This is a genomic window from Pelagimonas sp., assembly GCF_058892305.1.
The window spans coordinates 111,873-156,162 of record NZ_JBZXVN010000032.1 but is presented as its reverse complement, the minus strand read 5'-3'; the positions used below and the strand labels follow the sequence as shown (position 1 = coordinate 156,162).

At 56.8% G+C, this 44,290-nt stretch carries 46 protein-coding genes (1 of these 46 running past the window's edge); 18 read left to right on the top strand and 28 right to left on the bottom strand.

What is annotated here, in order from left to right:
• Window positions 1-51: 51 nt before the first annotated feature.
• Window positions 52-1,026 (top strand): DMT family transporter, encoded by a 975-nt coding sequence (locus tag AC5EFR_RS14310; protein ID WP_493576460.1) that lies wholly within the window; start codon window positions 52-54, stop codon window positions 1,024-1,026.
• Between the two features lie 252 nt (window positions 1,027-1,278).
• Here AC5EFR_RS14310 and rplT read toward each other — a convergent pair whose 3' ends face one another.
• The 4 genes from rplT to pyk all read right to left on the bottom strand — a co-directional run bounded on the left by rplT (window position 1,279) and on the right by pyk (window position 3,692).
• Window positions 1,279-1,644 carry a 50S ribosomal protein L20 gene (gene rplT / locus AC5EFR_RS14305; protein ID WP_299922573.1) on the bottom strand — a complete coding sequence of 122 codons (366 nt, stop codon included), beginning with the start codon at window positions 1,642-1,644 and terminating at the stop codon, window positions 1,279-1,281.
• A gap of 14 nt (window positions 1,645-1,658) precedes the next feature.
• Window positions 1,659-1,859: a 50S ribosomal protein L35 gene (rpmI, locus tag AC5EFR_RS14300; RefSeq protein WP_299922571.1), complete on the bottom strand. Its 201-nt coding sequence runs from the start codon at window positions 1,857-1,859 to the stop codon at window positions 1,659-1,661.
• 128 nt (window positions 1,860-1,987) lie between these two features.
• Window positions 1,988-2,212: a hypothetical protein gene (locus AC5EFR_RS14295; protein WP_493576459.1), complete on the bottom strand. Its 225-nt coding sequence runs from the start codon at window positions 2,210-2,212 to the stop codon at window positions 1,988-1,990.
• A gap of 34 nt (window positions 2,213-2,246) precedes the next feature.
• Entirely contained in the window at window positions 2,247-3,692 is a 1,446-nt protein-coding gene (pyk, locus tag AC5EFR_RS14290; protein ID WP_493576458.1) for a pyruvate kinase, read from the bottom strand.
• A 170-nt stretch (window positions 3,693-3,862) separates the two neighbouring features.
• On the opposite strand from pyk, the gene AC5EFR_RS14285 reads away from it, so the two are divergent.
• Both AC5EFR_RS14285 and AC5EFR_RS14280 read left to right on the top strand, forming a co-directional pair.
• Window positions 3,863-4,600, top strand: coding sequence for an N-formylglutamate amidohydrolase (locus AC5EFR_RS14285; RefSeq protein WP_493576457.1), 738 nt, complete (start codon window positions 3,863-3,865; stop codon window positions 4,598-4,600).
• Between the two features lie 98 nt (window positions 4,601-4,698).
• Window positions 4,699-5,013, top strand: a complete 315-nt coding sequence (locus tag AC5EFR_RS14280; RefSeq protein ID WP_299922563.1) for a DUF1244 domain-containing protein — start codon at window positions 4,699-4,701, stop codon at window positions 5,011-5,013.
• A gap of 32 nt (window positions 5,014-5,045) precedes the next feature.
• On the opposite strand, the gene AC5EFR_RS14275 is transcribed toward AC5EFR_RS14280, so the two are convergent.
• Genes AC5EFR_RS14275 through leuS form a run of 4 tightly spaced genes read right to left on the bottom strand, consistent with a single transcriptional unit; the run spans window position 5,046 to window position 9,729 of the window.
• Window positions 5,046-5,636 carry a glutathione S-transferase family protein gene (locus tag AC5EFR_RS14275; protein ID WP_493576456.1) on the bottom strand — a complete coding sequence of 197 codons (591 nt, stop codon included), beginning with the start codon at window positions 5,634-5,636 and terminating at the stop codon, window positions 5,046-5,048.
• 46 nt (window positions 5,637-5,682) lie between these two features.
• Window positions 5,683-6,708, bottom strand: coding sequence for a DNA polymerase III subunit delta (gene holA, locus AC5EFR_RS14270; RefSeq protein WP_493576455.1), 1,026 nt, complete (start codon window positions 6,706-6,708; stop codon window positions 5,683-5,685).
• The gene (gene lptE, locus AC5EFR_RS14265; RefSeq protein ID WP_493576454.1) at window positions 6,705-7,211 is read right to left on the bottom strand and encodes an LPS assembly lipoprotein LptE; all 507 of its coding nucleotides are present in this window, start codon (window positions 7,209-7,211) and stop codon (window positions 6,705-6,707) included. The genes holA and lptE overlap by 4 nt, the downstream gene beginning before the upstream one ends.
• Complete coding sequence (leuS, locus tag AC5EFR_RS14260) at window positions 7,198-9,729, bottom strand: leucine--tRNA ligase (RefSeq protein ID WP_493576453.1); 2,532 nt, start codon at window positions 9,727-9,729, stop codon at window positions 7,198-7,200. The genes lptE and leuS overlap by 14 nt, the downstream gene beginning before the upstream one ends.
• Before the next feature lie 189 nt (window positions 9,730-9,918).
• Between leuS and AC5EFR_RS14255 the strand changes: the two genes are divergently transcribed.
• A complete protein-coding gene (locus AC5EFR_RS14255) occupies window positions 9,919-11,178 on the top strand; it encodes a glycosyltransferase family 4 protein (RefSeq protein WP_493576452.1) in 1,260 nt (419 codons plus the stop codon).
• Between the two features lie 84 nt (window positions 11,179-11,262).
• On the opposite strand, the gene AC5EFR_RS14250 is transcribed toward AC5EFR_RS14255, so the two are convergent.
• Complete coding sequence (locus tag AC5EFR_RS14250) at window positions 11,263-11,754, bottom strand: DUF3576 domain-containing protein (RefSeq protein WP_493576451.1); 492 nt, start codon at window positions 11,752-11,754, stop codon at window positions 11,263-11,265.
• 298 nt (window positions 11,755-12,052) lie between these two features.
• Between AC5EFR_RS14250 and AC5EFR_RS14245 the strand changes: the two genes are divergently transcribed.
• From AC5EFR_RS14245 to AC5EFR_RS14220, 6 genes are all read left to right on the top strand, one after another.
• The gene (locus AC5EFR_RS14245; protein WP_493576450.1) at window positions 12,053-13,078 is read left to right on the top strand and encodes a porin; all 1,026 of its coding nucleotides are present in this window, start codon (window positions 12,053-12,055) and stop codon (window positions 13,076-13,078) included.
• 108 nt (window positions 13,079-13,186) lie between these two features.
• Window positions 13,187-13,846 (top strand): YggS family pyridoxal phosphate-dependent enzyme, encoded by a 660-nt coding sequence (locus AC5EFR_RS14240; protein WP_493576449.1) that lies wholly within the window; start codon window positions 13,187-13,189, stop codon window positions 13,844-13,846.
• Between the two features lie 48 nt (window positions 13,847-13,894).
• A complete protein-coding gene (pdxR, locus tag AC5EFR_RS14235) occupies window positions 13,895-15,373 on the top strand; it encodes a MocR-like pyridoxine biosynthesis transcription factor PdxR (protein WP_493576448.1) in 1,479 nt (492 codons plus the stop codon).
• A gap of 9 nt (window positions 15,374-15,382) precedes the next feature.
• Window positions 15,383-16,315, top strand: coding sequence for a bifunctional riboflavin kinase/FAD synthetase (locus tag AC5EFR_RS14230; protein ID WP_493576447.1), 933 nt, complete (start codon window positions 15,383-15,385; stop codon window positions 16,313-16,315).
• Window positions 16,312-16,782: a YcgN family cysteine cluster protein gene (locus tag AC5EFR_RS14225; protein WP_493576446.1), complete on the top strand. Its 471-nt coding sequence runs from the start codon at window positions 16,312-16,314 to the stop codon at window positions 16,780-16,782. The genes AC5EFR_RS14230 and AC5EFR_RS14225 overlap by 4 nt, the downstream gene beginning before the upstream one ends.
• Entirely contained in the window at window positions 16,782-17,825 is a 1,044-nt protein-coding gene (locus AC5EFR_RS14220) for a threonine aldolase family protein (RefSeq protein WP_493576445.1), read from the top strand. The genes AC5EFR_RS14225 and AC5EFR_RS14220 overlap by 1 nt, the downstream gene beginning before the upstream one ends.
• A gap of 26 nt (window positions 17,826-17,851) precedes the next feature.
• On the opposite strand, the gene hspQ is transcribed toward AC5EFR_RS14220, so the two are convergent.
• Window positions 17,852-18,178, bottom strand: a complete 327-nt coding sequence (gene hspQ / locus AC5EFR_RS14215; RefSeq protein WP_299922540.1) for a heat shock protein HspQ — start codon at window positions 18,176-18,178, stop codon at window positions 17,852-17,854.
• 227 nt (window positions 18,179-18,405) lie between these two features.
• On the opposite strand from hspQ, the gene AC5EFR_RS14210 reads away from it, so the two are divergent.
• Entirely contained in the window at window positions 18,406-18,996 is a 591-nt protein-coding gene (locus tag AC5EFR_RS14210; RefSeq protein ID WP_493576444.1) for a transglycosylase SLT domain-containing protein, read from the top strand.
• Window positions 18,997-19,023: 27 nt separating this feature from the next.
• Here the strand turns inward: AC5EFR_RS14210 and AC5EFR_RS14205 are convergent, their stop codons facing one another.
• From AC5EFR_RS14205 to AC5EFR_RS14190, 4 genes are all read right to left on the bottom strand, one after another.
• On the bottom strand, window positions 19,024-19,614 hold the full coding sequence (locus AC5EFR_RS14205; protein ID WP_493576443.1) for a LolA family protein: 591 nt from the start codon (window positions 19,612-19,614) through the stop codon (window positions 19,024-19,026).
• A gap of 283 nt (window positions 19,615-19,897) precedes the next feature.
• Window positions 19,898-22,963 (bottom strand): DNA translocase FtsK, encoded by a 3,066-nt coding sequence (locus AC5EFR_RS14200; RefSeq protein WP_493576442.1) that lies wholly within the window; start codon window positions 22,961-22,963, stop codon window positions 19,898-19,900.
• Window positions 22,964-22,979: 16 nt separating this feature from the next.
• Entirely contained in the window at window positions 22,980-24,149 is a 1,170-nt protein-coding gene (locus AC5EFR_RS14195; RefSeq protein ID WP_493576441.1) for an aminotransferase class I/II-fold pyridoxal phosphate-dependent enzyme, read from the bottom strand.
• 146 nt (window positions 24,150-24,295) lie between these two features.
• Entirely contained in the window at window positions 24,296-25,627 is a 1,332-nt protein-coding gene (locus AC5EFR_RS14190; protein ID WP_493576440.1) for an amidase, read from the bottom strand.
• A gap of 45 nt (window positions 25,628-25,672) precedes the next feature.
• Here AC5EFR_RS14190 and AC5EFR_RS14185 point away from each other — a divergent pair, with 45 nt between their 5' ends.
• Window positions 25,673-26,920, top strand: a complete 1,248-nt coding sequence (locus AC5EFR_RS14185) for a UbiH/UbiF/VisC/COQ6 family ubiquinone biosynthesis hydroxylase (RefSeq protein ID WP_493576439.1) — start codon at window positions 25,673-25,675, stop codon at window positions 26,918-26,920.
• A gap of 81 nt (window positions 26,921-27,001) precedes the next feature.
• Window positions 27,002-27,754 (top strand): SDR family NAD(P)-dependent oxidoreductase, encoded by a 753-nt coding sequence (locus AC5EFR_RS14180; protein ID WP_493576438.1) that lies wholly within the window; start codon window positions 27,002-27,004, stop codon window positions 27,752-27,754.
• A gap of 367 nt (window positions 27,755-28,121) precedes the next feature.
• Here the strand turns inward: AC5EFR_RS14180 and AC5EFR_RS14175 are convergent, their stop codons facing one another.
• The gene (locus AC5EFR_RS14175) at window positions 28,122-29,087 is read right to left on the bottom strand and encodes a glycerophosphodiester phosphodiesterase family protein (RefSeq protein WP_493576437.1); all 966 of its coding nucleotides are present in this window, start codon (window positions 29,085-29,087) and stop codon (window positions 28,122-28,124) included.
• Window positions 29,088-29,249: 162 nt separating this feature from the next.
• Window positions 29,250-30,767 (bottom strand): DUF2125 domain-containing protein, encoded by a 1,518-nt coding sequence (locus tag AC5EFR_RS14170; protein WP_493576436.1) that lies wholly within the window; start codon window positions 30,765-30,767, stop codon window positions 29,250-29,252.
• A 130-nt stretch (window positions 30,768-30,897) separates the two neighbouring features.
• Here AC5EFR_RS14170 and AC5EFR_RS14165 point away from each other — a divergent pair, with 130 nt between their 5' ends.
• Window positions 30,898-31,647 (top strand): SDR family oxidoreductase, encoded by a 750-nt coding sequence (locus AC5EFR_RS14165; protein ID WP_493576435.1) that lies wholly within the window; start codon window positions 30,898-30,900, stop codon window positions 31,645-31,647.
• The gene (locus AC5EFR_RS14160; protein WP_493576434.1) at window positions 31,644-32,249 is read left to right on the top strand and encodes an enoyl-CoA hydratase/isomerase family protein; all 606 of its coding nucleotides are present in this window, start codon (window positions 31,644-31,646) and stop codon (window positions 32,247-32,249) included. The genes AC5EFR_RS14165 and AC5EFR_RS14160 overlap by 4 nt, the downstream gene beginning before the upstream one ends.
• 78 nt (window positions 32,250-32,327) lie before the next feature.
• Here the strand turns inward: AC5EFR_RS14160 and choV are convergent, their stop codons facing one another.
• The 4 genes from choV to choX form a co-directional block, all read right to left on the bottom strand.
• Window positions 32,328-33,329 carry a choline ABC transporter ATP-binding protein gene (choV, locus tag AC5EFR_RS14155; protein ID WP_493576433.1) on the bottom strand — a complete coding sequence of 334 codons (1,002 nt, stop codon included), beginning with the start codon at window positions 33,327-33,329 and terminating at the stop codon, window positions 32,328-32,330.
• Window positions 33,326-34,162: a choline ABC transporter permease subunit gene (gene choW, locus AC5EFR_RS14150; protein ID WP_299922518.1), complete on the bottom strand. Its 837-nt coding sequence runs from the start codon at window positions 34,160-34,162 to the stop codon at window positions 33,326-33,328. Before choW ends, choV begins: the two co-directional genes overlap by 4 nt.
• 3 nt (window positions 34,163-34,165) lie before the next feature.
• On the bottom strand, window positions 34,166-34,777 hold the full coding sequence (locus AC5EFR_RS14145) for a LysE family translocator (RefSeq protein WP_299922516.1): 612 nt from the start codon (window positions 34,775-34,777) through the stop codon (window positions 34,166-34,168).
• 71 nt (window positions 34,778-34,848) lie between these two features.
• A complete protein-coding gene (gene choX / locus AC5EFR_RS14140; protein WP_299922806.1) occupies window positions 34,849-35,772 on the bottom strand; it encodes a choline ABC transporter substrate-binding protein in 924 nt (307 codons plus the stop codon).
• Window positions 35,773-35,918: 146 nt separating this feature from the next.
• Between choX and ade the strand changes: the two genes are divergently transcribed.
• On the top strand, window positions 35,919-37,613 hold the full coding sequence (ade, locus tag AC5EFR_RS14135) for an adenine deaminase (RefSeq protein ID WP_493576432.1): 1,695 nt from the start codon (window positions 35,919-35,921) through the stop codon (window positions 37,611-37,613).
• A 73-nt stretch (window positions 37,614-37,686) separates the two neighbouring features.
• Here the strand turns inward: ade and AC5EFR_RS14130 are convergent, their stop codons facing one another.
• Window positions 37,687-38,862, bottom strand: coding sequence for a lytic murein transglycosylase (locus tag AC5EFR_RS14130; protein WP_493576431.1), 1,176 nt, complete (start codon window positions 38,860-38,862; stop codon window positions 37,687-37,689).
• A gap of 181 nt (window positions 38,863-39,043) precedes the next feature.
• Between AC5EFR_RS14130 and AC5EFR_RS14125 the strand changes: the two genes are divergently transcribed.
• Complete coding sequence (locus AC5EFR_RS14125; RefSeq protein WP_493576430.1) at window positions 39,044-39,406, top strand: response regulator transcription factor; 363 nt, start codon at window positions 39,044-39,046, stop codon at window positions 39,404-39,406.
• A gap of 2 nt (window positions 39,407-39,408) precedes the next feature.
• On the opposite strand, the gene AC5EFR_RS14120 is transcribed toward AC5EFR_RS14125, so the two are convergent.
• From AC5EFR_RS14120 to def (AC5EFR_RS14090), 7 genes are all read right to left on the bottom strand, one after another.
• Window positions 39,409-40,398: a glutathione S-transferase family protein gene (locus tag AC5EFR_RS14120; RefSeq protein ID WP_493576429.1), complete on the bottom strand. Its 990-nt coding sequence runs from the start codon at window positions 40,396-40,398 to the stop codon at window positions 39,409-39,411.
• 144 nt (window positions 40,399-40,542) lie between these two features.
• Window positions 40,543-40,779, bottom strand: a complete 237-nt coding sequence (locus AC5EFR_RS14115) for a GlsB/YeaQ/YmgE family stress response membrane protein (protein ID WP_493576428.1) — start codon at window positions 40,777-40,779, stop codon at window positions 40,543-40,545.
• Between the two features lie 3 nt (window positions 40,780-40,782).
• Entirely contained in the window at window positions 40,783-41,019 is a 237-nt protein-coding gene (locus tag AC5EFR_RS14110; protein ID WP_299922504.1) for a hypothetical protein, read from the bottom strand.
• Window positions 41,020-41,119: 100 nt separating this feature from the next.
• The gene (gene fmt, locus AC5EFR_RS14105; protein WP_493576427.1) at window positions 41,120-42,031 is read right to left on the bottom strand and encodes a methionyl-tRNA formyltransferase; all 912 of its coding nucleotides are present in this window, start codon (window positions 42,029-42,031) and stop codon (window positions 41,120-41,122) included.
• Window positions 42,032-42,120: 89 nt separating this feature from the next.
• Entirely contained in the window at window positions 42,121-42,618 is a 498-nt protein-coding gene (gene def / locus AC5EFR_RS14100) for a peptide deformylase (RefSeq protein ID WP_493576426.1), read from the bottom strand.
• Window positions 42,615-43,106, bottom strand: coding sequence for a peptide deformylase (gene def / locus AC5EFR_RS14095; RefSeq protein ID WP_493576425.1), 492 nt, complete (start codon window positions 43,104-43,106; stop codon window positions 42,615-42,617). The genes def (AC5EFR_RS14100) and def (AC5EFR_RS14095) overlap by 4 nt, the downstream gene beginning before the upstream one ends.
• Window positions 43,103-43,621 carry a peptide deformylase gene (gene def / locus AC5EFR_RS14090; protein WP_493576424.1) on the bottom strand — a complete coding sequence of 173 codons (519 nt, stop codon included), beginning with the start codon at window positions 43,619-43,621 and terminating at the stop codon, window positions 43,103-43,105. The genes def (AC5EFR_RS14095) and def (AC5EFR_RS14090) overlap by 4 nt, the downstream gene beginning before the upstream one ends.
• A 198-nt stretch (window positions 43,622-43,819) precedes the next feature.
• Here def (AC5EFR_RS14090) and AC5EFR_RS14085 point away from each other — a divergent pair, with 198 nt between their 5' ends.
• Window positions 43,820-44,290, top strand: partial view of a MalY/PatB family protein gene (locus tag AC5EFR_RS14085; RefSeq protein WP_493576423.1) — the 5' end (the start) only. It continues 705 nt past the right edge of the window; 471 of the gene's 1,176 nt are visible here — the first part of the coding sequence; the start codon lies at window positions 43,820-43,822; the stop codon falls past the right edge of the window.

Below are 44,290 nucleotides of genomic sequence, written 5' to 3'. Positions count from 1 at the left end.
TGAAGACAGGGTTTCAAACCGCATGAAACGGGTCGTCACCAAGGAACCCATGTGACAGAAACAGATACCGTATTTGGATTTCGAGACATGACACACGCCCCCACCCCACAGTTTGATCTAAAATCGACCATCATGTTGCTCGTCTTGGCCACCGTCTGGGGCGGGTCCTTCTTCTTTGGTGCCATCGCACTACGTGAGGTTCCCCCGCTCACAATCACCTTGCATCGGGTTTTGTGGGCCGTGCCCGCTCTGACATTGATTGTGGTTTACAAAGGTCTCCCGATTCCGCGATCTCTGAGGACGTGGGCAAGCTTTTTGGTGATGGGGGCGCTCAATAACGCCATTCCATTTTCGTTGATCTTCTGGGGCCAAACCCAAATTGAAAGCGGATTGGCATCTATCTTGAACGCCACAACAGCCATGTTCGCCGCAGTTGTGGCGGGTCTGCTTTTATCCGATGAACCATTGACTACGAAGAAAATCATCGGGGCAACTTTGGGTCTCGCCGGGGTGGCGTTCATCATGGGGCCGAGCGCTTTAACGCACTTCAACCCAAGCAACCTAGCTCAGCTCGCCATCCTTGGCGCGACATTGTCCTACGCCTTTGCGGGAGTTTGGGGAAAGACCGCTCTGACCGGCCAGCCGCCTCTTATGAATGCACTTGGTATGCTGATTGGCAGCACGGTTTTGATGGTGCCAATAGTGTTGATCTTTGATGGTCGGCCTAGCGTCGACCTCTCTGCAACAACATGGGCTGCTCTGCTGGGCTTGGCGATCGTGTCCACGGCATTGGCCTACGTTCTCTACTTTGCCATCCTTACACGCGCCGGGGCCGCCAATTTGCTTTTGGTTACATTGCTCATCCCCGCCGTTGCAATTGGGCTTGGTGTTCTTTTTCTAGGAGAAGACATGGGCTTCGAAGCGTGGATTGGCTTTGCCATCATCGCACTTGGCTTTGCTGTTACGGATGGGCGCTTGTTTTCGGCCTTGTTTCGAACATCCAAGGGCAAGACCCACACCGGATAGTGGCCGGTCAGACATTTTAGGATCGGAGCCTATCTGTATCGATCGTACAAGAGAATTCGATACCGAATGGGTTCTTGGCAGTACCTACCCAAACGGCATGAGAAACGTCACAAGCCATTCCCAAAGAGCCCATTCTGGGCCCGTTTCCCTGCCCTAGCCAACAATTATGTTTGCATGCCCAACTTGGCATCAAGGAACGAAAAAAGCCGCCCAAATCGAGCGGCTTTTCTAATCTTTTCAACGCGGGTCAGCTTACGCTGGCAGCGCGCCTTTGGCTTGATCCACGATCGCAGCAAATGCTTCGGGCTCGTGAACGGCAAGATCAGCGAGAACCTTACGGTCAACTTCGATACCAGCCAGGTTCAAACCATTGATGAACTTGGAGTATGTCAGGGCCTCGTCATGGGCGCGGACTGCAGCGTTGATACGCTGGATCCACAGGGCGCGGAAGTTGCGCTTGCGGTTATGACGGTCGCGTGTTGCGTACTGATTGGCCTTATCAACGGCCTGAGCTGCAACCTTGAAGGTGTTCTTGCGACGACCGTAGTAACCTTTGGCCTGCTTGACGATCTTCTTGTGACGCGCGTGTGTGACGGTTCCGCCTTTTACTCGGGACATGTTCTAATCTCCTCTTAGCGGTCGTACGGCATGAACTGCTTGATGCTTTTCGCATCAGGAGCAGACAATGTCGTGGTACCGCGAGCGTCGCGGATGAATTTCTTGGTGCGTTTGATCATGCCGTGCTGTTTACCAGCTTGGCTTGCCATCACTTTACCGGTCGCAGTGACCTTAAAGCGCTTTTTGGCGCTCGACTTCGTCTTCATCTTGGGCATTTCGGTCTCCGTCTTTTTGCGCGACTCGGCATGCCACTTGAGCCGGACGCGCGGTTTAGACGGGCCGTATAGGGGCGGATCGCGTTATTGGCAAGCCTTGAATCGCTGCTCACACGGGAATCAAGGGCCTAATTGGTGAATTTACCAAGCACTTGGAAAAACACCTGTGGAATGTCCTGCATTTGGTATCCACCGGGTTTGTTTGTCAGAGCGAAAACCACCAACCCGCCAGCCGCAATCATGACAATGGCCGCCACCCGAGGGGTGCGGCCATCTGAAAACGCAGAGACAACTGCTGGCAGCGCTAAAACTGCCAGGATCAACCCTGCAACCAATGAAATATCTGGATCCATACCAGCAGACCCCCGTGATTAACCTGAGAACAGGTTATTCCGGATCGGTGCTATAAATCAAACGTTCATCGCAGGGGGCGACGCGCAAAATATTGGTTGTTCCGGGGATGTTGAATGGCACCCCTGCTGTCACAACGATCTGATCGCCCTCACCGGCGAAACCGGCCTTGCGTGTGGCGCGGGCGGCATTGACGACCGCCTGTTTGAAGCGCTCAAGGTCACCGGTCAAAACACAGTGGGTCCCCCAGCTTAGGGCCAGGCGACGGGCCGTGCCGCGCGACGACGTCATGGTGATAATCGGCACCCGTGGGCGTTCGCGCGATACTTTGGCGGCGGTAGTCCCTGATGAGGTAAAGCAGCAGATGGCTTTGATGTCGGTTGTCTCGGCGATCTCACGCGCGGCGGCAACGATCCCATCGGCCACCGAATGACGCTCCGCCTTGCGACTGGCTTCGATGATATCGCGATAGGTTGGGTCTGCTTCGACCTCTACCGCTACGGCATCCATGGTGCTTACGGCTTCGATTGGGTAATCACCCGCCGCCGATTCCGCCGACAGCATCACCGCATCCGAACCTTCGTAAATGGCGTTGGACACGTCCGACACTTCGGCGCGGGTTGGCATCGGCGATTCGATCATCGATTCGAGCATCTGCGTCGCCACGATCACGGGTTTGGCGGCAGCCCGGCATTTGCGTACCAAACGTTTCTGAATCGGTGGAACATTCTGAACCGGCAGTTCAACACCAAGATCACCACGGGCGACCATGATGCCGTCCGAAACCTCTAGAATCTCATCAAAGCTTTCGACGGCTTGAGGTTTTTCGATTTTGGAGAGGATCGCCGCGCGACCATCGGCCAATTCGCGGGCTTCCCAAACGTCGCGAGGACGCTGAACAAAGGACAGCGCCAGCCAATCGACGCCCAAGGCACAGACAAATTCCAAATCGGCACGGTCTTTTTCCGACAGAGCCGCCAAAGGCAGCACAACATCAGGAACATTCACACCCTTGCGGTCGGAAATAACACCGCCGGTGACAACCGTGCAATTGGCGTGATCATCACCACAATCCTCTACGCGCAAACGAATTTTACCGTCATTGACCAAGAGATGCGAACCAGGCTGAAGCGCTTGAAAAATCTCAGGGTGCGGAAGGGTTACGCGGGTTTTGTCACCGGGTGTCGGGTCAAGATCAAGGCGGAAGGTTTCGCCCCATTCCAAATCCTGTGGTCCATCCGCAAAGGTTCCAACACGAAGTTTTGGCCCCTGAAGGTCGGCCAGAATCGCGATCGGGCTATCAAGATCTTTTTCGACCTGACGGATGATCTTGTGCTTTTCTGAAATTTCTTCGTGGCTACCGTGGCTCATATTTAGGCGAAAGACATCGGCCCCCGCTTCGTGCAATGCGCGGATCATCTCGTATGTTGACGATGCCGGGCCCAATGTGGCCACGATTTTGATCTTGCGATTGCGCTTCATGTTTTTCCCCAGTTCCTCATGTGGCGGCATAATTTGCCTGCCGTAATTGCCGTGCGGTCAGCGTATTCATAAACCACTATTTGTTAGCGGTAACGGTTCATGGTGCTTATTGCCTATTTCCCTTCACCGCGCAACTGCCCTATGTCTTGGCAACAAGAGATGACGACACCATGACATATCACCCCTATCATATCGAAGGTGCCAGCCGCAAAAGCCGCTGGCTCATCACCTGTGACCATGCGCGCAATACCGTACCGCCGGATTTGGGTGGGACATTGGGCTTGCCCGATTCTGACATGGAACGCCACATTGCCTTTGACCCCGGAGCCGAAGGAGTCTCACTGGCGCTTGGCGAAGCCCTCGGCGCGCCAGTTTTGCTGGGGAACTTCTCTCGGCTCGTGATTGACCCCAACCGGGGCGAAGATGACCCGACGCTGCTGATGAAGCTATATGATGGGTCAGTCATTCCCGGAAACCGTCATGCAGATGACACAGAACGGGAACGCCGGTTAAACGCCTATTACCGGCCCTACCATGACGCCTATGCAAAACTTGCCGCTGCCCAAGAGGATACGGTGATTGTTGCTGTTCACTCCTTTACACGTCAATTGCGCGGCCGCCCGACTCGACCGTGGCATGTTGGCATCCTACACGCGTGGGACAACCGCTTGAGCGACCCGTTTATCGCCGCCCTTGAGGCGGAACCGGACCTGACCGTTGGTCGCAATGAACCCTATCCGGGGCATTTGCCCGGTGATGCGGTTGATCGGCATGCGTTGAAACACGGGCGCAACAATACACTGATCGAGTTGCGCAACGATTTGATCGAAACCGCCGAGCAACAACAGCATTGGGGCCAACGCCTTGCGCCATTGCTCGAAGATGCATTGCGACAGGTTCCAGAATAACGCTTTGCGTCAGGCCGGGCGCAAAAAGGTTTTCAATGAAAACTTTTGCAAATTCCGTGCACGGAATTTGGGCACAACACCACAAGGGAGAGACAGACATGGATGATCAAACAAGGATTGAGGTTGAAGCCGCTGCGTTCCGCCGCCTGCGCCAACATCTGATGGAAGACCGCAAAGACGTGCAAAACATCGACATGATGAACCTGACCGGATTTTGCCGCAACTGCCTGTCACGCTGGTACCAAGAAGCTGCCAATGAACGTGGCATCGACATGGACAAGGCCCAAGGCCGCGAGGCTTTCTACGGTATGCCTTATGATGACTGGAAGAACAGCCACCAATCCGCCGCCAGCCCGGAAAAGCAGGCGGCTTTTGAGGTCGCGTTCAAAGAAAACGTTACCGACAAAGAATGAAAGCGAGCGGGGGATAACCCCGCCCTGCCCGTTTATTGCTTGTCGCGCGCGGCCTTAAACGCCGGGCGTGCCCGTGTGCGTTTCAGATAGGCTGCGAAGTCCGCAGATGGTTCGGGGAACTTGGCGCTGATTGCCCAATTGGCCAGATGAGTTAGGATGATATCGGGGATTGTGAACGTCTCGCCCATCAAAAATGGCCCATCCACTTCCGCCATCAACTTGTCGACATTGCGCTGATACTCGGCCCGGCACGTGGGTTTGACCTCCGCAACACGCTCCCCTTCGGGTAAAACAAAACTATGCCGCGCCGCGGTCCAAAGCTGGGCCTCGATATCGTCCAATATGCGAAAGGTCATGGCATCCTGTTTGGCCCGCGCCACGCTTCCCGCCGGGGCAGTAAGTGCCCCATGTTTGTCGGCCAAATAAGTCAGGATCGCAGAACTATCGGGAATCACTTCGCCGCCAACCTTGAGGACCGGCACCTTGCCAAGCGGGCTCACTGCGCGAATTTCATCAGATTGCGGGGCCGCGTGCACAAGGTCATACTCCTGCCCCAGCTCCTCCATCATCCACATCACCCGAAAGGTTCGGCTTTTGGGGCTTCCATATAGTGTGTAGCTCATACGGCTCGCTCTCTTTTGTTGTGTTGATCACAACGTGGCAGTGCCGTTAGCGGCGCGCAAGATAGGCCAACCTCACAAATGCGCGTTCGACCAAAGCCCCCGCCGGGGCCTTTTGCCCCGCTGAGCGGAGGGTCAGGTCAGTTTCCATTAACACATCCAACGCATCTTCGAGCCGCTCAACCGACCAGCGTTGCGCCTGCCGCAACATCCGGTCCCGGCGCGGGCCAAAGATTGGCGGGCGCATCCGTGAAATACCCTGTGCGGGCCCGCCGGGGGCAGATGCCAAGGCGTATAATGTCCGAAAATGGCGCATCCCCATGATCAACAAGGTCACCGGATTGACACCCTGCGCGGTCAATCTTCGCATGACCGGATCAATCTCGGGTGTACGCCCTTCTGCCAAGACGTGAAAAATCTGGTCTATTTCAGCCTCGACTGACGCCGGTGCATTAAGGTCAACCTCTTGCGCGGTCAATGGCGTCGAATCACCTAGCTTGTACAAAGCGATCTTTTCCAGAACTTGCCGGAAATCGCCGGGCGTCAAACCACGGGCCAGCTCTTCCAAGGCCCCCATCGCGTCGCGGTCCAGCTCTTTCAAACCGGCACGGGCCAGTTCGGATTCGATCTCGGCCCGCCCCATTGGGTCGTTATAGAGCGCCGCCGAATAGGTGCGCCCGTCGCCCTCGAACACTTTGCGAAGCGCAGATTTCGCCGTTAGCTGCCCGGCAGTGACAATGATCTGCGCGTCCCCCGCCTGCCAATCTTCGAGCGCCGCTTTGAAGGTTTTGGACAAGCCATCCGTGGCCTCTTCGACCAAAACCACCCGTGGACCGGGGAAAAACCCTTGCGCCTTGACCGCATCCAACAACGCCGCCGCGTCTTTGCGCAAATCCGCCGCCGGTATCCGGGTGAGCCGCATTTCGGCCTCGCCCTCGGGGCCAACCAAGGCGGCCACAACCTCTTGGCGTTTCATCGCCACGCGCATGGTGTCTTCGCCGCTGATCAAAAGACCGGCGGAATCGGGATTTGGCTTTTTGAAGTACCCATTTGCGTCGCGCGGAGACAGCTTCATTCCGGAAGGTTACCCGCAGACAAGATCAGATCGTCGATCACTTGATCCGCCAAAATCACCATCAAACGTTCATAGGCGTCATTTTCGGATGCCATGGTCGCAACCGTTGATCCGGTGTTTGAATAACCGGTAAAGGCGCTGGTCGAACCGCTCAAAAGCTGGGTCTTTCCTTCGGATAGGACATAATTCGCATGTCCCGTCACCTTGAACCGTGTGGTGTTCCCGGTCGACGTCGCACCTTGGTCGAGCTCTTCGGTGCTGAGTTTCACCTTGAGCACATAGGGTGCATTGGCCGGACGCCCCATGCGTGTCTCGAAATGACGATTGAACTGGTAGCTGTTGCGCGTTTCAGGGGCCTGAAGGATGATCTTACCCTGTAGCCGATCACCGGTTCCTTGCGGCCCATAAACAGGTGTGAAACCACAGGCGGTCAAAGACAGGGAGGCCAAAGCCAGCCCCCCCAGACATTTCCCGAGAAATTTACGTCGCTCAGACAACCACATTCACAATCCGCCCCGGTACCACGATAAGCTTTTTAGGCTGCCCACCATCGAGCGCCTTAACAACAGCTTCGTGCGCAAGGGCGGCTTTTTCAACCTCTTCCTTGGGCATATCGCGCGGAACGTTCATTTCGCCACGGCGTTTGCCGTTGATCTGGATCGGAAGTGTAACACTATCCTCAACCAACATCTTTTCATCGGCAACGGGCCAAGGCGCGTTGGCAACAAGGCCCTCGCCGCCCAAAAGCGACCACAGCTCTTCGGCCAAATGCGGCGTCATCGGTGACATCAGCTGCACAAGCGTTTTCGCCGCAAAGGTTTTCACTTCGGAACCAGCACGCGATTTGTGCAAAACATTGGTGAAACCGTACAGTTTGGCAATCGAGGCGTTAAAGCCAAAGCTATCAACGCCCATGGTCACATCATGGATGGCCTTGTGGGTTTCCCGCAAAAGCGCGTCGTCTTCTTTGGTCGACGGCACATCGCCACCCGCGATTTCCGAACAGATGCGGAAAACCCGCGCCAAATGTTTGCTGGCCGCTTCGGCCCCCGATGCTGTCCATTCGACATCACGTTCGGGCGGAGAATCAGAGAGTACAAACCAACGCGCGGTATCGGCACCAAAGGCTTTGATGATCTCAACCGGATCGACCACGTTGTTTTTGGACTTCGACATCTTGGCCGAGGGGATGATTTTGACCTGCGTCCCATCCTTAAGGAAGCCACCACCGTCGCGCAGCTCAACATCCTCGGGGTAGTGATAGACCGGGCGGCCATCGTCACCGGTGGTCTGATAAATCGCGTGGGTCACCATGCCTTGGGTGAACAGCGCGTTGAACGGTTCGCGCGCCGTATCGGGCAAGTGGCCACAGATATTCATCGCGCGGGCAAAGAAGCGCGAATAGAGCAGGTGCAAAATCGCGTGCTCGATGCCGCCTATGTATTGATCGACGTTCATCCAATAGGCTGCGGCCTCTGGATCGGTTGGCGTTGTCGCATCCGGCGCGGTGAAGCGGGCGAAATACCACGAGCTATCGACAAAGGTGTCCATCGTGTCGGTTTCACGCTTGGCCGGTTTGCCGCAAGCCGGGCAGGCACAATCGCGCCATGTTGGGTGGCGATCAAGCGGGTTGCCCGGAATGTCAAAAGACACATCATCAGGCAGTTCGATCGGCAAGTTCTCTTTCTTTTCAGGAACTACGCCGCAATCATCACAATGCACAACCGGGATCGGGCAGCCCCAATACCGCTGACGCGACAGGCCCCAATCTCGCAGGCGGAACTTGGTCACACCTGTGCCCCAACCGTCCTTTTCGGCGGCATCAATGGCGGCGTCCACAGCTTGGTCGCCGGTTTGCTCGGTCTCTCCGGCGAACCCGCGCAGGAAAGTGACCTTATCGGTTTTGGCGGGCACATAGGCCTCGGAAATCTCTTCTTCGCCAAAGACCGGAATGATCGGCAGGTCATATTTTGTCGCGAATTCAAAGTCGCGCTGGTCATGGGCCGGGCAAGCGAAAATCGCGCCGGTGCCGTAATCCATCAGGATAAAGTTGGCGATCCAAACCGGCAATTCCCAGTTGGGATCAAGCGGGTGTTTGGCGCGAATACCGGTATCAACGCCAAGCTTGTCAGCCTTTTCAAGGGCTTCTGCGGTGGTGCCACCTTTGCGCATCTCGGCGATTTGCGCCGCGATCTCGGGGTTTTCTACCTCAAGCTGTTTTGCAATCGGGTGATCGGGCGAGATGCCAACAAATGACGCGCCCATCAATGTATCAGGACGGGTGGTGTAAACGGTGATCGGCTCTTCGCCGTCCACACGTTCAAAACCAAACTCCAAACCGCGCGATTTGCCGATCCAGTTTTCCTGCATCAGGCGCACCTTGGCGGGCCAGTTGTCGAGCGTGTCCAAGGCGTCCAACAACTCTTCGGAATAGTCGGAAATCTTAAAGAACCACTGGGTCAGCTCGCGGCGCTCGACCTCGGCCCCCGACCGCCAGCCCTTGCCGTCGATGACCTGCTCGTTGGCCAAAACGGTCATATCAACCGGGTCCCAGTTCACCACCGCGTTTTTGCGATAGACCAGACCTTTTTCAAGGAAATCAATGAACAACGCCTGTTGCTGACCATAATATTCCGGGTCACAGGTCGCGAACATACGCGACCAATCAAGACCAAAGCCAAGCGGCTTCATCTGACCAACCATGGTGTCGATGTTTTCGTAGGTCCAGGTTTTGGGATGCCCGCCAATCGCCATCGCGGCGTTTTCGGCCGGCATGCCAAAGGCGTCAAACCCCATTGGGTGCAAGACGTTATGACCGGTGGCCAGATTGTAACGCGCAATCACGTCGCCCATCGTGTAGTTGCGCACATGGCCAATATGAATGCGGCCCGACGGGTAGGGGAACATTTCCAGCACGTAATACTTGGGCTTGTCGCCTTCGCGGGTGGCGGTGAATGTACCGGCCTCATCCCAAGCGGATTGCCATTTTGGTTCTATGGATGCGGGATCATAAACGGACATGTGATTTCCTCATACGGGCTGGGGCAGGCCCAAAAGGGCAGATTTTGCCGCTGTGATAGGCGCATGGCGCGCAATGGTCCAGTCTTTGGCGTCTTTTTGGCAACCCAATTCAGACAATCTGGTGCAAACCATTGGCGCGGGCAGCCACACATGGCAAAACACCGAAAAAGAGCATTTGAGGCGATACGGATGAAAATTCTTCTGATCCACCAGAATTTCCCCGGCCAATATAAACACTTGGCCCCTGCCCTCGTGAAACAAGGGCATCAAGTTGTTGCGTTGACCTGTAAGGTGAAACAGCCCACCCAATGGCAGGGTGTTCAAATTGTCCCCTACGAGGTCAAAGGTGGCTCGACACCCAACATTCACCCGTGGCTGTCGGATTTTGAGACCAAGCTTTTGCGCGCGACGTCCTGCTATCGCGGGGCCATGTCCCTCAAGAATCAAGGGTTTGAGCCGGATGTTATTTGTGCCCACCACGGATGGGGCGAACCGATGTTCCTTAAAGATGTCTGGCCCAACGCGCGCCTTGGTCTTTATTGCGAGCTTTACCATCTGACCGGTGGGGATTTCCTGAACTACGATCCGGAATTTCCGTCCAAAAGCCCCGAAGCCGACAAGCTGCGGATTCGGATGAAGAACATGAACAACCGCCTTCATGAGGAAATCATGGATGCCGGCCTTAGCCCGACGCAGTTTCAGGCCGATACTTTCCCTGAGCGGTGGCGCGACCGGATAACCGTTGCCCATGACGGGGTTGATACCGATCTCGTCTGTCCCAATGCCGACGCTGCCTTAAAGGTGTCTGATGATTTGACCCTGACACGGGATGATGAGGTGATCACCTTTATCAACCGCAACCTCGAACCCTATCGCGGCTATCACATCTTTATGCGCGCTTTGCCCGAGATCCTGAAAAAGCGGCCCAATGCCCATGTTGTTTTGCTTGGCGGGGACGAGGTGTCTTATGGAGCCAAGGCCCCCAAAGGGCAGACTTGGAAACAGATTTTCATCGACGAGGTGCGCGGCCGCATTCCTACACCCCATTGGAACCGGGTGCATTTCATGGGGCGCGTTCCGTATGACACCTATTTGTCGATGATTCAGGTGAGCCGCGCCCATGTCTATCTAACCTATCCCTTTGTTCTGTCCTGGTCGCTGCTCGAATCCATGAGCGCAGGCTGTGCGATTCTAGCGAGCAACACCGCCCCGGTGCGCGAAGTCATGACCGAGGGCGAAAACGGATGGTTGACCGACTTCTTTGACAAGGATGCACTGGTTGAACGGCTCTGCGCGCTTTTGGATGACCCTGAAACGCGCGCCCGCATGGGGGACACCGCCCGTCAATTCATCCGCGAAAAATACGATTTGCGTAGCATCTGCTTGCCCCAGCACTTGGATTGGGTTGATCGCTTGTCCAAACTCGATCCGCGCCCCGTGCTCGATTAACCGTTGTAGCATCGCCAAAATAGAAAAACCTCGACCTGCGTAAGCACGTCGAGGTTTTGTTTAGTCAAACGGACAGATGCGTTGTTACAGACGGCTGTCTTGCGCCCGCAACTGCCGGGCCCGCGTCAAGATCGCATCTTCAATGGCGCGAACCGTTGCGGCACTTGCCGGTCCCGACTTGGTCATCAACGCCACGTTCAATGACCGCGCATCCAAAGCCGGATCATTTACATGGATCGTGGCGCGATAAGCGCGTCCGCCACCAGGCGGCGTTCCAAAGCCCGTAACAATGACACCTGTAAAGGGATCAACGGTCTGGATTGGCAAGAAGTCCAACGTATCAAGCGAAGCATTCCAAATATACTTGTTCACCGCGCCAATCTGGCCCTGATCCTTACGAGACCTAAAGATATCCCACACCGTGCCACGCGGCTTGGTTTTATCGGCATAAAGGATCTCATCCATAAGCTCATCTGCCGGAGGCGTGTCCACCGGGGCGCGGTTGGCAGACGATCCACAGCCTGATTGAACAAGCAAAGCCACTGCTAGACCGATACCTAAAAAGATTCGCGACATGCTCATCCGCCTTTTCTCCCACCAAGGATGTTTCCCTTTCAATACTAGGGGCGCGCCAAAGCGGCAAGTCGTCATTGTAACAAGCCGTTTTGACGGTGCCATCGGCAGGAAGTTGCGCAAGAGACAGTGAAAAACCGGGATGGGCGGAAAACCTTGTGACAATTGCGCATCACTGAATTGTCTGTTGGCCGTTCTCATTTTCAGACGGGTTGCAATGCAGGGGTCAGCAAGCGCATAGATCACGCATCAGGGCCGGACTTTCGGCCTGGTAGTGCCTTTAGAACACATGAGGGAAACAATGAAACATATCTTGCTTGCTACCACTGCACTGGTTGCAACCGCTGGCGTTGCGTCGGCAGAAATCGCGCTGTCTGGCTCCGCTGAAATGGGTGTCATCGGTGGCTCCGAGATCGAAACTCAGTTCCACACAGACATCGACGTCACATTCACCATGACCGGCGAAGCCGACAATGGCCTGACATTCGGTGCATCTGTTGACCTGGACGAGTCCAACGACGGCGACGCATTCGGCAACACCACTCAAGGCGGCGAAACAATCTTCGTTGCATACGGTCCAGTTAAACTGACCATGGGTGACGTAGACGGTGGTTTTGACGCAGCAATGTCAGAAGCCATCATCGGCTCCGCGATCGCAGACGATCACGAGCAGGGCGCGTCCATCATCGCTGACGAAGGTCTCGCATCCGAGCGTGAATTCTCCTTCGGTGGTTACTCTGGCAACTCCGGCCTCGACGGTTCCTACGACGGTCAGATCGCTCAAGTTCAGTACTCTGCTTCTTCCTTCACCGGCTACCTGTCGGTTGAACTGGACGACACAGAAGATGGCGGCGATCCTATCTGGGGTCTGGGTGTACGTTACTCTGCCGACCTAGCCGGTCTGGCACTGGGCTTTGGCCTGGGTTACCAAACTGGTGACCTGAACGGTTCCGCCGACGATGGTGACCAAACTGTTTGGGGTGTGTCGGTTGATACAACCTTCAACAACGGCATCCAAGCGATCCTGAACTACTCCGAGCATGACTTCGGCACCGACGACGACCAGCAGCACGTTGGTATCGCATTCGGTTACACCATGAACGCACTGACCATCGGTGTTAACATGGGTAAATTCGACAACCGTGGCGGCGACGCTGACCTGTCGACCAAAGGTTACGGCCTGGCAGTTGACTACGATCTCGGTGGCGGTCTGCAGGCTCAGTTCGGTTACGGCTACGCAGAAATCGACTACGATCCTGCTGGCTCTGCCAACGACATCAGCGAAGATGCAAACAGCTGGTCCTTGGGTCTGGCAATGTCCTTCTAAGGACTGCTTGATTTAGACTAAGAGAGAGCGGGCTTCGGCCCGCTCTTTTCTTTTGGGGCAAAGCCATTTAGCTGATGTGTCAAATCAAGCTGAGCACGGAGAGCTGACATGGGATTGATGGATATTCGCGACCGGATCGCCAACGCCTGCCTAGAGGCCGGGCGCGTCCCCACTGAGGTTGAGCTTATCGCGGTCAGCAAAGTCCAACCCCTTGACCGCGTCGAAGCGATTTTGGAGCAAGGCCACACCCTATTCGGCGAAAACCGCGTTCAAGAGGCCGCCGACAAGTGGCCGGATTTCAAATCGCGTTTTCCAAATGTCTCGGTTCACCTCATTGGGCCGCTACAATCCAACAAATCCCGGCAAGCCATGGAGTTGTTCGACGCAATCCATTCGGTTGATCGCCCCAAGCTGGCCAATGGAATCGCCCGCCTTGCCCAAGAGCTTGGCCATTGCCCCGATCTGTTTATTCAGGTCAACACCGGTGAAGAGCCGCAAAAGGCCGGCATTCTCCCGGCCGATGCCGATGGTTTTATCGCCGAAGCGCGCGCACTCGACCTTCCAATCAAAGGGTTGATGTGCATCCCCCCTGTTGAGGAAACCCCAAGCCTGCACTTCTCGTTGCTGCGCAAAATTGCCGAACGCAATGGCTTAGCCGGATTGTCGATGGGAATGAGTGCCGATTTCGAACAGGCGATTGCCTTTGGGGCCACCCATATTCGCGTCGGCTCGGCGATTTTTGGCGACCGGGTAAAACCGAACGCCTAAACGTATATCCAGATTGCAGCCGGTTTAAAGCCAGCTTATCTTGATCAAATGGCTATTCCTGTCGAAACATTCTTTCTGTCGCAAAACACCCAAGGCACCCTTCAGGCGCGCATCCAACAGATGGTCGCCGAGGGGATTTTGTCCGGGCGGTTTCGGCGTGGAGAAAAGCTCCCCTCGACGCGCCAATTGGCCAAGCATCTTGGCGTTAGCCGGATCACGGTGACCTTGGCCTATACGGAATTATTGGCCAATGACTACCTGATTTCACGCGGTCGTTCCGGCTATTTCGTCAGTGAAAACGCCCCCGAACCACCAGATTTCGGCCCCCTGACCCAAGTTGAGGACAAGGTCGATTGGGACAGCGCCCTTGCCCGGCGGTTTGCATCGGACCGCCCCTTGGGCCTTGCCCGGCCAAGCGACTGGGCGCGCTATCGATTCCCGTTTATCTATGGCCAAACCGATCAAAAACTTTTTGATCACGCCAATTGGCGGCTTTGCGCGATGCAGGCGCTTGGGGCCAAGGATTTTGTGTCGCTGACCCAAGATCAGTTTGACCTAGATGATCCGGAACTTGTCACCTTTATTGCCCGTCATAGCCTCCCGCGCCGGGGAATCATCGCCGGGCCTGATGAGATCCTGATCACACTTGGCGCGCAAAATGCGCTTTGGCTGGCGGCGCAACTACTGGCCTCGGATGGGCGCAAGGTTGCGATCGAAGACCCGTGTTACCCCGAGTTGCGCAGCTTGCTCCGGCAAAGCGGTGCCAAAATCACCCCTGTTTCCGTGGATGATAAAGGGCTCCCGCCCGACGCAATTCCCAACGACAGCCGGGTGATTTTCACGACGCCAAGCCACCAATGCCCGACGTCATCCACCTTGCCGCGTGATCGGCGCGATGCCTTGCTTAAACGCGCCGCTGAAATCGATGCGATCATCGTCGAGGATGACTACGAATTCGAAATGTCCTTTCTCGCGCCCCCTAGCCCTGCACTCAAAAGTCTCGATGAGGATGGGCGGGTGGTCTATGTCGGGAGTTTTTCCAAATCGCTGTTTCCGGGGTTGCGGCTTGGCTACATGGTTGGTTCCGCTGAGTTTATCCGCGAGGCCCGCGCCCTACGCGCCAGCGTGTTGCGTCACCCGCCCGGCCATATCCAACGCACCGCGGCCTATTTCCTTTCCCTTGGGCATTACGATGCGCTTGTCCGCCGCATTGGTTTGACCCTGACCGAACGCCGTCAGGCTATGGAAACGGCGATCACGGCCCATGGGCTTGAGATTGCGGGCAAAGGTGCACATGGCGGCTCTGCCCTATGGATGCAGGCCCCCGAGAATTGCGACACCCGAAAATTTGCCGAACGGCTTCGCGAACAAGGGGTGTTGATCGAACCGGGCGAGGCGTTTTTCGCCGGGCCAAATCGGCCACATAACTATTACCGGCTCGGCTATAGCTCGATCCCAACGGAGCGTATCGAAGAAGGTATCGCGCGCATCGGCACAGCGCTTGCGCAAAAGAAAAAGCAAGGCTAAGCCCCCCACATGCGGATTATCAGAGACTATCAGTTCACCACCCCAAAAGACCGAGGCGCAAGCGCTGCCATCGGCAATTTTGACGGTGTGCATCTTGGCCATCAGGCGGTTATTGACCTTGCGCGACGGGCGGCCCCCGATGCGCCACTTGGTGTTATGACCTTTGAACCGCACCCGCGTGAATACTTTGCGCCCGATGCGCCGCCCTTTCGCTTGATGAGCGCCGAGGCCCGCGCCTCGCGCCTTGCTAAGCTGGGCGTTGATCATCTGTTTCAGCTGAACTTCAACACGGCGTTGGCCTCTTTGAGTCCCCGCGACTTTGCCCAAAACGTCATTTGCGACGGGCTTGGCTTGTCCCATATCGTGGTCGGGGCTGATTTCTGTTTTGGCAAAGGCCGGCAAGGGACGGTTGAAGACCTCAAAGCCTTTGGTCAGGACATGGGATTTGGCGTCACCATCGCCGAGCTTTTGGAAACCGGAGGCGTTCAGGTGTCATCCACTGCGATTAGAACCGCGCTCAGCGAGGGCCGCCCACGCGACGCCGCCCTGCAATTGGGCCATTGGCACCGCATTGAGGGCGAGGTCATCGGCGGCGAACAACGCGGCCGCGAGCTTGGCTATCCAACCGCCAACATGTCAATCGACGGGCTACATCCGCCGAAATTTGGCGTTTACGCCGTGTTGGTCGAAGTCATGGATGGCCCCCACAAGGGCACCTATCACGGCGCGGCCTCGGTTGGGGTTCGCCCGATGTTTGACGGGCAATTCCCCAATATCGAAACCTTTGTGTTCGATTTTACTGGCGATCTCTATGGCGCCACCCTCTCGGTAGCTTTGGTCGACTACCTACGCCCCGAGCTGAAATTCGACGGATTGGACGCCTTGGTCACCCAGATGGACGCCGATTGTGATCAGGCCCGCACCATTCTGGCCGCGCTATGAGCGACAAAATCAACCGCGACGGTCTGGGCACGCGTTTTTGGGAACACAAGCGCATGGATCAGATGTCCAATGCGGAATGGGAAGCGCTTTGTGATGGTTGTGGCAAGTGCTGTTTGAACAAGTTGGAAGACGAGGACACAGGTGAGGTTGCCCTAACCCGCGTGGCCTGTCGCTTGCTCGACGATGCCACATGTCTGTGTGCCCAATATGAAATTCGGCATCAATTTGTGCCCGAATGTATCGTGCTGCGCCCGTCTAACATCGAAAAGAACCTGTATTGGATGCCCGAGACCTGCGCCTACAAGCGTGTTTGGAATGGCGATGCCCTGCCCGATTGGCACCCATTGTTGACCGGTCGCGCCGAAAGCGTACACGAGGCAGGCGTATCAATGCAGGGTCAAACAGTGTCCGAGTTCGACATCGCCGATGAGGACTGGGAAGATCATATCATCGAGGAGCCTGTGTGATGTTTTTTGCCTCTGACAATTCCGGCCCGGCGCATCCTTCCGTTTTGGAGGCCCTCGCCCGCGCCAACCAAGGTTATACTTTGGGCTACGGCAACGATGACCTAACCCGCGACGCGTCTGATCAGATTCGCACGTTGTTCGAAGCTCCTGACGCCGCAGTTTACTTTGTCGCCACCGGCACTGCCGCCAATTCGTTGGCTTTGGCGGTCCTGTGTCAGCCCTTTGACACGGTGTTCTGTTCGGCCCGCGCCCACATCCACGAAGATGAATGCAACGCCCCCGAGTTCTACACCGGCGGGGCCAAGCTAACGCTTGTTGGATCCAGCGATCAGATGACCCCGGACGAATTGCGCGCCGCAATCAAAGCCGAAGAAAACCGAGGCGTGCATGGACCGCAACGTGGCGCGGTGTCGATCACCAATGTGGCAGAGCTCGGGAATACCTATTCCCTGCAAGAAATGCGCGCGCTGTGTGACGTGGCCAAGGAATTTGGCCTGCCCGTTCACCTTGACGGGGCCCGCTTTGCCCAAGCCTGCGCCAAGCTGAACTGTACCCCGGCCGAGATGAGTTGGAAGCTCGGGATCGACGTTGCGGTGTTTGGCGGTACGAAGAACGGGTTGATGGGTGTCGAAGCGGTGGTCATCTTTGATCCCAAACGCGCCTATGAATTCGAACTGCGTCGCAAGCGCGGTGGCCATTTGTTTTCCAAGAACCGCTTTTTGGCCGCCCAGATGAAAGCCTATCTGGCCAATGATCTCTGGCGCGACTTGGCACAACAAGCCAACGACACTGCGGCGCGTCTCTATGTTGGCTTACAAGAGCTTGGTGTTGAGGTGATTACCCAAACCCCGGCCAATGTGATCTTTTTCAACCTCACCCTTGGCCAGCACAAAGCATTATTCGCCGCGGGCGCGACCTATTACTTGATGGGTGATGACACTGGGCCGGACGCTACAATCGTAGCCGGGCGTCTGGTGTGCGATTGGTCGATTGGACAAACCGGGGCCGAGGCATTTTTGGCCAAACTTAAAACCGTGATGTAGGGTGGGGTTTTACCCCACCACAGCGATCAGTTCAGCTGAAAGTGCAGCTCATAGCTGCCATCGTGGAACGCCCCGAACAAGTCGGGAATATCCGGGTGGTCAACCGGCTCACCGGAATAATCCGCCACAAGGTTTTGTTCCGACACATAGGCCACGTAAAAGCTTTGATCGTTTTCTGCGAGCAAATGATAAAACGGCTGCTTTTTCGCAGGGCGCGAATCCTCAGGGATAGCCTCATACCATTCATCGGTATTGGAAAACTCAGGATCCACGTCAAAAACAACGCCACGAAACGGATGTTTGCGGTGCCGAACAACCTGGCCCAGGTGATATTTCGCGCGTTTATGTTGCATCATCCGCCTCTTTAACCCCTATTTTACCGAAAAAGCGAGTAGCTTGTCCAACTTTAGGGGCCGCTTTTAGGAAACACTGTGTGGAATGCCTTCCGTCAGCGCAACTGAATTGCCCTGATACCCGTCCAATCGGCGGGATTCCATACCCTTTTAGGAATTGTGATTTTCACGCGCCCTAGGATCGGCTAAACTACGCCAAAAGAACAAATACAATGAGCGAGAGGCATATGAGCAAGTGGCTTCGCGCAATGGTGATTTTGGCACTCGTCGCTTCCTGTGGAGGAGGCGGTTCGGGCAAGGCACCGCGCAATCTGGATAACGCCTGTGAAATTCTAAAGCAGCGCCCAACCTATTACAGAGCATTCCGCGCCGCCGAGCGCAAATGGGGGGTGCCGGTGCATGTGCAAATGGCCACCATCTATCAGGAAAGCAAATTTGTGTCCGACGCCCGCACACCACTGCGCTACAAGCTCGGTGTTATTCCGATGGGGCGGCAAAGCTCGGCTTATGGGTATAGTCAAGCGTTGGACGGCACTTGGAAAGAGTACCTTCAGGCCGAAGGTCGACGTGGTGCCAAACGCAATAACATCAAAGATGCCACTGATTTCATGGGGTGGTATATGGTTGGCACCAAGAACCAACTTGGTATTCCGCTTTGGGATGCGCGCAAGCAATACCTAGCGTATCACGAAGGTCGCGGGGGCTATCGCCGTGGGACCTATAATTCCAAAGCATGGTTGCTGCGGGTGTCGTCTGAGGTTGGGCAACGCGCCGTCACCTACAAGTCGCAACTGCAACATTGTCGGGCAGCGCGCTAATAAGCGCGCTACTCCTCCATTCGCCTGCTATTTCAGTTTTGCGATCTCAGGTTCGATATAGAACAGTCGGTTGGGCAGGCTTTTTTGAGCCAGCCCCCCCAGCACCACAGTGGTGGTCGACCCATTTCCGTCATTGATAACCCACTGGCGCAATTGAACCGGGTTGCCGGTGAATTTCAGCTGGATATTTCCATATTCGGGATGTTTCGGGTCTTGGGCGGTGACAATGGTGGCCGTGCCATCATAGCTGTGTCCCGTGACCATCCCCGCCTGAGCAAGGTTCACCTTTTTCGCAAGAATGATTGAAAGAGGTGTACGTTTTAGCGGATAGGTTTCCGGCTGCCCGCCCAATTTGCGATCAAGGATATAGACTGCGCCGGCAGACGCCAAAACCAAGGCGCGTTCCGGTGGGTTATAGTCAAAACGTACTTTTCCTGGCCGTTTTATCAAAATTTTGCCAGTAGAAATCGTGCCGTCTGCGTTGATCTGAGTGAAACTGCTTTCGGCAGATTTGATCGTGTTTAGATAGCGCGAGATTTCGTTCAGAGAAAGCTTCTGCGCCTGAGCGGGCAGAGCCGCAATCATAAACGCCAGTGAAGCAACAAGAATACGGATCATCGTTGGGTCCTTCTGCTCGTATTATCTGCTTTGTCGCACGATCCATGCGGATATGCGATAGCATCGGCCTTTCACAGGATATCAGGGGCGGAAGGGCGCCGATCAAGGGGAGAGTTCCGCGCAAAACTGCAACTCTGGCATATCCGGCAGGGCACAGGGAGAGGCCCCTTTCAGGCGAGAAGAACGTCATAAAAAGTGGCAGTCCCCTTCAAGGAACTGCCCCAAATTCCGTGCACGGAATTTACAAAAGTTTTGCAAAACTTTTGGGTGCTCAGACGTGATGTTACTGCTCAGGCACCAAAATTTCGCGTTTGCCAACATGGTTGGCGCTGGAAACCACGCCCTCGTCTTCCATCTGCTCAACCAAACGCGCGGCTTTGTTGTAACCGATACCCAGTTTCCGCTGAATATAGGATGTCGAGCATTTGCGATCTTTGATCACAATGCCAACTGCCTGATCATAAAGCGCATCTTCACCATTGGTGTTGCCACCGGTGTTCAACCCCAGAACGGCATCGATATTGCTGGCTTTGTCTTCATCCGGTCCGGCAACAACCCCCGAAACGTATTCCGGCGGGCCAAAGGCCTTGAGGTGGTTGACGATTTCTTCAACCTCTTCATCCGAGACAAACGGCCCGTGACAGCGGGTGATTTTCGCGCCACCCGCCATATAAAGCATATCCCCCATGCCAAGAAGCTGTTCGGCGCCCATTTCACCCAAAATGGTGCGGCTGTCGATTTTCGACGTCACCTGAAAGGAAATCCGAGTCGGGAAGTTGGCTTTGATCGTACCGGTGATCACGTCAACCGAAGGACGCTGTGTCGCCATGATCAGGTGAATACCCGAGGCTCGCGCCATCTGCGCCAAACGCTGGATGCAGGCTTCGATCTCTTTGCCCGCAACCATCATCAGGTCGGCCATCTCGTCGACGATCACAACGATATAGGGCATTTTCTTGGGTTCGAATTCGTCCGTTTCGAACACGGGTTCGCCCGTCTCATCATCAAAACCGGTCTGCACCGTGCGCGAGAACATCTCGCCCTTGGCCTGTGCATCCGCAACGCGACCATTGTAGCCGTCAATGTTACGCACACCCATTTTCGACATCTTGCGATAGCGATCTTCCATTTCGCCGACGACCCATTTCAAGGCAACCACGGCCTTTTTCGGATCGGTCACAACCGGGGAAAGCAGGTGCGGAATGCCATCATAAACCGACAGTTCGAGCATCTTGGGGTCGATCATGATCAACCGGCAATCATCCGGTGTCAGCTTATAAAGAAGCGACAGGATCATCGTGTTGATCGCAACCGATTTACCCGACCCGGTGGTCCCCGCAATCAAAAGGTGAGGCATCTTGGCGAGGTTGGCAACAACCGGATCACCACCAATGTCTTTGCCAAGCGCCAGTGGCAGCTTGTGATTGCCATCACCGAATTCACGCCCCGCAAGGATTTCACGGAAGCACACCATCTCACGGAAATCATTCGGCAATTCGATACCAATGACGCTGCGACCCGGCACAGTAGAAACACGTGCAGAAAGGGCCGACATCGAGCGGGCGATGTCATCGGCCAAGCCAATCACGCGCGACGCTTTCAAGCCCGGTGCTGGTTCAAGTTCGTACATAGTGACAACGGGACCGGGGCGAACCGAGACGATTTCGCCTTTGACGCCATAGTCATCCAGAACCGCTTCGAGCATGCGGGCGTTTTCTTCCAGCGCCTCATCACTCAAGTGGTGACGCTCAATCTGATCCGGCGACATAAGCAAGCCCAGAGGCGGCAATTCGTAATCTGGCTTGTTGTCGTCAAATTTCAGGCTGGGCTGGGCTTCGGCCTGAGCGCGTTTGGACGGCACAATCGGTTTGCGCACCGGCTGTTGCACAACGGCCTTTTTCGGCTCGGCCTTAGGAATTGGCATATGTGGTTGGGCCATGCGTGGCGCTGGCGCGGGTTCGGGGGCCAATTCAGCTACCTCTTCGGCAACCGGTGCCGCCGGAATTGACGCCGGCATTTCGGCACCGTAGTCGTCAAAATCACCCATTTCCGCATAGTGATCAACCTGCGGCTCTTTGGCCAAAACCTCGTCCATGGGCGGCACAGACGGCGCGATCTCTTCGACCGCATCCATCATTGGGGCCTCGGGCACAAAGGCGGCCGCGGCTCCGGCCGTGAGCGGTGGTTCAGGCGGCAAGCCACCGACACGCGGCGCGGTGTCGACGATCAAGGGTTGAGGACCATGACCGCGCCCCTTGGTCAATGGTTTGTTGGGGTCATGTTGCGGACGCACGGCAACCGGGCTGGCACGGCGTTTGGTTTTGACCGCATCCGCGATCTTGGATTTGATCCGGTCTTGGCTTGGCGCTTCGACGTCATGATCCATGACATTGGACACCATTTCGGGTTCGGGCATTGGCTCTGCGGCACCGCGACGAATTAGAGACGGCATCCGCGACAGGAACCCAGATTTTTCAGGCGCAGCAACCGATGCGTGATCGTCATACTCGCCGTCATCAACAAGGAGGTCATCCTCGGCCAACGCATCCTGTGGGATGTCAGCGCGCTGAACACGGGGCGCAACCGGAACGGCCTCTTGGGCGGCGGCCCATGCCACGGCATCGGCCTCTTCGGCCTTGCGGGCTTCGCGACGTTCGGCCTGCGCAGCTTGCATACGTTGTGCGGCACCAACCGCACCAACGGCCCCACGACCGGCAAATTTCATCAATGTGGCATAGGTGACAACAACACCCACAATCAAAAAGCGGGCCATGCGGCGCAGCTCTTCGCGGGTGGAGCCAAGCACGAAGGCCCCCATCGCAAGAATGGCACCGCCCAGCAGAAGTTGCATGATTTTCAACCCAACTGCGGCGGAAAACGGCAAGATGTTGAGCATGGAGCCCATGACCATATCGCCAAACAATCCGCCCATGCCAAAACTATGGCCCCAATTGGCCGCCTCGGGCAGACCCGCAGCATAGACCGAGCACATGGCAATCCAGATCGGCGAGAACACCGCACAGAAGAAACGGTTTTCGCCACGGTGCAGGACAAACCGCAGCCCCCACACCAAAAGCGTCACAGCAATCGCCCAGCTTCCCAGCCCACAGATTGTGTAGAGAGGCGCGGCAAACAAGGCTCCGGGGCGACCCATCCAGTTTTGGATCGGCGCATCCGAAGCGCTAAACCAAGATGGATCGTTGGGGGAATAGCTACCAATTGCGGCGGCGGCGATCAGCCCCATCACAATCAGCGCCAGACCAATCAGTTCGCGCCCACGTCGTTCCAGCGTCGCCGCCGTATCGGTGTCGAACAATGGGTCGCGTCCCCGTGCCTGAAAAGATGCCATACCGTGCCTCGTCTTTTTATTCTTGTCCAAACAGGCAGTCCCGGATGAGGGTCAGACCTGTTTCGGTGTCACTATAGGGGGCGACAAGCGCCACCCGGATATATCCCTGCCCCGGATTGCCAGCGTCTGTATCGCGCGACAAATAGGCCCCCGGCAGCACACGCACACCGGTTTCCTTCCAGAGTTTCAGGGTCGCGGCCTCGCCATCCTCAACAGGAAGCCAAAGGAACATGCCCGCCTTGGGGGACATGTATCCCGGCACATTGCCAAAGATGCGATCAGCCAGTTCATACTTTGCCTTATAAAGCGCGCGGTTCTCCACCACATGCGCCTCGTCGGCCCAAAGCCGTTCCGCCGCCCGCTGAAGCGGCATCGGCAGGGGCGCACCGGAATAGGCGCGCAATTGTTTCATTCGTTTGATGCTTTCGGGACCACCGGCCACAAAACCAGACCGCAACCCGGGCAGGTTTGAACGCTTAGACAGCGAATGGAAGGTCAACACCCGTTCGGGGCTTGCCCCCATAGCTTGGGCCACCTGCAAGGCACCGGGCGGTGGCGCGTCGCGGTAAATCTCGGAATAGCATTCGTCCGCCAAAATCTGAAAATCGTGCTTTTCGCCCAAGTCTATTAAGGCCTGCCAATAGGCCTCATCGGCCATAACCCCTTGTGGGTTGGCTGGAGAGCAGATGTAGCACAGCGCGGCGCGGTCTAGTTGATCCACCGGCAAGGCGGCGAAATCGGGCAAATGCCCGCTGGCATCCGTGGCGGGCACAAAGACCGGCTCGGCCTCGGCCGAGATCGCCGAAATCATGTAGACCTGATAAAACGGGTTCGGCATCAAAACGGTGCTGCCTTGCGGGCAAAGCGCCATCCCGGCGTTGTACAACCCTTCGCGCGTGCCATTGAGCGCCATGATTTGCGTGTCAGGATCAACCGCCACCCCATAGCGACGATGGAGCCAATCGGCGATGGCCGCGCGCAATTCCGGTGTGCCTTCGTTGACCGGGTAGCGGCCAAATTCCGCCGCGTTTTCAACGATAATATCCGTCACCCAAGACGGAAAAGCGTGCTTGGGTTCACCGATGGACATATGGCGCACGTCACCACCCGGTTCATGCACGTCCAAAAGGGCGCGCAGACGCGGGAATGCATAAGCCGGTAGGTTCGAAAACCGCTCGGGGAACATATCAATACTGCCTCAGGTTACGGGATCATTGGCGTCCCGTTTGCAGGTAAGATACGAAATAGAGGCGGGTCCTGTCCAGAATCCGCGTTTGTTCCCCGTAGGATGTGGCGCGAATGTCGCAGGTTTGCGTTTAAAGGATGGCAGGCTTAGGCCAGCACCGCTTCCACGGCGGTGCCCAAACGCAACAAACGATCCTCTTGCATCGGCCCGGCCGTCATTAACAAACCACAGCTTGGCACCCCGGTTGGCAAGGTTAGGCCGCAACCGCCGGTCAGGTTGCCAACGCGCGTGTTGCGCAGGGTCAACAGGTTCGCGGTGACATAGGTGTCGCCCAACTCCATCAGCTCATCAATCTTGGGCGGCAGATTGGGGGCCGTCGGGCAAAGCACGGCGTCAAAACCGGCGGTCACATCCGCCCAAATGGCGCGCAAATTGTCCAACCGATGCCACGCCGCGATGTAATCGGCCCCGCTGGCCACTTGCCCGGCTTCAAAACGGTCGCGGATTGGTGCGAACATGACATCGGGCTGGGCGGTGATCTGATCCCGCCAGGTTGCCCAAGCTTCGGTTGTATAAAGAACCCCGGCATCCGCCATCGACGCGACCAATTCCGGAACCTCCAGCGGCACAATCTCGGCCCCGGCATCGCGTAACTTGGCAAGCGCGGCGTCGTATGAGTGCGCGACTTCGGGGGCCAAATCGTCAAGCACAATGGTTTGCAGGGCTGCGAAACGCCGCCCCTCTACGCCCGTTGCCCCGCGCAAATCCGGGGCTTTGCGCCCTTCCAAAGCGGCAAGGACCTGCGCTGCGTCTTCGACCGTGCGGCAGAGCGGCCCAACCGTATCAAACTTGGCCGCCAAGGGCACAACTCCGGCGAGAGACAACCGACCAGAGGTGGTTTTCAACCCAACCAAATCATTCCAAACCGACGGAATGCGCACTGATCCACCAGTGTCCGAGCCAATCGCCGCCGCCGCCAGCCCAAAGGCCACCGAGGTCGCCGCCCCGGACGAGGACCCGCCCGCCACGGCACCGTGATCATTGACGCAAGGCGACGTGGCGGTAATCGGGTTCAAGCCCAAACCGGAAAAGGCCAATTCCGACATATGGGTCTTGCCAAGACAGACCAACCCCATGGCCGTCGCGGCATTCAAGACCTCAGCATCCGCAACCGGCACCCGGTTTTTGAGCAAAGCGGAACCGGCTTCGGTCGCCGTTCCGGCCGTATCAAACAGGTCTTTCCAGCTTACCGGAACACCGTCCAGCGGCGACAATCGTCGCCCGATCTTGGCACGTTCAGAGGCGGCGCGGGCCTCGGCCAAGGCGCGATCAGGCGTGACGCGGGCGTAAATGCGATCACTCATGGGATGCGCGGCGATCTTGTCCAAAAACGCCTGTGTCAGGGCAACCGGGTCAAGCTCCCCTGCCCCAATCGCACGCCCCATGTCGCTCGCGCTTTTGATCGTCCAATCCATCACGTCACCTCTGTTCGTTTCAACGCCAAGGTAGCGGCAGCGTTGCGCATGGACAATCCCGGTCAGAGGCGCATATTGCACCCCATGGATAGCGATCTGATTATTGTTGGCGGCGGGTTGAACGGCCCCGCCTTGGCGCTTGCGGCGGCCCAAACTGGCCTACGCAGCATTGTGATTGACGCCCTGCCGGCGGACACCCGCGAAAAGGTTGATTTCGACGGGCGGTCTTATGCCTTGGCGCAGTCCTCCAAACGGATGTTGGCGGCGTTGGGGATTTGGGCTGATCTGGCGGACAACGCGCAGGCGATGAATGAAATCAAGGTGTCTGATGGGCGCGTTGGCGATGCCTCGGTGTTTTTGGGGCTACATTTCGACAGTGCCGAAATCGAAGAAGGCCCGATGGGCTATATGCTTGAAGACCGCTATTTGCGCCGCGCCTTGATGGCCGCGATGGAGGCCGAGCCGCTTGTCACCCATCGCGCGGGCGAAACGGTGATTGCGCAGGCCTGTGATGTTCGCCACGCCGAGGTCAGCCTTGCCAGTGGTGAAACCCTGACTGGGCGGTTGTTGATCGGTGCCGATGGTCGCAAAAGCGGCACCTGTGCGCGGGCTGGCATTCGCCGCACCGGTTGGGACTATGGTCAGACCGCGCTGGTCTGTGCCATCGGGCATGAAAAACCCCATGGAGGAGTAGCGCATCAGTTGTTCTTGCCCCCCGGCCCGCTGGCGATCCTGCCGCTGACCGGCAATCGCAGTTCTATCGTTTGGAGCGAAAAACACGCGCAGGCCCGCGCGATCAACGCGCTAAATGAAGAGCAATACCTAGATGTGTTGCGCCCGCGGTTTGGCGACTTTCTTGGCGATATTTCTTTGGAGGGGCAACGGTTTACCTATCCTCTGAACCTGACGCTGGCCAATAGCTTTATCGCCGAACGCATGGCCCTTGTTGGCGACGCCGCGCATGGGATGCACCCGATTGCGGGCCAAGGGTTGAACGCAGGATTGCGTGATGTGGCGGCGCTGGCACATGTGATCACACATGCGGTGCGACGCGGTGAGGATTTTGCGTCAGTGCTTGTTCTTGAGCGTTACCAAAGCTGGCGACGGTGGGACACTGCATCGCTTGCGGCGGCGACGGACCTATTCAACCGTTTGTTCTCAAACGACAATGCGCTGTTGCGTATGGGGCGTGACTTTGGCATGGCCCTTCTCGGCGGCGTGCCGGGGGTGCGGCGCGGGTTCATCCGCGAGGCCGCCGGGTTAACAGGCGATCTGCCCGATTTGATGCGACTTTAGGGGAGATTGGGGCGCTGCCCCGCCCCGAGCATGCTCGGGACTCCCCGGAGTTTTTTGGCGAGATGAAATAGGGAGAAGCTCATGACGGACAAAATAGCGATTGTAACCGGGGCGGCGCGCGGCATCGGGCTTGCCACGACGGATTTGTTTTTGGAGATGGGCTGGCGCGTGGCGATGGTGGATCGGGACGGGCCGGAGTTGGCTTTGGCCTCCGGTTCTCGCACCGGTGTTTTGGCGGTTGAGCGAGATGTATCCGACCCCGAGGCCGTCGACGCCATGACCCGCGATGTTCTAGCTTGGGGCGGGCGGATTGACGCCTTGATCAACAATGCCGGTGTGGCGGAGTTTGGTCCGGTGGGGGACACCGATTTTGCAACCTGGCGACGGGTGATGGAGACCAACCTAGACGGTGTTTTCCTCTGTTCGCAGGCCTGCACGAATGCGCTAAAGGCGACGCAGGGGTCCATCGTCAACATCGCATCAATAAGCGGTTTGCGTGCTTCGACCCTGCGGGTGGCCTATGGGACATCTAAGGCGGCGGTCATACAGTTGAGCAAACAACACGCCGCCGAATTGGGCGAATTTGGCATTCGGGTAAATTGCGTCGCCCCCGGCCCCGTGCGCACCAAACTGGCCATGGCTGTTCATAGCCAAGAGATCATCGACGCCTATCATGACGCCTTGCCGCTTAATCGATATGGCAGCGAACGCGAAATCGCCGAGGCCATCTGTTTTCTCGCCTCTGACAAAGCGTCCTTTGTCACCGGTCAGGTACTTGCCGCCGATGGTGGATTTGAGGCAACGGGCGTTGGTTTGCCGGCCTTGCGGCGGTAGTTTTCAAGGGACTCCTTGATCGGGCCATAGGTCGACGTCGAAGGCGAGCGGGTCGGGTTGAACCGGCGACACCGCCCGCCCACCCGCCGAACGCATATGCCCACCCGATCACCGGTACAAGGCAAAGGGACATCGCGCAACGAGGCAAGGGACAAGCCGCATATCGCCAAGCCCGGATACATCAGGAAAACCATATCTTCTCCGGCCACCGTTTTGACTACAAAACCTTGCCTTTTGTTCACGAACGCCAAATCTGGGTCAATCTATGGCGACGTCAAAAGCTTTGACTTTGCCTTTTGTGGCAGGGTGAAGACGCCTTGCCGCACATAACATAGCGCACAGAAACGCATCGCCATTGGGCCAAAGGTCATTGCATCAAAGGCCCGATCACTTCGACCCGATTGGTCCAGACATAACCGTCAAACCCATCCGGAACGCGTGCCAAGGCCTTTGCGTCTTCGATCCCGCTGGAAAAGCCGGTCCCGTCATAGGGGCCAAGGAGAATGACAGTTGTTCCGACCTTTTTCATCCGCTCAGTGAAACGATGCGGCCAGCCCCAGACCAAGGGCGCAAAGTTTTGCGGGACAACAATGATCCGGTTCCGGCACGCCGGACCGACATAGCCGCTCCACCCGGTTAGCAGGTAGCTTTTGGCACAGGCCTTGAGGCTCGGTTTGTCGTAGCCATGCATACCCGGCAGCGCAGCCAAGGCAGCCCGTGTTGGTTTGGACCCGCCGTAGATGCCCCAAACCTTGGCGTGATAAGTCGGGTCTTGCAGAAGTTGGACCAAAGCCTGCCCCTCTTCTTGGCGGTTGCTTTTGAAGTTGATCAGAATCTGGCCGGGAAGGTCGGCCTCTAGAACCTCGACCAGGCTGGGCATATGATACCCCTTGCCGCGCAACGGAAAGGTCTCGCCATCGGCGGTAAACCTATAGCCAATATCGAGCTTTTGCAGCTCGGCCCAGCTGTGCTTGTGTGTCACGCCTTCGCCATTGGTCTGGCACTCTAACGTCCAGTCATGAAAAAGCGCGAAATGGCCATCACTGGTCAGATGAACGTCAACCTCGACGACTTCGGCCCCCGCTTCCATCGCCGCGCGGATCGAGGGCAGCGTGTTTTCGATATAACCATGGGTGACCGGGATCACGTTTTGCGCGCGACAGGTTGTGTTGGTGCGATCTGACCCCGCATAGATTTGATGAATGCCACGGTGCGCCAACAGCCGGGTTTCGCCGCCCGCACTAAACAAAGACGTGTTGTTGATCCAAAGACCCGCACAGATTCCGGCACAGATCAGGGTCAAACCAAAAAGAAACCGCTTTAAAACACGCATAAACCTTGCTTTCAAATAGCGAGCAGGCGTCAAAAAAACCAGCCAGCAAATTCAGACGCCGAGCAGAAAAAACATCCGAAAATAACCGTGTTTGGGAACCAAGGTGCCCAACGAAAAAGGGCGAGGAACCCCCCGCCCTTCCTTGTTTCACATCAAAACGCGTTATTTCAAGCGCTGACCATTGGCTAGAACGTGGCCTTCGGCATTGACTTCGATGACTGACGTCGCGGTGTCGGGGTCTGCGCCCGGCACGGTGAACATGCCCATCATCATCCGCGCACCCATGGCGTCTTCGTCGCTCATCAGGCCCATACCGATCAGCTTGTCGATCAGACCGTTGGCACCAGAGACCGTCAGGTCCAGTTTGCCCTCGGGACGTGGGATGCCCTCAAAGCTTTCCATGTCGGTGTTGTCAAAGGTGAAGGCCCCAGAGCCCAAAATTTTACCCCCCACAACGTCAACAACCAATTCGCGTAGGTCGACCGAATTCAGCTCACCCGGAACACCGCCTTCCATCTCCATTTTGGCCATGGCTTCCGGATCAAGGAAGTTGGCAAAGGGAGACACTTTGGCATCCATTGCTAGACGAATTGTTGCAGGGTCGCGGGGCAAATTGGCAGCCGGGTCGAACAGGTTCCACAGCATTTCGGCCATTTCAAACCCACCCAGAACAACTTCAAGCGTGGCGTCTTGGGGCGCATCGCCGGGAGCCAAGGGGGCGGATACCGTAAAGCCAGTTTCGGCCATCTTGGCGCTAACCGGCACAGGAATTTCGGGACCAGACAGGTCGATTGCAAATTCGGTACTATCCACCTTGTATGTCAGGTTGTCACTCGACATCGCCACAGTAATGCCGCCGGTTGCCGAGCTGGTCTTGCCGTTGGTTGTCCCACCGTGTTCGCTAACCGCAAACTCCATCCGGCCGCCGGTATGCGCCATGGTCGCGTCTACGCCAAACCCGCTTTCGAAAATCGCAGTTGGGTCGGAGAAATCGATACCTTCGGGGATCACGGTCTCAGCGACACCTGTCACACCCGAGAGGGCACCGTTAAACAGGCCAGAATCATTGCTGTCTGGGTCGTTAAAGGCAACGTCATAAGTGATATTGCCATAGCTCAGCGCCTGCGAAATGCTTTGCATGCCATCGGCGCGCAAAACCGTGGATTTGCCGCTTAGCGGGCCGGCCTCGATGTCCAAACGGAACATGTCACGGGTGATTTCCTGACCGTCGGCCATCATCTTGCCCAGGGCAATCGTCATTTTGGTTGCGGAATAGTCGTATGTCAGATTGTCCGGCTCACCCGACACAATCATGGTCATGTCTTGCTGGCCAAAGTTAACGGTCACGTCGATCTCGTCGCCGCCATCGGTGCCGGTAACGTGGAGCGGCATTTGCTCTGAAAAGCTCACTGCAACAGTGCCGTCGCCCTGATCGGTCAGCCCCAATGTGCCCATGGAAAAGGCCACGTTGCCATCTATTTCGGGAATTGGCATCGACATCACCACGTCATTCACGGTGAGGTTGCTACCATCCACCACTTCGGTGGCCGAGACAGTATAGCCATAGCTCTGCAAATAGGTTTCAAGATCATCCCAGACCTGTTGCGGCGTCACATCCGCGAGGGCTGGGGTCACAAATGCGCAGAGGGCCAGCGCTGATACCCCGGAAAGCCGTTTCATAATCCACCTCTTTCTGTCGGTTGGTCAAAATATACCCCTAGTGTCGTAGGCAAGGTAAAGACGGTCAAGGGACTGGATTCCATACTATGTACGCTCTAACTACATTACGAGATGTAGGGAGGCGATTGTCATGAATCTTTCTGGAAAAACCGTTTTAATTACGGGGGCTAGCCGTGGAATCGGGGCCGAGGCTGCGCGGATATTCGCCAATGCCGGGGCCAACGTCGGGCTGGTGGCGCGGTCATCCGAGGCGATTGCCGAGCTTGCCGGCGAGATCGGTGAGCAAGCGATTGCCATTCCCTGCGACATAGCCCGCTACTGGGAGGTCAGCCAAGCGGTCGAGGCCTGTATCAAGACCTTTGGCGGTCTGGATATCCTCATCAACAATGCCGGGGTGATCGAACCGGTCGCCCATATGGCCGAGGCCGATCCAGATGCCTGGGGTCAGGTGATCGACATCAACCTCAAGGGTGTTTTCAACGGGTTCCGCGCAGCTTTGCCCGGAATGCTTGAGAACGGCGGCGGCACGGTGTTGACCATCGGTTCAGGCGCGGCCCATGGCCCGGTTGAGGCGTGGTCGCACTATTGTTCGTCCAAGGCTGGGGCGCTGATGCTCACCAAAATGGCGGATAAGGAATACCGTGACAAAGGCATTCGCGCCATTTCCCTGTCGCCGGGCACCGTCGCCACACAGATGCAGCGCGAGATCAAAGCCAGCGGTATCAACCCGGTAAGTCAGCTCGATTGGTCCGATCACATTCCGCCGGAATGGGTGGCCAAAGCGCTGCTCTGGCTCTGTGGGCCAGAAGCAGACGAACATATGGGCGGCGAAATTGCGTTGCGCGACGAAGGCATTCGAAAACAGGTGGGCTTGATTTGATCACTCTTGAGAAAGACGGCGATCTTTGGGTTGCCACCATCAACCGCCCCGACAAGGCCAATTCGCTGACCGCGGACATGCTCGAACAGCTATGCGTCATCGCTGAGGACGCCCGCGCGGCGCGGGTGTTGATCCTGACCGGAATGGGCAAGGTGTTTTCCGCCGGGGCGGATTTGGAAGCGGCCAAGGCGGGGTTGGCGACATCCCCCCTGTGGGAACGTCTCTCTGGCGCGATTGCACGGCTTGATGCGCTCACGATTTGCGCGACCAACGGTACGGTTGCCGGTGGGGCAATGGGGATGTTCTTGGCCTGTGATCTGCGGGTTGCGGAGCCCGGGGCCAAGGTGTTTTACCCGGTGATGAAGCTCGGATTTTTGCCACAGCCGTCTGATCCCAAACGGCTTTCGGCCTTGGTTGGGCCGTCGCGGGCCAAGATGATCTTGATGGCCGGTCAAAAAATCCCGGTCGAAGAGGCGCTCGGCTGGGGCTTGATCAATCAAGTTGTTGACGGCGATGTGCTAGAGGCGGCCAAAGCCTTGGCGGCTGATACTGCTGGGGCCAGCAAAGAGCACGCCACGGCGATCAAACGGTTGATCGGATAAGTGGGGGATTGGGGGGCGCTGCCCCCCGTCTGCTTTGCAGCCTCCCCCAGGAATATTTGTGGAAAGAAGAAACCAGGTTCAGGTGGCGAGCCGGTTCACCACACTTTGAGCAGAGACGCGACCGATGGGTTGGCCGTTTTCCGTGACCGTGATAGGGCCTGCACTAAGTTGCGGCATGATCTCGCGGATCGGAGTTTCGGCGTCGACCTGAGTTTCGCCAGTGCCCGGCTCCATAGCATCGCGAGCCGTCAAAACCCCGAGCGGGTTCATATTGGCGACGAAATCGGCAACGTAGTCGTTGATCGGGTTTGAGAAAATTTCACGCGGGGTGCCGGATTGCACGATGCGGCCGCCTTCGAGGATGGCAATCCGGTTGCCGAGCTTAAAGGCTTCGTCAAGATCGTGGCTTACGAAGATGATGGTGCGTTTGAGTTCGCTTTGCAGTTCGAGAAGCTCGTCCTGAAGGCGGGTGCGGATCAATGGATCAAGGGCCGAGAACGGTTCATCCATCAAGAGGATCGGCGCATCGGTGGCAAAAGCACGGGCCAGGCCAACACGTTGCTGCATCCCGCCAGATAGCTCACCCACTTTGCGCGCCGCCCAATCTTTCAGACCGACAAGCTCCAGTTGGCGCTGCACGGTTTTCTCACGTTCGCCTGTGGGCATGCCGGCGAGTTCCAGACCAAAGCCGACGTTTTCGGCCACCGTACGCCATGGGAGCAGGCCAAATTGCTGAAACACCATCGCCACGCGATGTTGGCGGATGTCGCGCAGGTCGGATTTGGAGCAGCTGACCACGTCAACCATGCCATCGCCGCTGTTGACCCGAACAGCACCGCGCACCACGGGGTTGAGGCCGTTCACTGCGCGCAGCAGTGTGGATTTCCCAGAGCCAGACAGGCCCATGAGAACAACAATCTCGCCCTCTTGGACTTCGAGCGAGCAATCATGCACGCCAAGAACCTGACCGGTTTGTTGTTGGATTTCAGCGCGGTTCAACCCGTTGTCGGCATGGGGCAGCGCGGATTTCGGCTTGTCACCGAACATGATCGAGACATTGTCAAAGCTAACAGCGGTCATTTGTCTTCTCCTACGCGCAGGGCACGATCTAGCATGATGGCCACAACAACGATGATCAGACCGGCCTCAAACCCAAGGCCTGTGTCCACGCGGTTCAACGCCCGAACAACCGGCACGCCAAGGCCATCGGCCCCAACCAGCGCCGCGATGACAACCATCGAGAGCGACAACATGATGGTTTGGTTTAGGCCCGCCATGATTTGCGGCAAGGCGCTTGGCAGTTCGACTTTCCAAAGCTTTTGACGCGGGGTGGCGCCAAAGGCATCCGCCGCCTCGATCAATGCGGTCGGTGTTGAGGAAATGCCGAGATAGGTTAGGCGAATGGGCGCGGGCACCACAAAGATCACCGTAGCGATCAGGCCGGGCACCATGCCAATGCCAAAGAAGACAATCGCCGGGATCAGATAGACAAAGGTCGGCAAGGTCTGCATCAGGTCAAGCACCGGACGCATCCAAGCATAGAGCTTGGGGCGGTGCGCGGCGGCGATGCCAATCGGAACACCAACACCCATACAAACAACACAGGCCGACAAAACCAGCGTCAGGCTTTCGGTGGTTTCTTCCCAATAACCTTGGTTCAAAATGAAGAGAAACCCAGCAACAATCAGAGCCGGAACTTTCCAAGTGCGATGCACAACCCACGTGGCGGCGGCGATCACGGCAATGACGATAAAGGGATGCGGGGCCTGAAGGATGAACAAGATGGCATCAATCAGCCATTCCATCGCCTCGGCCATACCATCAAAGAAAACAGCGCCGTGTTTTTGCAGCCAGTTGAACACGGTTTCCGCCGCATCCCCCACAGGTATTTTATAGTCGGTCAGCCAGGTCATAAATCAGCTCTCGGGTTTGAGGGCCATGGTCAGGCCGGAAAAGATCAAAAAGCCGCCCACACCGCGATTGAGGCGATGCAAGCGTGGTGGTGTAAGCACATGGCTCATGGCGCGCCCAAGAGCCGCGTAAATGGCGATGGCCGCCACTTCCAGTATGAGAAACAGTGCGCCCAGAATGGCAAATTGCGCCAACAGGTCGCCAGATTTGTCGATAAACTGCGGAAAAAAAGCGGTGAAAACGGCGATGGCCTTGGGGTTGGCGACGGCAAAGCTCATGTCGCGGCGCATCAAGGCAAAAACGTTTGTTTGGGACGAAACGGTTTCGTTTGGCACCGGCGCGGTCCACATTTTGTAGCCCACATAGATCAGATAAGCCGCCCCGAGGTATTTGACCACGATGAGCGCGGCCTCAAAGCTTGTGAGCAGGGTCGAGAGCCCAAAGGCCACCAATGCAATCATCGCCGCAAAGACCGGCAAACGCCCAAAGCCACCAACCAAACCGGGCCAGAACCCCAAACGCGACGCGTTGGAAAAGGCCAACAGGTTGTTAGGCCCCGGCGACAGGTTGAGCGCGAAACAGGCTGGGACAAAAAGGGCGAGGAGGGTCAGGGACATGATTGCTTTCGCGACGCTAATACGAAAAACCCGCCGCCCAATATCGAGCGACGGGTTGAAGAGGTCTAGGGTTAGAGACCCAGCGCGCCTTTGACAGCGGCCATGGAGTCGCCACCGTCCTTGGTGGTCACACCGGCCAACCAACCGTCAAGCGTGGCTGGGTTTGCCTTGAGCCACGCGGTGGCGGCGGCGTCAGGCTCTTGGCCATCGTCCAAAATGGCACCCATGATTTCGTTTTCCATAGCCAGCGAGAATTCCAGGTTGGTCAACAGAGCGCCCACATTAGGGCATTCAGCGACGTAACCGGCGCGGGTGTTGGTGGCCACGGTGGCACCACCCAGATTCGGGCCGAAATAATCATCACCACCGGTGAGGTAAGTCAGGTCATAGTTGGCGTTCATCGGATGTGGTTCCCACGCGAGGAAAACAACCGGCTCACCTTTGTTGTCGGCACGGCCAACTTGCGCCAGCATGCCCTGCTCTGAGCTTTCTTTGACATCAAAACCCGTCAGGCCAAAGGCGTCAGCCGCGATCATGTCCATGATCAGGCGGTTGCCGTCGTTGCCCGCTTCGATGCCGTAAATGGTTTCTTCCAGCGCGTCACCGGCTTTGGCGATGTCGGCGAAATCTTTGATGCCGAGTTCGGCACCGGCGGCATTGGTGGCCAGCGTGTATTTTGCGCCGGTCAGGTTGGTGCGCACGGTGTCAACGGTGCCCGCTTCGCGGTAGGGGGCGATATCGGCTTCCATGGTTGGCATCCAGTTGCCAAGGAATACATCAACGTCGCCCTTGGCCATCGAGGTATATGTCACCGGCACGGACAGCACCTTGATGTCGGTCTCATAGCCTAGCGCCTGCAAGACAACGGTTGTCGCGGCGGTGGTGGCGGTGATGTCGGTCCAGCCCACATCCGAGAAAGTCACGCTGTCACAGCTGGCGGATGCGGTGCCTGCGGCAACGATCAGCGCCAGTGTCGATGTGGTCAATTTTGTCATGGTCATTGTTTTATCTCCCTGGGCGTTTTATTTTGACTGGTCAGTCAATCAACGCAGTTTCCATTAAAAAAGCAACATCAAGTTTGACCTGCCCCTCAAAAGCGGCAGTTTAGAACCCAATGGCGTCATAAAGGGACACTTAGACCATGAACACACTGGTGAACAGGATCGCACAAGGCCGGGGCGATGAAATTGCCGATAAAGTCTTGCGAGGCGGTAAAATTCTCGACCTGATCACTGGCGAGCTCTTGACTGGGGACGTGGCGATATGCGGCGATCGCATTGTTGGCGTGTTCGAAGACTATGCCGCCCATGATGTCATAGATGTGAGCGGTACCATTTTGGTCCCTGGCTTTATCGACACGCATTTGCATATCGAATCGTCTTTGGTCACACCGTTTGAGTTTGATCGCTGTGTCGCCCCGCGCGGGGTGACGACCGCGATTTGTGACCCACATGAGATCGCCAATGTGATCGGCGCGGCGGGCATTCGCTATTTCCAAGAGGCCTCGCAACACACTCTGATGGACATCAAGGTTCAGCTGTCATCCTGTGTGCCGTCTACCCATATGGAGACTGCCGGGGCCGCCCTTTCGGCAGAAGATTTGGCCCCGTTGCGCGACCACCCCTCGGGCCTTGGGTTGGCCGAATTCATGAACTACCCCGGTGTCATCCACCGTGATCCGGGATGTTTGGACAAGCTGGCCCTGTTTGAGGATGGTCATATTGATGGGCATTGCCCGCTTTTGTCGGGCAAAGACCTGAACGCCTACATCGCCGCAGGCATTCGGACCGAGCACGAAGCAACATCGGCCGAGGAAGCCTTGGAAAAACTGCGCAAGGGTATGCGGGTGCTGATCCGCGAGGGGTCGGTTTCCAAGGACTTGCACGCCTTGCAACCGCTTCTGAGCGAACGCACATCGCCCTATATGTGCCTGTGTACGGATGACCGAAATCCTCTCGACATCGGGGAACACGGCCATCTTGATTACATGATCCGCGAGCTGATCCGCCTTGGTACGCCGCCCTTGGCCGCCTATCGCGCCGCGTCTCTTTCCGCCGCCGAGGCCTTTGGCCTGAAAGATCGCGGAATGATCGCTCCGGGCAAGCGCGCCGACATCGTTGCGATTGATAGCCTTGAGGGCTGTCATGCCCAGCTTGTTCTGGCAGGTGGGGTTGTTGTGAACGACGCCACGTTCGCCGCCCGAAAGGAAATCGCCCCGATTGGGCGCAACTCCGTAAAGGCCCCAAAGGTCCAGGCCGCGAGTTTTCGAACCCGCGCAAACCGGGTTGAAACCGATGTGATTGGCATTCGCGAAGGGCAAATTCTCACAGATCATCTCCACGAAGACATTCCGATCGAAGATGGCGATAAACGCCCCGATGTCACCCGTGATCTGGTGCGCATTTCCGTTGTCGAACGGCATGGGAAAAACGGCAACATCGCCACCGGGTTCGTCAAAGGGTTCGGATTGCAGGCCGGGGCAATTGCCTCAACCGTTTGCCATGATCACCACAACATTGCCTGCGTTGGCGTCGACTATGAGGACATGGCGGTTGCCGCCAATCGCTTGGGCGAGATTGAAGGTGGGTTCGTTGTTGTAAAGGGCGGCAAGGTTTTGGCCGAATTGGCACTGCCGGTTGCCGGTTTGATGAGCCTTCTGAGCTTTGAAGAGGTGCGCGACAAGCTGGTCGATCTGCGCAAGGCGGCGCGCGATCTTGGCGTCACACTCGAAGAACCGTTCTTGCAACTGGCCTTTTTGGCGCTCCCGGTGATCCCCGCTTTGAAGATCACCGATCGCGGTATGGTCGATGTGACTCGCTTCGAAATTATTGGCTAAGGGTCAGGCTGGGCGCTGAAATTCCGTACACGGAATTTGCAAAAGTTTTGCAAAACTTTTGGTCGCGCCCGCCTCACAGCCTGTTCAGCAAATCCACCGTTGGCCAAGCGTCAGCCGGTAGTCCAAGTTTGACCTGAACATCGCGGACCGCAGCGCGTGTCCCCGCACCCAAGATCCCATCGACCTTGCCCACATCATAGCCCATGCCTTGCAGCTTGGTTTGCAGGGTTTTCATTTGATCCCCGGTAAGGCCTTGTTTTGGGTTGCCGGCGTCATAAACCGGGGCCCCTTCGAGACGCGTGCCAAAATAAGCGGCGGTCAGAACATAGGTAAAGCTTTGGTTCCACTCAAAATAGACATTGAAATTTGGGTAAGCCAAAAAGCTTGGCCCCCCGCGCCCTTGCGGCAACAAAATGGACGAGGCCAACCGTCCGTCATCCAAAACCCCCTGACGGGCGCGCACGCCCATTTGTTCCCATTCCGCAACCGTATGCGTTGTTTGCAACCCGGCCTTGGACCAATCAAACCCGTCGGGCAGTTCCACCTCTTGCAGCCATGGCTCACCCGGTCGCCAGCCCAGATGCGACAGCATTTTCGCCCCAGACAACAAGGCATCCGCCGGAGAGGTTTTGAGAGTCACACGCCCGTCACCATCGCCATCGACACCGTTTTCCAGAATGTCCTTGGGCAGCATTTGCACCATGCCGATCTCACCCGCCCAAGCGCCGGTGGTTGTGTCGGGGTCAAAATCCCCCTGTGCATAAAGAGACAGGGCCGAAAACACCTGGGGGCGGAAAATTTCGGGACGGCGACAGTCATGTGCCAAGGTCACCAGCGCATTGGCCGTGTTGAAATCCCCCTGAAACGACCCGTAATCGGTTTCAAACGCCCAAAAGGCCAGCAAAACCCCGGGCGCAATACCATAGTCGGTTTGGATACGATCAAAGACCGACGCATAGGTGCGCCCCATCTGACGCCCTTTATCCAAGCGGTTTTGGCTGATCAGCTTGCGCGAAAAGGTGATGAACGGGTCCTGAAAAATACCCTGCCTGCGATCCGCTTTCAAAACGCTCGGGCTATGCTGAATACCGTCAAAAAACCGCCGGGTCATATCGGGATCATGCCCACTGGCCACGGCCTCTGCCGCCATATCCGTTTTGAATTGGGCAAAGCCGCCCCCACAGGGAACATCTTGGGCCGAGACGGCTCCTGCCATCACGATTCCTGCTATCGCTACCAGTTTGCGCATCACATCCTCTTTTTTCATTTATTGTTCAGACTATCAGCAGGTATTTGCGCGGCAAGGCACATTCCCGCTCAAGCACAAATTTGTTCTCCATTTGTTCAAAATCTTTACGTGGCGGTTAACTCTTTGTTAGGGATTCTGAAAGAAACGTAACGCCACATTGACTCGTATCCAGGAGGCCCACTTGAACGTACTGATAGTGGAAAGCCAAATTCCCCTCGCCAACCTTTGGCTTCGTCACCTGGAACGACTGGGGGCCGAGGTGTGCATTGCCAGTTCGCAAGAACAGGCAACCGATCTGATCACCGAAACCGACTTCGATGTCATTGTTTTGGATCTCGTCCTGCTAGAAGGCAGCGCGCTCGCCGTGTCCGATTTCGCCCAATATCGGCGCCCTCAGGCGCGCGTGGTTTTTGTGACGAACTCCTCCTTTTTCTCGGATGGGTCGATCTTTCGGCATTGCGCCAATGCCTGCGCCTTTTTGCCCAGCACCACGCCACCAAGTGATCTGGCGACGATGGTCGAGCATTACGCGCAGGTTCATTAACGTCAGACCTCGAACCGCAGCTCGCGCCCATGCGGTTCAGCGAAATCCAACATTGGCCCCGCTGGAATGATCCGATGCGGGTTAATTGACGGATGACTATAGTGATAGTGGCGGCTGATCTGATCAAAATCCACTGTTCCGGCGACCCCCGGCCATTGATACAACTCGCGTAGATAGGCCCAAATATTGGGGTAATCGACGATCCGCGCCCGATTGCATTTGAAATGGCCGTGATAGACCAGATCAAACCGAACCAGCGTTGTGAACAACCGCCAATCGGCTTCGGTCAGGCAATTGCACATCAAATAGCGATGCGCCGACAGCCGTTCTTCCAGCCACTCCAACGTCTCAAACAAAGGCTCTATCGCCTCATCATAGGCCGCTTGTGTCGTCGCGAACCCGGCCTTGTACACGCCGTTATTGAGCGTGTGATAGATACGCTCGTTGACCAGCTCAATCTCATCCCGAATCTGTTCCGGCCAATAATCCTCGGTGTTGCCGGTCAGGCCATCAAAGGCGCTATTGAACATGCGAATGATCTCAGAGGATTCATTGGAAACGATAGTTTCCAGTTTTTTGTCCCACAAAATCGGCACCGTCACCCGCCCTGACGCCATTGGATTGGCCTTGAGGTAAATGTCACGGGCAAACGGCACACCGTAAAGCGTATCGCCTGATCCGCCCAAGTCGTCGCTTTGAAATGTCCAACCGTCTTGCAACATATCCGGGTGCACGGTGGACACCGTGATGATCTCCTCCAAACCCTTCAGAGCGCGGAAGATCAGGGTGCGGTGTGCCCAAGGACAGGCCATGCTAACATAAAGATGATAGCGCCCGGTCTCTGCCTTGAACCCGGCATCGCCCGTCGGCCCGGCGGATCCATCGGCGGTAATCCAATGACGATATGCCGAATCTTGTCGGACAAAGCGGCCTTTGTTTTTGCCCGTGTCATACCATTGGTCGTGCCATTCGCCGTCGATCAACAGGCCCATTTCAAACTCCTATCTGCTGTTGAGAAAGAGGTAACCGCTGTTGATCCGTGCGCAAATAGCCAGCCGCGCGCAGCTTTGGCGCGCCATCGCACAAAACGTTTGCGTGATCCGGCCGAAAGCACCGCCCGAAATCATTGGCTGAAATCACCGGCCGGTGTAGGACTTCCAGATATAGATCAAAAGCATCGCGCCCAATACGGCCCCAACAAGGCCCGCAAAAGCCCCCAGAACCGACAAGACGAACCTCAGAAGCAACCCACCAATCAACGCCCCGGCAATGCCGATACCAACAGTTTGCAACACACCGGTCTCAACCTTCATAAACCGTGTCGCCAAAAACCCGGCAGCCGCGCCGATAATCACCAAAAAAACAACTGACATGGCTTATTTCCTCCAATGCGTCGGGACAATGATCAACGCGCCAATCGAAGCCGCAATTGCATTCAGGCCCGGTGATCGAAACCCAAGCCCAAACATCAATTGCACAAAATAGGCCAAAAAGGCCCCACCAATACAGATGATGATGCTTTGCAAAATACCGTTATGGGTAAAACGGCTACGCTCCGAGGCATAGCCAACAATCCCGGCAATCACGACGGTGCCAATCAGGGTCGGGAACATGGGGGCCTCTTTGCGTTTATATGCCTGTTCTGCGCGTGACTTTAATATAGGAAGGCTTGGACGCAATCCCTATGACACGACCAAGGGGAAAGAGCGTGTCTCACTCCCCTAGTATTGTCCCCGTGGCCACCGGGTTGCCGCGCAAAAACACCTCGGCATCTTGCGCGCCTTTTCCGGCCCGCTGGGCCCGGGTGATGTGGACTGCACCCATTCCACAGGCAATGGTCAAACTGTCGTCAAGCGCTTGCCCCGGTTGCCCAGCCCCATCAACGACACGCGCGCCCAACAATTTGATGCGCTGACCGTTTTGCAGGGTCCAAGCACCGGGAAATGGTGACAAGCCGCGAATTTGGCCCGAAATTTGATCGGCACTCCGGGACCAATCAATCGCGGCCTCGGCCTTGTCGATCTTGGCGGCATAGGTCACGCCGTCCTCGGGCTGTACCTCTGGCACCAGATCGGGCAAGTGATCCAATGCCTCGCAAATCATCCGAGCGCCCATTTCCGACAACCGGTCATGCAAGCCGCCGGTGGTTTCTTCGGCCCCAATCGCCGTTACTTCGCGCAGCAAAACCGGCCCGGTATCAAGGCCCGCTTCCATCTGCATGATGCAAATGCCGGTCTCACCGTCGCCTTCTATGATAGCCCGATGAATGGGGGCCGCCCCGCGCCAGCGCGGCAGAAGCGAGGCGTGGATATTCAAACATCCCATTTTGGGCGCGTCCAAAATCACCTGTGGCAAGATCAATCCATAGGCCACAACCACAGCGACATCAGCTTCAAGCGCGGCAAAGTCGGCCTGCTCGGCCTCGCCCTTCAGGGACACGGGATGGCGCACCTCGTACCCCATCGCCGCGGCACGCGCATGAACGGCTGTGGGTCGGTCTTTCTTGCCGCGCCCGGCGGGACGTGGCGGCTGACAATAGACGGCGGCAATATCATGCCCCGCGTCGGCCAAAGCATCGAGCACAGGCACAGAAAAGTCCGGGCTTCCCATAAAGATCACACGCATCCGCTCACCTTTTCATCTCGCCAAATAAACTCCGGGGTGAATTGGCCGTTGGGCCCAAAGGGGCTGGCCCCTCCACCGGTTGAAAACCGCTACCGCGCCAGTTTCTGCGCCCGTTTGATCAACCGATCCCGTTTGACCTTGGACAGTTTGTCAAAATACATCTTGCCGTTCAAATGGTCGATCTGGTGCTGGACCGAGGTGGCCCAAAGCCCGACAAAGTCACGCTCAACCATATCGCCGTTGTGATCCATAAACCGCACCGTCACCGCGCGGGGGCGGTCAATTGGGGCCGAGACCCCCGGTAGGTTAGGGCTGGCTTCTTCATGCATGCGCAATTGCACCGAGGCGTGCAAAACCTCTGGATTGGCCATGCGGATCGCCTGCCCGCGTTCATCCGAACAATCCACCACCGCAAGGCGCAGCATCTCGCCAATTTGCGGCGCACCGAGGCCAACGCCCGGCATGGCATCCATGCTTTCGATCATGTCGATCCAAATCTGGCGGATGTCATCGGTGATCTCGGTCACAGGCTCGGCGACGGTCCGAAGGCGCTTGTCAGGCCATTGCAAGAAAGGGCGCACAGTCATGTCAAAGCCTCGTATTCTTTCAAAATTCGGGTGCGAAAGTCCTGCGACACCCGATCAAAATGCATCTTGCCGTCTAGGTGATCCAACTCGTGCTGGGCACAAATGGCCGCGAACCCTGTGAGTGTCTCGGTAAGACGTTCACCGTCGGCATTTGTATAGCGCAGCTCGATTTGCGCCGAGCGTTCAACATCAACCAAAACACCGGGCATCGACAGGCAGCCTTCGGGGCCAATCACTGTGTCAACTGACGCAGCCACGATCTCGGGGTTAAGACAAACCATCGGCGTCTGTTCCCCATCTTTCCAGCCCACATCCATAACAAACAGCCGCTGCATCACGCCAATCTGGGGGGCCGCCAAGCCGCGCCCCGGCGCATCATACATGGTCTCGAACATGTCGCTGATCAGACCCGGATCGGGTGCGGCCACTGCGGCACAGACCTGCGACAAACAGCTATCGGGCCAAGTCAGGACCGGGCGAACACTCACACCCGTGCCCGCTCGCGTTTCAACTTCTGCATTTTGCGGGTGATCATCTGGCGCTTGAGCGGCTTGAGGTAGTCGATGAACAGCTTGCCGTTCAGATGGTCGATCTCATGCTGGACACAGGTCGCCCAAAGCCCGTCAAACTCTTCGCTTTGCGCCTTGCCGTGCTGATCCATCCACTGCACCTGAACCATCTTTGGGCGGGTGACTTCGGCATATTGATCCGGGATCGACAAACAGCCCTCTTCATAGACATTGATCTCATCCGAGCTGGCGACAACTTCGGGGTTGAACATCACCAAGGGGCGCGGCGGTCCATCCTCTTCCTTGACGCAATCCAAAACGATCAGGCGTTGCAAGATACCGATCTGTGGCGCAGCAAGGCCAATGCCCGGCGCATCATACATGGTTTCAAGCATATCATCGGCCAGTTTGCGCAATTCGTCAGAGGAATCAGCAACCGGGTCGCATAGCTTTTTCAGGCGCGGGTCGGGGTGGATGAGGATAGGACGTTTCATGGCCTCTCACTTAGGCAAATCCAACCCAATGCGCAAGCCAGCCCCCTTGCACCTGCTGCAAATACCGCTAGCGTCGGGCGCAACAGTAACCCCTTTCCCACCCGCCGCGGCACGCTCCAAATTCCGTGCACGGAATTTGCAAATTTCATCAATGAAATTTGGGACAAGACGCGGCGTGGGGCACAACAAGGACCCGACATGAGCCGCTTTGACGAAGAGATCGACCGCTTTGGCACCCATTCCGTAAAATGGGACATGATGGAGAAAATCTATGGCGTTCCTGCCAAGGATGGTTTGTCCATGTGGGTGGCCGATATGGATTTTCGCCCGCCCGCCTGCGTCCAAGACGCTTTGCAAGCCATGCTCGACCACGGCGTCTACGGCTATTTCGGTGACGACAGTGCCTATCTGAACGCCATTTGCTGGTGGATGGAAAACCGGCATGGTTGGAAAGTCGACCCCAAGTCGATTTTCACCACACACGGTTTGGTCAATGGCACTGCTATGTGTGTTCAAACCTACACCAACGCCGGTGATGGTGTTGTCCTATTCACCCCGGTCTATCACGCCTTTGCCCGCGTGATCCGTGCCGCCGGGCGCGAAGTGGTTGAATGCCCATTGGCCCAGCGTGATGGCCGCTATGAAATGGACTTCGACGCCTATGATTCG

Excerpts from the sequence above, each read along its gene's own strand:
- pdxR (WP_493576448.1), top strand. The coding sequence starts at position 13,895 with ATGGCTATTCCTGTCGAAACATTCTTTCTGTCGCAAAACACCCAAGGC.
- AC5EFR_RS14200 (WP_493576442.1), bottom strand. The coding sequence starts at position 22,963 with ATGGCATCTTTTCAGGCACGGGGACGCGACCCATTGTTCGACACCGAT.
- AC5EFR_RS14115 (WP_493576428.1), bottom strand. The coding sequence starts at position 40,779 with ATGTCAGTTGTTTTTTTGGTGATTATCGGCGCGGCTGCCGGGTTTTTG.
- AC5EFR_RS14180 (WP_493576438.1), top strand. The coding sequence starts at position 27,002 with ATGACGGACAAAATAGCGATTGTAACCGGGGCGGCGCGCGGCATCGGG.
- AC5EFR_RS14170 (WP_493576436.1), bottom strand. The coding sequence starts at position 30,767 with ATGAAACGGCTTTCCGGGGTATCAGCGCTGGCCCTCTGCGCATTTGTG.
- choV (WP_493576433.1), bottom strand. The coding sequence starts at position 33,329 with ATGACCGCTGTTAGCTTTGACAATGTCTCGATCATGTTCGGTGACAAG.
- choX (WP_299922806.1), bottom strand. The coding sequence starts at position 35,772 with ATGACAAAATTGACCACATCGACACTGGCGCTGATCGTTGCCGCAGGC.
- def (WP_493576424.1), bottom strand. The coding sequence starts at position 43,621 with ATGAAACGTCCTATCCTCATCCACCCCGACCCGCGCCTGAAAAAGCTA.
- leuS (WP_493576453.1), bottom strand. The coding sequence starts at position 9,729 with ATGTCCGTTTATGATCCCGCATCCATAGAACCAAAATGGCAATCCGCT.
- AC5EFR_RS14285 (WP_493576457.1), top strand. The coding sequence starts at position 3,863 with ATGACATATCACCCCTATCATATCGAAGGTGCCAGCCGCAAAAGCCGC.
- fmt (WP_493576427.1), bottom strand. The coding sequence starts at position 42,031 with ATGCGTGTGATCTTTATGGGAAGCCCGGACTTTTCTGTGCCTGTGCTC.
- AC5EFR_RS14210 (WP_493576444.1), top strand. The coding sequence starts at position 18,406 with ATGAGCAAGTGGCTTCGCGCAATGGTGATTTTGGCACTCGTCGCTTCC.
- AC5EFR_RS14240 (WP_493576449.1), top strand. The coding sequence starts at position 13,187 with ATGGGATTGATGGATATTCGCGACCGGATCGCCAACGCCTGCCTAGAG.
- lptE (WP_493576454.1), bottom strand. The coding sequence starts at position 7,211 with ATGTGGTTGTCTGAGCGACGTAAATTTCTCGGGAAATGTCTGGGGGGG.
- AC5EFR_RS14225 (WP_493576446.1), top strand. The coding sequence starts at position 16,312 with ATGAGCGACAAAATCAACCGCGACGGTCTGGGCACGCGTTTTTGGGAA.
- AC5EFR_RS14195 (WP_493576441.1), bottom strand. The coding sequence starts at position 24,149 with ATGTTCCCCGAGCGGTTTTCGAACCTACCGGCTTATGCATTCCCGCGT.
- AC5EFR_RS14255 (WP_493576452.1), top strand. The coding sequence starts at position 9,919 with ATGAAAATTCTTCTGATCCACCAGAATTTCCCCGGCCAATATAAACAC.
- AC5EFR_RS14145 (WP_299922516.1), bottom strand. The coding sequence starts at position 34,777 with ATGTCCCTGACCCTCCTCGCCCTTTTTGTCCCAGCCTGTTTCGCGCTC.
- rplT (WP_299922573.1), bottom strand. The coding sequence starts at position 1,644 with ATGTCCCGAGTAAAAGGCGGAACCGTCACACACGCGCGTCACAAGAAG.
- AC5EFR_RS14250 (WP_493576451.1), bottom strand. The coding sequence starts at position 11,754 with ATGTCGCGAATCTTTTTAGGTATCGGTCTAGCAGTGGCTTTGCTTGTT.
- ade (WP_493576432.1), top strand. The coding sequence starts at position 35,919 with ATGAACACACTGGTGAACAGGATCGCACAAGGCCGGGGCGATGAAATT.
- def (WP_493576426.1), bottom strand. The coding sequence starts at position 42,618 with ATGACTGTGCGCCCTTTCTTGCAATGGCCTGACAAGCGCCTTCGGACC.
- hspQ (WP_299922540.1), bottom strand. The coding sequence starts at position 18,178 with ATGCAACATAAACGCGCGAAATATCACCTGGGCCAGGTTGTTCGGCAC.
- AC5EFR_RS14165 (WP_493576435.1), top strand. The coding sequence starts at position 30,898 with ATGAATCTTTCTGGAAAAACCGTTTTAATTACGGGGGCTAGCCGTGGA.
- AC5EFR_RS14120 (WP_493576429.1), bottom strand. The coding sequence starts at position 40,398 with ATGGGCCTGTTGATCGACGGCGAATGGCACGACCAATGGTATGACACG.
- AC5EFR_RS14220 (WP_493576445.1), top strand. The coding sequence starts at position 16,782 with ATGTTTTTTGCCTCTGACAATTCCGGCCCGGCGCATCCTTCCGTTTTG.
- choW (WP_299922518.1), bottom strand. The coding sequence starts at position 34,162 with ATGACCTGGCTGACCGACTATAAAATACCTGTGGGGGATGCGGCGGAA.
- rpmI (WP_299922571.1), bottom strand. The coding sequence starts at position 1,859 with ATGCCCAAGATGAAGACGAAGTCGAGCGCCAAAAAGCGCTTTAAGGTC.
- AC5EFR_RS14275 (WP_493576456.1), bottom strand. The coding sequence starts at position 5,636 with ATGAGCTACACACTATATGGAAGCCCCAAAAGCCGAACCTTTCGGGTG.
- holA (WP_493576455.1), bottom strand. The coding sequence starts at position 6,708 with ATGAAGCTGTCTCCGCGCGACGCAAATGGGTACTTCAAAAAGCCAAAT.
- AC5EFR_RS14185 (WP_493576439.1), top strand. The coding sequence starts at position 25,673 with ATGGACAATCCCGGTCAGAGGCGCATATTGCACCCCATGGATAGCGAT.
- AC5EFR_RS14295 (WP_493576459.1), bottom strand. The coding sequence starts at position 2,212 with ATGGATCCAGATATTTCATTGGTTGCAGGGTTGATCCTGGCAGTTTTA.
- AC5EFR_RS14245 (WP_493576450.1), top strand. The coding sequence starts at position 12,053 with ATGAAACATATCTTGCTTGCTACCACTGCACTGGTTGCAACCGCTGGC.
- AC5EFR_RS14175 (WP_493576437.1), bottom strand. The coding sequence starts at position 29,087 with ATGCGTGTTTTAAAGCGGTTTCTTTTTGGTTTGACCCTGATCTGTGCC.
- pyk (WP_493576458.1), bottom strand. The coding sequence starts at position 3,692 with ATGAAGCGCAATCGCAAGATCAAAATCGTGGCCACATTGGGCCCGGCA.
- AC5EFR_RS14230 (WP_493576447.1), top strand. The coding sequence starts at position 15,383 with ATGCGGATTATCAGAGACTATCAGTTCACCACCCCAAAAGACCGAGGC.
- AC5EFR_RS14280 (WP_299922563.1), top strand. The coding sequence starts at position 4,699 with ATGGATGATCAAACAAGGATTGAGGTTGAAGCCGCTGCGTTCCGCCGC.
- AC5EFR_RS14205 (WP_493576443.1), bottom strand. The coding sequence starts at position 19,614 with ATGATCCGTATTCTTGTTGCTTCACTGGCGTTTATGATTGCGGCTCTG.
- AC5EFR_RS14110 (WP_299922504.1), bottom strand. The coding sequence starts at position 41,019 with ATGTTCCCGACCCTGATTGGCACCGTCGTGATTGCCGGGATTGTTGGC.
- AC5EFR_RS14130 (WP_493576431.1), bottom strand. The coding sequence starts at position 38,862 with ATGCGCAAACTGGTAGCGATAGCAGGAATCGTGATGGCAGGAGCCGTC.